The organism is Kribbella rubisoli (assembly GCF_004217145.1).
In the GTDB taxonomy this organism is placed as follows: Bacteria; Actinomycetota; Actinomycetes; order Propionibacteriales; family Kribbellaceae; genus Kribbella; species Kribbella rubisoli.
In genome coordinates, this window is the sequence record NZ_SHKR01000019.1 from 283,479 (window position 1) to 338,952 (window position 55,474).

At 68.3% G+C, this 55,474-nt stretch carries 60 protein-coding genes (2 of these 60 only partly in view); 16 read left to right on the forward strand and 44 right to left on the reverse strand.

Translation table 11 applies throughout. The features are described 5' to 3' along the window. The 4 genes from EV645_RS41415 to EV645_RS41430 form a co-directional block, all read right to left on the reverse strand. Nucleotides 1-461 carry the 5' portion of a DedA family protein gene (locus EV645_RS41415; protein WP_130450766.1) on the reverse strand. 121 nt of this gene lie to the left of the window's left edge, so only the first 461 of its 582 coding nucleotides appear in the window; its start codon is at nt 459-461; its stop codon lies off the left edge, out of view. After that, complete coding sequence (locus tag EV645_RS41420) at nt 458-1,222, reverse strand: MBL fold metallo-hydrolase (protein ID WP_130450768.1); 765 nt, start codon at nt 1,220-1,222, stop codon at nt 458-460. Before EV645_RS41420 ends, EV645_RS41415 begins: the two co-directional genes overlap by 4 nt. Before the next feature lie 3 nt (nt 1,223-1,225). Beyond that, complete coding sequence (locus tag EV645_RS41425; RefSeq protein ID WP_130450770.1) at nt 1,226-3,331, reverse strand: alkaline phosphatase family protein; 2,106 nt, start codon at nt 3,329-3,331, stop codon at nt 1,226-1,228. 67 nt (nt 3,332-3,398) lie between these two features. Beyond that, nucleotides 3,399-4,031: a CBM35 domain-containing protein gene (locus EV645_RS41430; protein WP_130450772.1), complete on the reverse strand. Its 633-nt coding sequence runs from the start codon at nt 4,029-4,031 to the stop codon at nt 3,399-3,401. A 175-nt stretch (nt 4,032-4,206) separates the two neighbouring features. Here EV645_RS41430 and dacB point away from each other — a divergent pair, with 175 nt between their 5' ends. Genes dacB through EV645_RS41445 form a run of 3 tightly spaced genes read left to right on the forward strand, consistent with a single transcriptional unit; the run spans nt 4,207 to nt 7,686 of the window. Next, entirely contained in the window at nt 4,207-5,775 is a 1,569-nt protein-coding gene (gene dacB / locus EV645_RS41435) for a D-alanyl-D-alanine carboxypeptidase/D-alanyl-D-alanine endopeptidase (RefSeq protein WP_130450774.1), read from the forward strand. A 40-nt stretch (nt 5,776-5,815) separates the two neighbouring features. Beyond that, nucleotides 5,816-6,769: a GNAT family N-acetyltransferase gene (locus tag EV645_RS41440; protein ID WP_130450776.1), complete on the forward strand. Its 954-nt coding sequence runs from the start codon at nt 5,816-5,818 to the stop codon at nt 6,767-6,769. A 29-nt stretch (nt 6,770-6,798) separates the two neighbouring features. Beyond that, a complete protein-coding gene (locus tag EV645_RS41445; RefSeq protein WP_242000990.1) occupies nt 6,799-7,686 on the forward strand; it encodes a GNAT family N-acetyltransferase in 888 nt (295 codons plus the stop codon). Here the strand turns inward: EV645_RS41445 and EV645_RS41450 are convergent. Both EV645_RS41450 and EV645_RS41455 read right to left on the reverse strand, forming a co-directional pair. Then, on the reverse strand, nt 7,649-8,281 hold the full coding sequence (locus EV645_RS41450; RefSeq protein ID WP_130450780.1) for a hypothetical protein: 633 nt from the start codon (nt 8,279-8,281) through the stop codon (nt 7,649-7,651). The genes EV645_RS41445 and EV645_RS41450 overlap by 38 nt on opposite strands. Further along, entirely contained in the window at nt 8,274-8,741 is a 468-nt protein-coding gene (locus tag EV645_RS41455; protein WP_198682189.1) for a sigma-70 family RNA polymerase sigma factor, read from the reverse strand. The genes EV645_RS41450 and EV645_RS41455 overlap by 8 nt, the downstream gene beginning before the upstream one ends. A gap of 75 nt (nt 8,742-8,816) precedes the next feature. On the opposite strand from EV645_RS41455, the gene EV645_RS41460 reads away from it, so the two are divergent. Both EV645_RS41460 and EV645_RS41465 read left to right on the forward strand, forming a co-directional pair. Continuing rightward, a complete protein-coding gene (locus tag EV645_RS41460; protein WP_130450784.1) occupies nt 8,817-9,410 on the forward strand; it encodes an ArsR family transcriptional regulator in 594 nt (197 codons plus the stop codon). Next, nucleotides 9,407-10,663, forward strand: coding sequence for an MFS transporter (locus EV645_RS41465; protein ID WP_130450786.1), 1,257 nt, complete (start codon nt 9,407-9,409; stop codon nt 10,661-10,663). Before EV645_RS41460 ends, EV645_RS41465 begins: the two co-directional genes overlap by 4 nt. On the opposite strand, the gene EV645_RS41470 is transcribed toward EV645_RS41465, so the two are convergent. The 5 genes from EV645_RS41470 to EV645_RS41490 all read right to left on the reverse strand — a co-directional run bounded on the left by EV645_RS41470 (nt 10,660) and on the right by EV645_RS41490 (nt 15,309). Beyond that, on the reverse strand, nt 10,660-12,276 hold the full coding sequence (locus EV645_RS41470; protein ID WP_130450788.1) for an MDR family MFS transporter: 1,617 nt from the start codon (nt 12,274-12,276) through the stop codon (nt 10,660-10,662). The genes EV645_RS41465 and EV645_RS41470 overlap by 4 nt on opposite strands. Further along, nucleotides 12,276-12,782 carry a MarR family winged helix-turn-helix transcriptional regulator gene (locus tag EV645_RS41475; RefSeq protein ID WP_130450790.1) on the reverse strand — a complete coding sequence of 169 codons (507 nt, stop codon included), beginning with the start codon at nt 12,780-12,782 and terminating at the stop codon, nt 12,276-12,278. Before EV645_RS41475 ends, EV645_RS41470 begins: the two co-directional genes overlap by 1 nt. 80 nt (nt 12,783-12,862) lie before the next feature. Then, a complete protein-coding gene (locus EV645_RS41480; RefSeq protein ID WP_130450943.1) occupies nt 12,863-13,318 on the reverse strand; it encodes a MarR family winged helix-turn-helix transcriptional regulator in 456 nt (151 codons plus the stop codon). A 2-nt stretch (nt 13,319-13,320) separates the two neighbouring features. Then, nucleotides 13,321-14,082 carry an imidazole glycerol phosphate synthase subunit HisF gene (hisF, locus tag EV645_RS41485; protein WP_130450792.1) on the reverse strand — a complete coding sequence of 254 codons (762 nt, stop codon included), beginning with the start codon at nt 14,080-14,082 and terminating at the stop codon, nt 13,321-13,323. 15 nt (nt 14,083-14,097) lie between these two features. Further along, nucleotides 14,098-15,309, reverse strand: coding sequence for an aminopeptidase (locus EV645_RS41490; RefSeq protein ID WP_130450794.1), 1,212 nt, complete (start codon nt 15,307-15,309; stop codon nt 14,098-14,100). Nucleotides 15,310-15,393: 84 nt separating this feature from the next. Between EV645_RS41490 and EV645_RS41495 the strand changes: the two genes are divergently transcribed. Then, nucleotides 15,394-16,605 carry an SGNH/GDSL hydrolase family protein gene (locus EV645_RS41495; protein WP_130450796.1) on the forward strand — a complete coding sequence of 404 codons (1,212 nt, stop codon included), beginning with the start codon at nt 15,394-15,396 and terminating at the stop codon, nt 16,603-16,605. Here EV645_RS41495 and EV645_RS41500 read toward each other — a convergent pair whose 3' ends face one another. From EV645_RS41500 to priA, 5 genes are read right to left on the reverse strand one after another with little or no spacing between them, the layout of a single operon-like run. Further along, nucleotides 16,606-17,538: a lysophospholipid acyltransferase family protein gene (locus EV645_RS41500; protein WP_130450798.1), complete on the reverse strand. Its 933-nt coding sequence runs from the start codon at nt 17,536-17,538 to the stop codon at nt 16,606-16,608. Then, nucleotides 17,538-19,091: an NPN-dependent hydroxyacid isomerase, LarAH14/15/16 family gene (gene larAH / locus EV645_RS41505; RefSeq protein WP_242000991.1), complete on the reverse strand. Its 1,554-nt coding sequence runs from the start codon at nt 19,089-19,091 to the stop codon at nt 17,538-17,540. The genes EV645_RS41500 and larAH overlap by 1 nt, the downstream gene beginning before the upstream one ends. 60 nt (nt 19,092-19,151) lie before the next feature. Then, on the reverse strand, nt 19,152-20,351 hold the full coding sequence (locus EV645_RS41510; RefSeq protein ID WP_130450802.1) for a zinc-dependent alcohol dehydrogenase: 1,200 nt from the start codon (nt 20,349-20,351) through the stop codon (nt 19,152-19,154). Continuing rightward, entirely contained in the window at nt 20,348-22,651 is a 2,304-nt protein-coding gene (locus tag EV645_RS41515) for an HAD-IB family hydrolase (RefSeq protein WP_130450804.1), read from the reverse strand. Before EV645_RS41515 ends, EV645_RS41510 begins: the two co-directional genes overlap by 4 nt. Continuing rightward, complete coding sequence (gene priA / locus EV645_RS41520) at nt 22,648-23,421, reverse strand: bifunctional 1-(5-phosphoribosyl)-5-((5-phosphoribosylamino)methylideneamino)imidazole-4-carboxamide isomerase/phosphoribosylanthranilate isomerase PriA (RefSeq protein WP_130450806.1); 774 nt, start codon at nt 23,419-23,421, stop codon at nt 22,648-22,650. The genes EV645_RS41515 and priA overlap by 4 nt, the downstream gene beginning before the upstream one ends. Nucleotides 23,422-23,542: 121 nt before the next feature. Between priA and EV645_RS41525 the strand changes: the two genes are divergently transcribed. After that, nucleotides 23,543-24,655 carry a cytochrome P450 gene (locus tag EV645_RS41525; protein WP_198682190.1) on the forward strand — a complete coding sequence of 371 codons (1,113 nt, stop codon included), beginning with the start codon at nt 23,543-23,545 and terminating at the stop codon, nt 24,653-24,655. On the opposite strand, the gene EV645_RS41530 is transcribed toward EV645_RS41525, so the two are convergent. The 3 genes from EV645_RS41530 to EV645_RS41540 form a co-directional block, all read right to left on the reverse strand. Beyond that, nucleotides 24,639-25,391 carry a class I SAM-dependent methyltransferase gene (locus tag EV645_RS41530; RefSeq protein ID WP_130450808.1) on the reverse strand — a complete coding sequence of 251 codons (753 nt, stop codon included), beginning with the start codon at nt 25,389-25,391 and terminating at the stop codon, nt 24,639-24,641. The two genes, EV645_RS41525 and EV645_RS41530, sit on opposite strands and share 17 nt — an antisense overlap. A gap of 9 nt (nt 25,392-25,400) precedes the next feature. Further along, nucleotides 25,401-25,916: a hypothetical protein gene (locus EV645_RS41535; protein ID WP_130450810.1), complete on the reverse strand. Its 516-nt coding sequence runs from the start codon at nt 25,914-25,916 to the stop codon at nt 25,401-25,403. Nucleotides 25,917-25,981: 65 nt separating this feature from the next. Further along, on the reverse strand, nt 25,982-26,761 hold the full coding sequence (locus EV645_RS41540) for a sulfite exporter TauE/SafE family protein (protein ID WP_130450812.1): 780 nt from the start codon (nt 26,759-26,761) through the stop codon (nt 25,982-25,984). 90 nt (nt 26,762-26,851) lie between these two features. On the opposite strand from EV645_RS41540, the gene EV645_RS41545 reads away from it, so the two are divergent. Then, a complete protein-coding gene (locus EV645_RS41545) occupies nt 26,852-27,259 on the forward strand; it encodes a YciI family protein (protein ID WP_130450814.1) in 408 nt (135 codons plus the stop codon). Continuing rightward, nucleotides 27,256-28,488 (forward strand): RNA polymerase sigma factor, encoded by a 1,233-nt coding sequence (locus tag EV645_RS41550; RefSeq protein ID WP_130450816.1) that lies wholly within the window; start codon nt 27,256-27,258, stop codon nt 28,486-28,488. Before EV645_RS41545 ends, EV645_RS41550 begins: the two co-directional genes overlap by 4 nt. On the opposite strand, the gene EV645_RS41555 is transcribed toward EV645_RS41550, so the two are convergent. From EV645_RS41555 to EV645_RS41590, 8 genes are all read right to left on the reverse strand, one after another. Then, nucleotides 28,452-29,828 (reverse strand): FAD-binding oxidoreductase, encoded by a 1,377-nt coding sequence (locus tag EV645_RS41555; RefSeq protein WP_157997273.1) that lies wholly within the window; start codon nt 29,826-29,828, stop codon nt 28,452-28,454. The genes EV645_RS41550 and EV645_RS41555 overlap by 37 nt on opposite strands. A gap of 142 nt (nt 29,829-29,970) precedes the next feature. Further along, nucleotides 29,971-31,734: a proline--tRNA ligase gene (locus tag EV645_RS41560; RefSeq protein WP_130450820.1), complete on the reverse strand. Its 1,764-nt coding sequence runs from the start codon at nt 31,732-31,734 to the stop codon at nt 29,971-29,973. Nucleotides 31,735-31,861: 127 nt separating this feature from the next. Then, nucleotides 31,862-32,953: a M14 family zinc carboxypeptidase gene (locus EV645_RS41565; protein WP_130450822.1), complete on the reverse strand. Its 1,092-nt coding sequence runs from the start codon at nt 32,951-32,953 to the stop codon at nt 31,862-31,864. A gap of 54 nt (nt 32,954-33,007) precedes the next feature. Then, on the reverse strand, nt 33,008-33,832 hold the full coding sequence (locus EV645_RS41570; protein WP_130450824.1) for a GNAT family N-acetyltransferase: 825 nt from the start codon (nt 33,830-33,832) through the stop codon (nt 33,008-33,010). 50 nt (nt 33,833-33,882) lie between these two features. Then, nucleotides 33,883-35,139, reverse strand: coding sequence for an MFS transporter (locus tag EV645_RS41575; RefSeq protein WP_130450826.1), 1,257 nt, complete (start codon nt 35,137-35,139; stop codon nt 33,883-33,885). An 18-nt stretch (nt 35,140-35,157) separates the two neighbouring features. After that, nucleotides 35,158-35,640, reverse strand: a complete 483-nt coding sequence (locus tag EV645_RS41580; RefSeq protein WP_130450828.1) for a GNAT family N-acetyltransferase — start codon at nt 35,638-35,640, stop codon at nt 35,158-35,160. Further along, nucleotides 35,637-36,281, reverse strand: coding sequence for a VOC family protein (locus tag EV645_RS41585; protein ID WP_130450830.1), 645 nt, complete (start codon nt 36,279-36,281; stop codon nt 35,637-35,639). Before EV645_RS41585 ends, EV645_RS41580 begins: the two co-directional genes overlap by 4 nt. After that, a complete protein-coding gene (locus EV645_RS41590) occupies nt 36,278-36,442 on the reverse strand; it encodes a ribbon-helix-helix domain-containing protein (RefSeq protein WP_130450832.1) in 165 nt (54 codons plus the stop codon). The genes EV645_RS41585 and EV645_RS41590 overlap by 4 nt, the downstream gene beginning before the upstream one ends. A gap of 56 nt (nt 36,443-36,498) precedes the next feature. Between EV645_RS41590 and EV645_RS41595 the strand changes: the two genes are divergently transcribed. After that, complete coding sequence (locus EV645_RS41595; RefSeq protein ID WP_130450834.1) at nt 36,499-36,867, forward strand: VOC family protein; 369 nt, start codon at nt 36,499-36,501, stop codon at nt 36,865-36,867. On the opposite strand, the gene trxA is transcribed toward EV645_RS41595, so the two are convergent. From trxA to EV645_RS41615, 4 genes are all read right to left on the reverse strand, one after another. Beyond that, complete coding sequence (trxA, locus tag EV645_RS41600) at nt 36,864-37,199, reverse strand: thioredoxin (protein ID WP_130450836.1); 336 nt, start codon at nt 37,197-37,199, stop codon at nt 36,864-36,866. The two genes, EV645_RS41595 and trxA, sit on opposite strands and share 4 nt — an antisense overlap. Next, nucleotides 37,196-37,564, reverse strand: a complete 369-nt coding sequence (locus EV645_RS41605; RefSeq protein WP_130450838.1) for a MerR family transcriptional regulator — start codon at nt 37,562-37,564, stop codon at nt 37,196-37,198. Before EV645_RS41605 ends, trxA begins: the two co-directional genes overlap by 4 nt. A 60-nt stretch (nt 37,565-37,624) precedes the next feature. Continuing rightward, nucleotides 37,625-39,238, reverse strand: a complete 1,614-nt coding sequence (locus EV645_RS41610; RefSeq protein WP_130450840.1) for a thiamine pyrophosphate-binding protein — start codon at nt 39,236-39,238, stop codon at nt 37,625-37,627. A 95-nt stretch (nt 39,239-39,333) separates the two neighbouring features. After that, nucleotides 39,334-40,020 (reverse strand): cyclase family protein, encoded by a 687-nt coding sequence (locus tag EV645_RS41615; protein ID WP_242000992.1) that lies wholly within the window; start codon nt 40,018-40,020, stop codon nt 39,334-39,336. Between the two features lie 54 nt (nt 40,021-40,074). Between EV645_RS41615 and EV645_RS41620 the strand changes: the two genes are divergently transcribed. After that, a complete protein-coding gene (locus EV645_RS41620) occupies nt 40,075-40,581 on the forward strand; it encodes an NUDIX domain-containing protein (protein WP_130450842.1) in 507 nt (168 codons plus the stop codon). Here the strand turns inward: EV645_RS41620 and EV645_RS41625 are convergent. The 7 genes from EV645_RS41625 to EV645_RS41655 all read right to left on the reverse strand — a co-directional run bounded on the left by EV645_RS41625 (nt 40,562) and on the right by EV645_RS41655 (nt 46,442). Continuing rightward, nucleotides 40,562-41,110, reverse strand: coding sequence for a nucleosidase (locus EV645_RS41625; protein WP_130450844.1), 549 nt, complete (start codon nt 41,108-41,110; stop codon nt 40,562-40,564). The two genes, EV645_RS41620 and EV645_RS41625, sit on opposite strands and share 20 nt — an antisense overlap. A 1-nt stretch (nt 41,111) precedes the next feature. Then, a complete protein-coding gene (locus EV645_RS41630) occupies nt 41,112-41,534 on the reverse strand; it encodes a PIN domain nuclease (RefSeq protein ID WP_130450846.1) in 423 nt (140 codons plus the stop codon). Beyond that, the gene (locus EV645_RS41635; protein WP_130450848.1) at nt 41,531-41,785 is read right to left on the reverse strand and encodes a type II toxin-antitoxin system VapB family antitoxin; all 255 of its coding nucleotides are present in this window, start codon (nt 41,783-41,785) and stop codon (nt 41,531-41,533) included. Before EV645_RS41635 ends, EV645_RS41630 begins: the two co-directional genes overlap by 4 nt. 84 nt (nt 41,786-41,869) lie before the next feature. After that, on the reverse strand, nt 41,870-43,018 hold the full coding sequence (gene ispG, locus EV645_RS41640; protein WP_130450850.1) for a flavodoxin-dependent (E)-4-hydroxy-3-methylbut-2-enyl-diphosphate synthase: 1,149 nt from the start codon (nt 43,016-43,018) through the stop codon (nt 41,870-41,872). Nucleotides 43,019-43,045: 27 nt separating this feature from the next. After that, entirely contained in the window at nt 43,046-44,353 is a 1,308-nt protein-coding gene (locus EV645_RS41645; protein ID WP_130450852.1) for a M50 family metallopeptidase, read from the reverse strand. A 21-nt stretch (nt 44,354-44,374) separates the two neighbouring features. Further along, on the reverse strand, nt 44,375-45,574 hold the full coding sequence (gene dxr / locus EV645_RS41650; protein ID WP_130450854.1) for a 1-deoxy-D-xylulose-5-phosphate reductoisomerase: 1,200 nt from the start codon (nt 45,572-45,574) through the stop codon (nt 44,375-44,377). A gap of 34 nt (nt 45,575-45,608) precedes the next feature. Next, nucleotides 45,609-46,442: an FHA domain-containing protein gene (locus EV645_RS41655; RefSeq protein ID WP_130450856.1), complete on the reverse strand. Its 834-nt coding sequence runs from the start codon at nt 46,440-46,442 to the stop codon at nt 45,609-45,611. 80 nt (nt 46,443-46,522) lie between these two features. Here EV645_RS41655 and EV645_RS41660 point away from each other — a divergent pair, with 80 nt between their 5' ends. The 5 genes from EV645_RS41660 (at nt 46,523) to EV645_RS41680 (ending at nt 49,767) form a co-directional block, all read left to right on the forward strand. Then, the gene (locus EV645_RS41660) at nt 46,523-47,209 is read left to right on the forward strand and encodes a type 1 glutamine amidotransferase (RefSeq protein WP_130450858.1); all 687 of its coding nucleotides are present in this window, start codon (nt 46,523-46,525) and stop codon (nt 47,207-47,209) included. 19 nt (nt 47,210-47,228) lie between these two features. After that, nucleotides 47,229-47,804, forward strand: coding sequence for a DUF1707 SHOCT-like domain-containing protein (locus EV645_RS41665; RefSeq protein ID WP_130450860.1), 576 nt, complete (start codon nt 47,229-47,231; stop codon nt 47,802-47,804). 18 nt (nt 47,805-47,822) lie between these two features. Continuing rightward, the gene (locus EV645_RS41670; protein WP_130450862.1) at nt 47,823-48,986 is read left to right on the forward strand and encodes an acyl-CoA dehydrogenase family protein; all 1,164 of its coding nucleotides are present in this window, start codon (nt 47,823-47,825) and stop codon (nt 48,984-48,986) included. A 71-nt stretch (nt 48,987-49,057) separates the two neighbouring features. After that, nucleotides 49,058-49,345: a DUF6458 family protein gene (locus EV645_RS41675; RefSeq protein ID WP_198682192.1), complete on the forward strand. Its 288-nt coding sequence runs from the start codon at nt 49,058-49,060 to the stop codon at nt 49,343-49,345. A gap of 38 nt (nt 49,346-49,383) precedes the next feature. After that, entirely contained in the window at nt 49,384-49,767 is a 384-nt protein-coding gene (locus tag EV645_RS41680; RefSeq protein ID WP_130450864.1) for a nuclear transport factor 2 family protein, read from the forward strand. On the opposite strand, the gene rny is transcribed toward EV645_RS41680, so the two are convergent. The 6 genes from rny to EV645_RS41710 all read right to left on the reverse strand — a co-directional run. Continuing rightward, nucleotides 49,748-51,409, reverse strand: a complete 1,662-nt coding sequence (rny, locus tag EV645_RS41685) for a ribonuclease Y (RefSeq protein ID WP_130450866.1) — start codon at nt 51,407-51,409, stop codon at nt 49,748-49,750. The two genes, EV645_RS41680 and rny, sit on opposite strands and share 20 nt — an antisense overlap. Nucleotides 51,410-52,058: 649 nt before the next feature. Then, entirely contained in the window at nt 52,059-52,370 is a 312-nt protein-coding gene (locus EV645_RS41690) for an antitoxin (RefSeq protein ID WP_130450868.1), read from the reverse strand. 151 nt (nt 52,371-52,521) lie between these two features. Next, nucleotides 52,522-52,914, reverse strand: a complete 393-nt coding sequence (locus EV645_RS41695; RefSeq protein WP_130450870.1) for an MmcQ/YjbR family DNA-binding protein — start codon at nt 52,912-52,914, stop codon at nt 52,522-52,524. Between the two features lie 70 nt (nt 52,915-52,984). Further along, entirely contained in the window at nt 52,985-54,412 is a 1,428-nt protein-coding gene (locus EV645_RS41700) for an alkaline phosphatase family protein (RefSeq protein WP_130450872.1), read from the reverse strand. A 34-nt stretch (nt 54,413-54,446) separates the two neighbouring features. Continuing rightward, on the reverse strand, nt 54,447-55,121 hold the full coding sequence (locus tag EV645_RS43545) for a GNAT family N-acetyltransferase (protein ID WP_130450874.1): 675 nt from the start codon (nt 55,119-55,121) through the stop codon (nt 54,447-54,449). Further along, on the reverse strand, nt 55,118-55,474 hold the 3' portion of the coding sequence (locus tag EV645_RS41710) for a regulatory protein RecX (RefSeq protein WP_242000993.1). Its footprint extends 165 nt past the window's final position; only the last 357 of its 522 coding nucleotides appear in the window; its start codon lies beyond the right edge, outside the window; its stop codon occupies nt 55,118-55,120. The genes EV645_RS43545 and EV645_RS41710 overlap by 4 nt, the downstream gene beginning before the upstream one ends.

Consider the following 55,474-nt stretch of genomic DNA (forward strand, 5'->3'; position numbering starts at 1 on the left):
AGCAGTCCGATCGCCATGTAGACCGCGGCCCACAGCGACGACGCGGCCAGATCGACCAGCGCGAACCGCTCCCACGGGTACCCGGCCAGGCCGGCCGCCAGCAGTACGGGCACGCGTCCGCCGGGGATCAGCCGCGACGTCAGCAGCACGCCGATCTCGTGCTCGGACAACCTGTCCCGGAGCGCGTCGAGCGACGCGTTGTCCCGCAACCAGCCGATCCGCTTGGCCAATCGCTCACCGCCGAAGCGGCACCCGGCGTACACGATCAGGTCGCCGACATACGCCCCGGCCGCGCCTGCGATCAGCACTCCGACCAGCCCTATCGGGTTGCTGTGCGACGCCAGTACGGCGCCCGCGGAGACCGCAGCGCCCGTCGGCAGCACAGGAAGCACCGCCCCGATCAACACCGCACCGGCCAGCGCGAACAAGTACCAAAGGTCGAACTTGGTGTCCCCGCTCATGCGGGCACCTCGAACGACTCGCCTGGCACCAAGAGCTCCACCTTCACCGAGGGGTCCACCTCGGCCATCGCGGCCCGGAACCTGTCCCCCGGTGGCAGGAACAACTCCGGCTTGACCCAATCGAAACCGATCGGCCAGAACGTCCCGAAATGTACCGGGACCGCCCTCGAAGCGCCGACCCGCCGCACCGCCTCGGCCGCTCGCACCGGATCCAGATGCCCCGGTCCCAGCGACGGCCCCCATCCACCGACCGGCACCAGCGCCAGGTCAACCTGACCGGCCTCCGCCGCCAACCCGTCGTACAGATCCGTATCGCCTGCGAACCAGACGCTCGGCGAGCTGTCGATCCGGTACCCCACCGCCTGCGCGGAGTACGACGACCACGGCAGCCGCCGCCCGTCGTGATGCGCCGTGACAGCGGTGATCTCGAGCGACCCGATCTTGATTTGATTGCCCGGGGCAACTTCGATACAGCGCTCGGAGTACGCCGGTCCGCTGTCGGCGTGGATCAGCTTCGCCGCGCCGCGCGGCACCACCAGCGCGGCGTCGGGCGCGACCATCGGCAGCGAGGTGAGGTGCAGGTGGTCGGCGTGCAGGTGCGAGATCAGCACCGCGTCGCAGTGCCCCGCCTCGGGCGACGGGTTCGGACCGCGGCGGCGGCGCAGGTGCGCGATCCGCGACGTCAGCACCGGATCGGTCAGGAGCCGCGTGCCGTTCGCCTCGATGGTGGTGGTGGCGTGCCCCCACCAGGTGATTCGCACGCTTCAGGCCTCAACCTTCGACTCGACCGGTTCCTCCAGGTCCTTGCGGTGCCCCAACTGCTCCAGCCAGCCGACGAGCACCTCATGGACCGCATCGGAGCCTACGGGAGCCTTGTTCAGCTCCCAGCGCGACGGGTGCACCAGGACCGCGTCGGTCTGCCAGCCGCCGATCCCGCCGTGGCATCCGACCAGCTCCTCGAATGCCGCCACCTCGTGCGTGTAGTCGTCCAGCCGGCTGACCACGACGAGGTCCCCGTTGTGCGCCATCTCTGCCTGCCGGAGCATCGAGGCGGCCGCCAGCTCGCCGTACGGCGCGAGCGGGTCCTCCCCCTCGACCCGGCCGGACCGCAGTACATGGACCCCGGCCCGACCGATCGCGACCGGTCCTTCGGCGAGCGAGTCGACCACGACGAACCCGATGCCGGGATGGGTGGCGAGGCCCGGGATCAGCTTCGGATGCAGCAGCTCGACCTCTTCCAGCGGCACCCGGCCGGGCGTGGTGGCGAGGTAGAGCAGCGCCAGGTTCCCGGACGCGGTGACGACCATCTGCTCGTCGGCGGCGACCGGCGGCTCGCAGTCCTTCGGACCGAGCTCGACCTCGCCGCTCTTCACGTGCAGCGCCTTCCGGGTCACTGAACCGGCCACGCTGCGGCGCATCGCCAGCTCGGTGAGGAACGCGTTCACCGGACCCCAGCCCTCGGACCTGCCGACCGCCGAGACCGGCTCCTTGGTGGTGTCGACGAGGTCGTCGACCACCTCGGTCAGCGTCCGGCCGTACCGCTGGTGGAACGTCGAGCCCTGGCTCTGACCGTGGTCGGACAGCACGACGATCTCGTACGAGTGCGGCAGGATGTCGATGATCCGCTGGAGCGCACCGAGCACCCGGTCCAGGCCTTCGAGGGTCTGCAGCGACTCGGCCCGGGTCGGGCCGGCGTGGTGCGCGACCTCGTCGTAGTCGACGAAGTCGCAGTAGATGACCGGCGTGCCTTGGACCAGCTCGTCGGTGATCAGCGAGACGTTCAGGTCGCGGAGCAGGACGTTGGTGATCGCGCGCAGGAAGATGTACCCGCCGCCGCGCTTCACCCGCGGGACCAGATGCCGGACGCGTTGCCGGCGGGCCTGGTGCAGCTCCTTGATCATCTCCGCGACGCACAGGATCAGCCCGCGGGCGGCGCCCTGCGGGCTGGAGAAGAACCGGACGTACCCGCGGCTGCGGCTGTTCGGCAGGGCGGCCCGGCTGAACACCAGCTCGCACTTGTCCGCGTCGCCGGACCAGTTGTTGCTGATGCTGACGCCGCCGTCCGCGAGCAGGCCGCGACCGGTCGACATCCGCTCCTCGAGCTCCGCCGCGTCCCGGCCACGGTTCGTGACCATCACCCGGCCGGTCTCCTTCTCGTACCACCGGAACGCCGGGATGTGCTTCGAGCCGCCGTGCAAGATCCCGGCCTGGCTCGCCGGCGTAGTCGCCGGTACGCCGGTGTGCCAGGCGAGCATCGAGTGGTTGCCGTCCCGGATCCAGCCGCCCAGGTTCGGCAGGTTGCCGGCCAGGACCATCCAGTTGAGCAGCGGCGCGGACAGCCCGTCGATCTGGATGATCAGCAGCCCGGTCTTCGGCGCGGGCTGGATCCGCCGGGCCCGGCGGTGCACGACCCGCATCACCTCGGCGACGTACGCGTCGTCACTGCCGGCGTACGCGACCCAGCCGACGAAGGCGCTGATCGACGACATCCAGATGGCCACCAGCACCGGCGCCTCGACCCCGCCGTGCAGATTCACGCCGGGGTCGACGGTGATCGCGAGGTAGACGACTCCGAACTGTGACAGCAGCCCGCCGATCAGTACGCCGAGCGAGCCGATCAGCACCGCGACACCGGCCAGAATCCAGCGCATCAGCACCGAGAACACCGCCAGCAGCACGACCAGCCGGAAGATCGGCAGCCGGCCGTCGCTGCTGATCTGCGGCAGCGTCCAGAACGTGATGATCAGCGAGATCAGCGACGCGAGACCGCCGTACAACATCGCTTGCAGGCCGCGGCCGGTACGGCGGAGATCCAGCCACACCGGTCGCCGCCGCCGGTCGTCGTACACCCGTTCTGGTGGTTTCGCCATCGCTTGCTTCGTACTCCCCGTTCGTCACCCCGTAGGCATCTTGGTGCACTACGAGACTACGGGGTGCCTACTGCACTTCGAGGTAGTCCACCTCGGTGTACAGATCGCCTTTGGTCAGCCGGATCGTGTTCCAGCCGGCGTTGAGCGTGACCGACACCGAGCTCTCGTGCCAGTTGTCCCAGCCGGTGACCGGGTAGCCGACCGAGCCCGCGTTGTTGCCGTTGACAACGAGACCGTGGCTCGCGGTGGACGTCGATCCGTTGGCGTACCCGACGTACAGCGTGTAGCTGCCCGCGACCGGCGCGAAGACCGTGTTCTCGACCCAGGAGTCGGCGTAGTCGATGTACGCGACCACCTTGCCGTCCGAGGCGCCGGCGGCGTTGGCCCGGACGCTGCAGTGGTTGAGCGTGCCGCGCTCAGCCTCGTACCGGACCCGGCTCCCACGGACCACCGGGTAATCGTTCGCCCAGCCGATGTCGGCGACGTAGAGATGCCGCTGGTTGCCGACCCAGCCGTGCAGGAAGATCTTGTTGTCGACCACGTCCGCACCACCTGGTCCGCAGACGGCGTTGTCGAACGTCGCTGTCGTCATCAACGGCCGGTACGCCGTTGTCCACGGCCCGCCGAGGCTCGTCGAGGTCGCGTACGACGTGAGGTAGTTGCAGTCGTTGTACCCGCCGCCGGAGAACTGCCAGAGCAATAGTCAGAAGTCGTCGCATGGGTGACTCCTCAGGTGGGGCGGATACCTGTACGACGAACTTTTCCATCGATTCACCTGGAACGCGAGACCTCAATCCCGCCGATCCCTGGACCTGGAGTCGTTCGAGGTAGAGACTCCGGCTAGTTGTTTTCCGCCTGGTTTGAGGGAGTGTCTCGTGAGTCATTTACCGAGAGTGTCGGGACGCGGGTTGGTCGCGGGGCTGGCCGCGGTCGCAGCAGTTGTCGGCGGTGTCGCGACGCAATCCAGCGGCGCGCCGACCGCAGTACAAGAGACGGCGTTGCAGCAGCGGCTCGACGGGCTGCTGAACGACAGCCGGTACGACGGGTCGCAGGTCGAGCTCGTGGTCCGCGACGCGACCACCGGGGAGACGCTGTACAACCGCAACGGCGACCAGCGGATGCTGCCCGCCTCGAACACCAAGCTGTTCATCTCGACGGCCGCGATGCACGTGCTCGGCCCGTCGTACCGCTTCCACACCGACGTACTCGCCACCGCACCCGTCCGCGGTGGGAAGCTGCGCGGTGACCTCTACCTGAAGGGGTACGGCGACCCGACCGCGCTGGAGTCCGACTACGCCGGCCTGGCCAAGCAGCTGAAGGCGGCCGGCGTACGGCGGGTGGACGGCGACCTGATCGCGGACGACTCGTACTTCGACCACGTCCGGCTCGGTGACAGCTGGGCCTGGGACGACGAGCCGTTCTACTACAACGCCCAGATCTCCGCGCTGACGCTCGCCCCGAACACCGACTACGACTCCGGTACGGCGATCGTCGAGAGCCGCCCCGGCGCTGCCGCCGGTGCACCGGCCAAGCTGACTCTGGTCCCCGCGACCGGCGCGATCAAGCTGATCAACACCGCGACCACCGGCGCAGCCGGCACCTCCAACACCATCAGCGTCGAGCGCGACCACGGCACCAACGTCGTCCGAGTGAGCGGCTCGATCCCGCTCGGCGCCTCGGTCGACCAGGAGTGGACGACCGTCTGGGAGCCCGAGCTGTACGCCGCCGACGTGTTCCGCCGGGCGCTGACCGCGCAAGGCATCTCGGTCAGCGGCCACATCAAGAACTCGACCACCCCGACCGGCGCCGCGCGGCTGGCCCGGGACGAGTCGATGACCGTCGGCGAGCTGCTCACGCCGTTCCTCAAGCTCTCGAACAACATGCACGCCGAGACGCTGGTCAAGGCGATGGGCGCGGTCGTCGAGGCCGACGGCAGCTGGCCGGCCGGGCTGGACGTGGTGACGAACTACGCGCAGAGCGTCGGCGTCGACACCAGCCGGATCCGGCTGTCCGACGGCTCCGGCCTGTCCCGCAAGGTGAACGTGACCGGTGACGCGATCACCGACATCCTGATCGCCGCGCGCAAGGAGCCGTGGTTCCAGCAGTGGTACGACGCCCTGCCGATCGCCGGCAACCCGGAACGGTTCGTCGGCGGCACGCTCCGCAGCCGGATGCAGAACACGCCGGCCGCGAACAACCTGCACGGCAAGACCGGATCGCTCACCGGCGTGACGGCGCTGTCCGGCTACGTGTCGAACGCGGACGGCCGCAAGCTGGTGTTCTCGATGATCAGCAACAACTACCTCAGCAGCCCGCGGGACATCGAGGACGCGGTCGGCGTCACGCTCGCGTCGTGGTCGGACCAGGGCGCTCCCCCGGCCGCGGTCAAGACGTTCAAGTCCGCACAGACGCCGTGTGACCTGGAGTGGGACAAGGCCTGCTAATCAGGTCGACAGTACGGCGGTCGTTCACCACCATGAGTGCATGACCGCCGTACTGCCATCCTCGTTCACCGTTCGTCCGCCGTCGAAGGAGGACGCCCAGGCGCTCCTCGAGCTGGTGTCGGACTACAACACCTCGGTGATCGGCTTCGCCGACTACACGCTGGAGGACGCGGAGGACGAGCTCACCGAGCCCGGGTTCACTGCAGAGACCGATGGGTGGTTGGTGTTCGACGGGGACCGCTTGGTCGGCTACGGCGCGGTCTTCGGTAAGGGCGACCACCGCCAGCTCGACCTGGATGTGGTGACCGCAGACCTGGCCGTGGAGACCTACCTGCTCGAGCGCATTCTCAGGCGTGCGGCGGAGTTTGCTGTGCAGTACGGGCATTCGTCCGTCCAGCTGGACGGAGGCAACTATCAGGTGGACGCCGCGCGCCGGGATCGCTTCGCCGGTTACGGTTTCGAGCCTGGCACGACGTTCCACCGGATGCGGATCGATCACGCCGAGCCGGTCGCCGTACCGGAGGTTCCGGCCGGGGTGACGGTACGGCGGGGTGCGCCGGACGAGGCGAGTCAGCGCGCGGGGCACGCCGTACTGAATGAGAGTTTCGAGGGGCAGTTCGGGTTCACGCCGCGGTCGTTCGAGGAGTGGCACGCGGCGCAGGAGAACTTCTCGGCGTTCGACTGGTCGCAGCTGACGTTGCTCGAACTCGACGGTGAGGTCGTGGCGATCCGGTCGTGCACGAGCCAGTTCGTCGGGGACGAGAACTGCGGGTACATCGGCCGGTTGGGCGTGCTGGACAAGGCGCGCGGGAAGGGGCTGGCGAAGTTCCTGCTGCGGGACCAGTTCGCGCTCGACGCAGCGGCGGGCCGGGCCGGCACGATCCTCCACGTCGACACCAACAATCCGACACCCGCCCTCGGCGTCTACCTGTCGGTCGGCATGCAGCCCACCCTCGTCATGGAGGTCCTGCGCCGCGAGGTAACCGCCGCATGACCCTTCCCGCGGGTTACACATCCCGCCCGATGGTTCTGCAAGACGCACCCGTCATCGCCGAGCAGTCCGCGGCGTACACCTCCGCCCTCCTGGGCTTCCCCAAACACAGCCCCGAAGACGTCGCCAACTACCTCCGCGACCCCGGCATCAACCTCCGAACCGACGGCTGGGTGGTACTCACCCCTGACGGCCACTTCGCCGGCTCCGCAACCGCAGTCACCACGCCCACCCACCTAAACGTCGACATCCTGAGCCAACACCCAGCCGTCCTGAACTGGCTCCTCACCCAAGCCGAACACCGCGCCGGTGGTGAGGCTGTGGTGCGGGTGGGTGTGATTCGGCAGGACCGCATGCTGCCCGATGTGCTGCTTGCGCGGGGGTTTGTGGTTGGTACCTCGGTGCAGCGGATGCGGATCGGATTCGACGGGCCGGTCGCTGCACCGTCTGTGCCGGACGGGGTTGTTGTACGGCGGGGAGCGTTGGATGAGGCGAGCAGGCGGGCGGCGCACAGCGTGTTGATGGAGGCGTTCAAGGAGCAGCCTGGGGCGTTGCCGCGGCCGTTCGGGGAATGGGTGGAGTCGCGGGAGAGTCGGTCGACATTCGACTGGTCGCAGGTGACGCTCGTCGAGCTGGACGGCGAACCGGTGGGCGTGACCGAGTGCAACGACAACTTCGTCAGCACCGACAACTGCGGGTACGTCGGCCGCCTCGCCGTCGTACCGTCTGCCCGCGGACGCGGTCTCGCAACGTTCCTCCTGCGCACCGCCTTCGCCACCGACGCGGCCGCCGGACGCGACGGCACGATCCTTCACGTCGACTCCAGCAACCCCACCCCGGCGGTCGCGCTCTACACCGGCGTCGGCATGCGCCCGGACCTGATCAGCGACATCTGGCAGAGAACGATCCAGCCGGCCTGAGGCAGCCGCGTCCCTTCAGCACAACGCGTTCACCGGTCGTACCGGCGTACACCGTCCGGTTCCCGAGCGGACTCTTCAGATCGAGCTTGAGCGTGGTCGGCGCGGGACCGGGATTGTTGCACTGGTGGCCTTCGTTCTGGTCCGGCCCGACCCCGTACCGGTACGCCGCGATCCGGACCGACCCGCCGTCCTGGGACAGGATCCGCACCACCGTGTTCGGCTCGCACGGCTCGATCGCGACCTCGTCCGGCTCGACTCCCACGATCAGCAGCGAGAGATGATCCGGATCCAGCCGCGCCGACGTCACCGCGATCTCGCCCCGGAGCAGGATCATCGTCGTACCGAGCTTGTACCGCTGCGGCGCCGGCCCGTCGACCGCGTACTTCGGCGCTTCCAGCCCGATCGTCGGCTCGGTGTCCGCTTTCGGGTAGCCGAGTACGCCGGCGACCCCGGCCACGATCACGATCGCCACCACCGCGGCCGACTGGACATACCGTCGACGGCGCAACTCGCGGGCGGCCCGCTCGAGCTCCTCGAACGGCGGCGCCTCGTCCGGCGTCCGCTCGTCGACATACTCGACCAGCTGGTCACGCATCCTCGAGCACCTGCCCGAATGCCCGCCGCGCCCGCACCAATCGCGCATTGACCGCGCCGACCGGCAGCTCCAGATCCTGAGCGATCTGCTCGACCGGCAACTCCATCACGTCACGCAGTACGACGATCGCCCGCTGCTCCGGCGTGATCCGGGCCAGCGCGGCCTCGACGTCACCAGCGGGCTCACGCTTCGGACGACCGGAGAGCCGGGCCGCCAATCGGAGCACCACCTCACGACGACGCAACCGGCCGACCATCGTCCGCACGGCGAGCCCGCGCACCCACGCCTCCGGATCCTCGAACCGGCGGATCGAATCCCAACGCCCGAGCAGCCTCGCGTACGCGTCCTGCGCCACCAGCTCGGCGTCCACGCGCGATCCCCCGATCGACACCAGTACGCCGATCAGCCGCGGCCAGGTCTGCCGGTACAGAGCGGCAATATCCGCCCTTCGGTCATCCACGCCCTCAGTGTCCCGCCGTACCCGGACCGGCGACAGAGGTTGCCTCCGGGAGATCTGAGAGATTACTCTCGAAACATGTCTCTCAGAAATCCGTACGGCGATTTCGAGATCACCGACCCGCAGGCAATGCGTGCGTTGGCGCATCCCGTCCGGCTCGCGGCGCTCAGCTACTTGCAGAGGAACGGCCCGGCCACGGCCACCCAGCTGTCCGAGCACGTCGGCGCCTCTCCGTCCGTCACCAGCTGGCACCTGCGGCACCTCGCCACCTTCGGCCTGGTCGTCGACGGCCCGCCGCCGAGCGGTTCGGACCGGCGGCAACGCTGGTGGAACGCGGTCGCCCACGGCTTCCGGTACGAGATGCCGGACACCGCGGAAGGCGTCGAGGCCGGCCGCCTACTGCGGACCGAGATCATGAACCAGGCGCTCGAGGCAGCTCAGCACTGGATCGCGGAGACCGAACCGAACCTGGCCCCCGAGTGGAGCCGGCTCGCCGGCTCGGCGAACACCCTGCTGGTCATCACCCCCACAGAAGCCGAGGCGATCGAGTCCGCGATCGAGCAACTGTTCGCGCCGTACGTCCAGCGTCGCGACGCCGACGAGGCGCCGGACGACGCGCACCCGGTCCGCTACCTCCGCATTTCCTTGCCCGAAGCAACGGACTCGCAATGAGCACGGTCTCCGCCACCAGCCTCTGGCGCGACCGCCGGTTCCGCACGTTCTGGTCCGCGCAGACGATCTCGGCGTTCGGCGACCGGGTCACCGAGCTCGCGTTGCCGTTGATCGCCGTGACGCTGCTCGACGCCTCCCCCAGCCAGGTCGGGTTCCTGACCGCGGCGGTCTGGCTGCCGAACATCGCGTCGCTGTTCATCGGCGCCTGGGTCGACCACCGCCGCGACAAACGCCCGCTGATGATCGCGGCCGATCTGATCCGCACCGTCCTGCTGCTCTCGCTGCCGGTCGCTTACTGGCTCGATCTCCTTGCCCTGGGCCACTTGTACGCGATCGCGATCCTGGCCGGCACGGCACAGGTCGTGTTCGGTACGGCGTACGCGTCGTTCTTCGTGCGGCTGGTCGAGCGCGACCAGTTCATGGAGGCGAACAGCAAACTCTCCGCGACCCACTCGATCTCGTTCATGGCCGGACCGGCGGTGGGCGGCGCGCTCATCCAGGCGCTCACTGCCCCGGTCGCGGTCGTCGTCGACGCACTGTCCTTCGTCTTCTCGGCCATCCAGATCAGCCGATTGAAGATCACTCCAGGCGTGTCCGAGGAGTCGCCCGAGCCACTCCTCCGGCGAGCTCGGGCCGGCATGCGCTATGTGCTCAAGCACCCGTATCTCAGCCGCAGCCTGGCCTGCGCGACCACGGTCAACTTCTTCAACCTGATGAGCACGGCGCTGCTGGTGCTGTTCGCGAGCCGCATCCTCGAGCTGTCCGCGGGGACGATCGGCCTGGCGTTCGGCATCGGCGCGTCCGGCGGCCTGCTCGGCGCCGTCAGTGCGTCGCCGCTGAGCCGACGGTTCGGCGCCGGCCCGGTGATTGCGGCCGGCGCAATCGTCTTCCCCACCTCGATCGCGATCGCCGCACTCGCGGACGGTCCGACCTGGGCGAAGGCGGCCGCGCTCGGTGCGGCCGAGTTCGTCGGGGCGTTCGCGGTGATGTGTTTCGACGTACCGCTGAACTCGCTGCAGGCGGCCGTGACCCACGATCACATGCGGAGCCGGGTCGCCGGTGCGTTCAGCAGCATCAACTACGGCATCAGGCCGCTCGGCGCGGTCGCCGGAGGGTTCCTCGGCACCTGGATCGGTGTCCGCGAAACCCTCCTCGTGTCCGCAGCCGGCGGCCTGCTGTCCGTGCTGTGGCTGATCGGCTCACCGATCATCCGCACCCGCGAACTGACCGGCTTGGAACCTCCCGAGCTTTAGTCGTGCACTGCGCGATCGGCAAGGTCCTCGATGTCGTCGACCTTGTTCACGGTCGTGCGGAGCGGGACCTCCTTGATGAACAGCACCGCGATCAGGGCGACCGCCGCACATGCGGCCGCGATCAGGAAGATCCGCCCGGTCGCATCGCCGTACGACTGCCGAACCAACGCCGCCAGCTGCGGCGGCAGGTGACCGACGTCGAGGAGGCTCGTGCTTCCGGAACCACCCTCCTGAAGCTTCCGCGCCGCCTCGGCACCGCCCGGACCGGCGAGCACACCGGCCACGATCAGGCTCTTCACGTGGGCAGCGAGGACCGCGCCCAGCGCGGAGACGCCGACCGCACCACCCAGGCTGCGGAAGAACGCCACGGTTGCGCTCGATGCGCCGATCTCCCGGACGTCCACGGTGTTCTGTACGGCGAGGACCAGGTTCTGCATGGTCATGCCCATACCGAGACCCATCGCCAGCATGCCGAGTCCGACGTACCAGTACGGCGAGGTGTGGTCGATCGTGCCGAGGATCAGCAGACCGACGAGCAGCAGTACGCCGCCTGAGACCAGGTACCGCTTCCACTTGCCGTAGCGGCTGATGAGCTGACCGGAGCCCGCCGAACCGAAGAACGAACCGAGCATCATCGGGATCGTCAGCAGGCCGGCCTCGGTCGGGCTGTAGCCGCGGGCGATCTGGAAGTACTGCCCGAGGAACAGCGCGCTGCCGAACATCGCGACGCCGACCGCGAGGCTGGCGACGATCGCCAGTGCGGTGGTCCGCTCGCGGACGACCTTGAGCGGGACGAGCGGCTCCTTCACCCGGTTCTCGACCATGACCGCGACGAACCCGACGAGCAGCGTGCCGCCGACGAACAGCGCGGACTGCCACGACATCCAGGCGAAGTCCGTGCCGGCGAACGTGACCCAGAGCAGCGGCAGGCTGGCCGCGATGCTGATCAGGACGGCGCCGACGTAGTCGATCCGGACCTCACGCTTGATCATCGGCAGGTGCAGGTACTTCTGCAGGATGACCAGGCTGACGACGGCCAGCGGGACGCAGACGTAGAAACACCAGCGCCAGCCGAGCCACGAGGTGTCGACGATGACGCCGCCGATGAGCGGGCCGCTGACGGTCGCAACCGCCATCACGGCACCCATGTAGCCGGAGTACCGGCCCCGCGACCGGGGTGGGATCGCGGCGCCGATGATGGCCTGGGCCAGCGCCATCAGACCGCCCATCGCGAGGCCCTGCAGGACGCGGGCGCCGATCAGGAACGGCACGGTGTGGGACAGACCGGCCAGCGCGGACCCGATCACGAAGACCGAGATCGCGACCTGGACCAGCAGTTTCTTGCTCACCAGGTCCGCGAGCTTGCCCCAGATGGGCGTGGACACAGTGGTGGCCAGCAGGCTCGCAGTGAGGACCCACGTGTACTGCGTCTGGGATCCCTCGAGGTCGGCGATGATCGTCGGCAGGGCATTGCTGACGATCGTCGAGCTCAGCATCGCCGTGAACAGCGCGGCGAGCAGGCCGATCAGGATCTCGAGGATCTCGCGGTGGGTGAGTTCCGGCGCGGCAGGCCCAGAAACGGACCCGGCCTGCCGGGTCTCGGTGACAGTCATCAGTCTCCAGTCGATTGTGTGCGCCTCACGACCTGGTTGACCTCGGTGATGGCGTGCGCGATCCGCTGCATGGTCTCTGCAGCGGCGAGCAGCGCGTCGTCGTCGAGGTCCGCCAGGGCGGCACGAAGGTGCTGGGTGTAGGACGAGTACAGGGCCTCCAGCTGGGCCTTTCCGGCTGGCGCCAGGCTGACCAGCCCGACTCGGGCATCGGCCGGGTCGGGTCGACGGCTCACCAGTCCGTCGGCCTCCAGCGCTGCTACCTGCCGGCTCACCACCGACGCGTCGACGCCGAGCTTGGCCGCGATCTCCCCGCCGCGCTGCTCGCCGCCCTTGTGCAGGATCTTGAGCACGCTCGCGTCGGACCGTCGCAGCCCGCTGTCGGGCATCAGGTGCCGGTGTTCGATACATCGCACCGCGCGGATCAGCGAACTGACCCCTTCGAGGACCTCCTGCGCCGGTGCGTCCCGCTCTACCCCCGGGACAAGGGGTTGCTGAGCTAGTTGCATAACCCAACTATATACTCAAATAGTTGGTTTCCACAACCATATCCCCAGGCTGTGGATAACCGGTTACACGGGGTGAGACCTCAGCCGAGGTCGGTGTTCAGGCGGGCGAGGAGGCGGCCCAGGTCGGCGAGGTCTGTCGGGTTCCAGCGGTCGAGGATGGCGCGGAACTCGGTCTGCCGTTGGGTGCGCATCGCTTCGTAGCGCTCGGCGCCGGTGGTGGTGAGGCGGAGCAGGCGGGCGCGGCCGTCGTCGGGGTCGCCGACGCGTTCGATCAGGCCGAGGTTCTCGAGCTGGGTGATGCCGCGGCTGACGGTCGACTTGTCGAGGCCGAGGACCTGGGCGACGTCGGAGGCACGTACGCCGGCGCCGTTGCCGGTCCCCATCTCGATCTGGGAGATCAGCGCATACCCGGCGGCGTCCATCTCGGGGTGAACGCGCCGGGCCAGTCGGAGTGACGCGGAGCGCGAACGGCGGAACAGCGCCGACAGCTCCTGCTCGATCGCCGCGACCATCTCCTCCGAGCGCTCTACCTGCATGCTCACCGGACCACGATCCCCGCGTCGCGGAGGGCCTTCTTCACATCGGCGATCCGGAAGTCGCCGAAGTGGAACACGCTGGCCGCGAGTACGGCGTCCGCACCGGCCTGGACCGCGGGCGGGAAGTGCTCCGGCGCACCCGCTCCCCCGCTGGCGATCAGCGGTACGTCGACCACGGCGCGCACCGCCTTGATCAGCTCCAGGTCGAATCCCTGCTTGGTCCCGTCGGCGTCCATCGAGTTCAGCAGGATCTCCCCCGCGCCCAGCTCGCAGCCGCGCTGGGCCCACTCGATCGCGTCCAGCCCGGCCGACTTCCGTCCGCCGTGGGTCGTCACCTCGAACCCGCTCGGCTGCTCCGCGGACCGCCGTACGTCGAGGGACAGCACCAGCACCTGGTTGCCGAACCGGTGCGCGATCTCGCGGATCACGTCGGGACGAGCGATCGCGCCGGTGTTGATGCCGACCTTGTCCGCGCCGGCCCGGAGCAGCCGGTCGACGTCGGCCACCTCGCGGACGCCGCCGCCCACCGTGAGCGGGATGAACACCTGCTCGGCGGTCCGCCCGACCACGTCGTACGTCGTCTCGCGCGATCCCGACGACGCGGTGATGTCGAGGAACGTGAGCTCGTCGGCGCCCTCCGCGTCGTACACCTGCGCCATCTCGACCGGGTCGCCGGCATCCCGCAGGTCGGCGAAGTTCACGCCCTTCACGACGCGTCCGGCGTCGACGTCCAGGCACGGAATAACTCGTACGGCAAGGCTCACGCGGAAAGGGTACCGTCAGTCACCCAGGACCCAGACGTCGTCACGCAGGAGGACGACCGGACCGTCGGGTGTCGTGGCGGTGATCGTCAGACCGTCGCCGCCGACCACGACGTCGGTGTGGACGGTCGCGTTGTTGAGCCCCAGCTCGGCTCGCTCGTCGGGCGTCAACTGCATGCCGTCGGCAACGGCGAATGGGAAGCTCTGTCCCCAGGCGATGTGGCTACCGGCGTTCTCGTCGAACAAGGTGTTGTGGAAGACAATGCCCGCCTGCGCAACCTTCGAATCCTTGTCGACCAGTGCGACCTCTCCGAGGCTGCGGGCGCCGGGGTCGACATCGAGCTGGGCCCGGACCAGGTCGGCACCGGTCGTCGCATCCACGTCGGTGATCCGGCCGGCCTTGAAGGTGAGCTGCAGCCCTTCCACGAGTTGACCCGCGATGACGACCGGCTTGGTCACCCGCGCGACGCCGTCCGCACGCCGGCGGTCGGGGCTGGTGAAGACCTCTTCGGTCGGGATGTTCGGCAGGTACGCGATCCCCGCCGGATCCGTCACGGACCCACCCGTCCAGCGACAGCCGGGCAGCAGGCCGACGGTCAGGTCGGTCCCTTCACCGGCGTAGTGGAGCTCGGTGATCTGCAGCTTGTCGAGGGCCGCACATCGCTCAGCCAGTACGGCGGAACGGTCGCGCCAGGCGGCCACCGGGTCTGCCTCGTCGAGCCGCATCGCCCGGGCCACCGCGTCCGAGAGCCGGTCGACGTCGGGTTCGCCGTACACCTGGGTGGCCCAGCCGGCGTTCGGCGCGGCGATCACGGTCCAGCGCCACCGTCCGCTCATGGCCGCCTGTTGCCGTGCGGCCATCTCCTGCTTCCGTACCGCGGCCACGCGGGCTGGATCGATCCCGGCGTACAGGCCCGAGTCCGGCGTACCGGTCAAGGCGATCGTTGCGATCCCCTCCTCCACCCAGCCGCGGATGCGCTCCAGCGACCAGGGCCGGTCCGCCGACAACGTCTCGACGTCGGAGTGGACCAGGTCCGACCGGCGTACGAGCCCGTCGGACCAGAGCACCTCCACCCACCTCGCACCGGCGACGTACGCGCGCTCGGCGACTGCCCTGGCGATCTCGGCCTGGGCGATGTCGGCATTCACCACGACGCCTTGGCCCGGTTGCACGTTCACGCCGACCCGGACGACCAGATCTGCGAAACGCTCTAGCTGCTCGTTGTTCACTCTCGACTCCCACCCATCAGGAAATTAGTTGCAGTGACACTAGTGGCAATGTAACTATCGGCTCTCCAGATCGAGAGGACCGACATGCGCACCATGAAATACCTGACCGGCGGCGTGATTGCCATGGCTCTGACCGCGGGAACGATGTTTGCCGCGCCGGCGCAAGCTCAGCGCCGGGACACGGCCTGGTCAGCCGCCTGGGCGAGCGCGATGCAAAGCCCTACAGCCGCGGACGGCAATTGGAGCCAGGCCGGGTTCGACCATCAGACGATCCGGCAGACCGTCCGGCTCAGCACAGGCGGCCGAAGCCTGCGGATCCGCCTGTCCAACCTGTATGGCACCAAGCCACTCCAGGTCACCGGCATCTCGGTGGCCCAGACCGACGTCACCTTCCGCGGCAATCGCCGTACGACAATCGCCCCCGGCCGGACAGCGACGTCCGACGCCGTGCCGATCTCGACCGACGCCGGCGAGCAACTCGTGGTCTCGCTGTACGTCGACGGCGCGACCGGACCGGCGACCTTCCACGAGGACGGGCTCACCGCCACATCCGCGATCGCCGGCAACCATCTGCACGACAACGCCCCCGGCACCGCGACCAGCCACGCCTTCTACTACCTCACCGGCGTCGACGTAACCAGCACCGCAGGAACGATCGTCACCTACGGCGACTCGATCACCAACGGCCACAACTCCACCGTCGGCGCCGACCACCGGTACTCCGACGACCTCGCGCAGCGGCTCAGCAAGACGAAGCTCGGCGTAGCCAACGTCGGCATCAGCGGAAACCTCTTGCTGCACGAGTTGCCGTGCTTCGGCGAGGTCGGCGTGACGAGGTTCCGGCGCGACGCACTCGAGCAGCCCGGCGTTCGCACGGTGATCGTCGAGGAAGGCGAGAACGACATCTGGGACAGCGAGTTCAACTTCGGCTGCGGTGTCACGCCCAGGGTCACAGCAGACCAGCTCATCGCCGGCTACCGCAGCATGATCGCCGCCGCGCACGCCCGCGGGGTGCGGATCATCGGCGGCACCATCACCCCGTTCAAGGCCGACTACATGAACCCGGACGACTTCGCCCCCGCCGAGGCGATCCGGACACAGGCCAACCAGTGGATCCGGACCTCAGGTCAGTACGACGCGGTCGCCGACTTCGCCCGGGCCGTCGGGGATCCGGCCGACCAGCAGCGGATCGACCCGGCCTTGGACTCCGGCGACCACCTGCACCCGAACGACGCCGGGTACGCGGCGATGGCCGTGGTTGCGTCCGAAGCACTCTCCGGACGCAACCAGCGGTAACTACTTCCAGGCGCGGCGTCGGCCGTCGGTGGACTTCATCGGCCGGGTCGTCTCCCAGACCCGGCGCCAGCGCGCTGCCGCGGGACCGGTCTGCGACGGGGAGGCGCCGATGGCTGCACGGCGGCGGGCCTCGTACCAGGTGGTGGACTCCTCGTCGAGGAGTGCCGAGACCGCGGCCGCGATCCGCGGCGCGAAGTCGCGGGGGCTCTCGCCCTCAGCGGCGTACAGCGGATCGCCGTACCGGACGTGCACCGCCGGGCGGCCCGGGACCGGCCAGCCGCGGCCGCGCGGCATCGCGGCGAACGAGCCCTTGATGCCGACCGGGATCACCGGCACGTCGTGCTCGACGGCGAGGTACGCCGCGCCCATCCGGAACCGCTGGATCCAGCCGTCCGGCGAGCGCGTCCCCTCCGGGAACACGACCACGTTCCAGCCGTCGGCGAGCAGGTCGCCCGGGGTCGAGCTCAGGTTGCCGCCGCGGCGCTCGATCGGGAACGTGTTGAACACGATCGCCGACCCGGCCGCCCGCCACCAGGTGTCGAAGAAGTAGTCGGCCGCCGCCGCGAACGCCGTCTTGCGGCGCATCGCGTCCGGCAGCGACAGCAGCAGCAACGGGGTGTCCAGGTGCGACGAGTGGTTCGCGACGATGATCGCCGGGCCGTCGAGCTTCAGCAGCGAGTCGAGTCCGCTGACCTGCGGGCTGACCTCGAAGTTCAGGACCGCGTTCAGCGGGCCCTTCTGGATCAGGTCGCGGACCGCGATCGCGGCCGGCGTCCGGGCCCACTTGGTCGGGAAGACCGTGGACTCCTTCGGGATCACGTACGGCTCGGCCGACCGCGGGACCTGCGGCCGCCGGCCCCACCGCCAGCCGCGCGCGACCTGCTTCACGTCACGCGCGGTGTCGCGGCCGAACTTCACCAGGCTGGTACCCATCAGCGCACGTCCGCGAGCAGGTGCGGTGGGTTGTGCAGGTAGGTGATCGACGGCGACCGGCCGACCGAGTGGCTGACCATCTCGAGCGCGTCCTGCAGCGTCGACGCGGACCGGAAGCCCATCCGCTCGACGGTCTTGCGGTTCGCGCCGACCCAGACGATGTCGCCGCAGTGGTCCAGCGCGTGCGAGATCCAGTACCACATGTAGAACGGGTGCACGCCGTGGTACGCGTACGACGTCCGGTACAGGTGGATGTACCACGGGTCCTCGGCGTACTGCTTCTCGAACTTCGCCTCGATCGTCGCCGGATCGGTGCTCTCGGCAAGCACTTCCTCGAAGAAGTCCACGTACGACGGGTGGTGCAGCTGGCTGAACTCGTAGTCGACCGGGTGGTACAGGATCACCGCGCCGTCCTTGCGGACGATCGGGTTGCCCCGGTACGAGTTGAAGTAGTACCCGAGGCCCATGCAGGCCGCGAGGATCGGGTTCATCACCGAGTTCACGTTGTACGGGCCGATGAACGGCACGCCCATGATCGCGACATCGGACTGGCCCTGTACCTCGACCAGGTGCTGGCGGTGGACGTTCTCCAGCGTCTTGTCGTGCACCGGCTCGATCTTGCCGGCGTGCACCCCGGTCAGCCCGTAGTTCGAGCGGACGTCGGTGAAGATCTTGTGCCGCAGCTTGGCCGGCGCCGCGGCGAGCGCGCGCTTGGTGCCGAGCATCGAGGCCTGGTCCTTGATCGACCACTCCCACTCGCGCTTCTGCAGGAACTCCAGCGGCCCGCCGAAGATGTCGTTGTTCAGCGTGGTCTCGATCTGGAACACCTTGACGTGCTGGGTGAGGATCTCGCCCATCCGCCAGGCCGACTCGTGCATCTTCGACCGCTTGTGGTCCATGAACGACCGCGAGTGGATCATCGTGTGGCTGTTGTGGTGGTGCTTCAGCGACTTGTACGACGCCAGCCCGATCGACGTCGACTTGTGGCCGCCGTCCATCGCCACCAGGTTCACGTTCACGTAGACGAGCAGGTCCGACTCGGCGGCCCGCTTGGAGATCTCGACGTCCTCGCCGTGTCTGGTCTGACCCAGGTGGGTCAGGTTCGCACTGTCCTCGGCGTCGAAGTTGTAGAGCTTGCCGTCCGGGAAGAACGACCGGAACACCCGCTCGCCGACGATGTCGCGCAGCTCGTTCGGGGTGAGCCGGCGGTGCAGCGCGTTGGCCGAGATCAGCTCGACGTCGTCGACGCCGGCCTGCGCGGCCAGCTCGAGCACGGCCTCGATGATGCGCTGCCGGATGTCCGGCTTCTTCATCGGCGGCAGCGGGATCGAGATGTCGTCGAACGCGATCGTCAGCCGCATCCCGGCGCGCAGCAGCTCAGGCAGCGGCTCGGACTCGATCGGGTTGAGCAACGCGTTCTGGATCGCTTCGTCGACGTCCCGCACCGGCGGCAGCGCCTCCGGCGGGTACACCACCCGGGTGCCGAGCGGGAACCGCTCCAGCAGGAAGCCCTCACCGTTGTGCACGAGCAGCGGCGGGGTCCGGTCGTCCACCTCAAGCACAAAACCTGGCCGAGACATGTCAGAACCTCTCTCGTCGTACGTTCAGCGCCCTCATGAGGCCCTCACATCGAAAGCAACCTTGACTGTTCCCAGTCGGCCGGCGGAGTGCGCGTGGTCGAGCGCCTCACGCCAGCGGTACAGCGGGTACCGCGCACCGACGATCCCGTCCAGTGGGGCACGTCCGGCCAGCTCCAGCGCGGTCTCGAACGCCGGGCGGCCGTTCGGCTCCTCCCGCGCGGACGCGTAGGTGCCGGTGACCTCCAGCTCGCGGAACCACACCGGCGACAGGTCGGCGCCGCTGGCCGGCATCCCGGACAGCACCACCCGGCCGCCTGCCTTGGTGACCCGCAGGACCGTGTCGATCGAGTCCTTGCTGCCGACCGCGTCGACCGCGACGTCCACACCGCCGAGCAGGAACTCGCCCGCGCCGAAGTCCGGCTTGAGCCGGAACGCACCGGTCGATCGCCGTACGCCGCGGAACACCTCGTCGGGCGCGACCACATCGCTGGCGCCGAACGCCCGCGCCAGTTCACGCTGCTTGGGGTGCTTGGCGACCACGGTGATCCGGCCGGCCTGCGTCAGCTCGCGCAGCGCGAGCGTGGCGAACAGCCCGACCGCACCGGCGCCGCTGACGAGCACCGACTGACCCGGCTGGACCTTGGCCCGGAGCGCGGCATGCACCGCACCGGACAGCGGCTCCACCAGGACGGCGCGCTCGTCGGACAGTCCGTCCGGTACGGCGTACAGCTGGCTGCGGTGGGCGACCAGCAGGTTGCCCCAGCCGCCGCCGGTGTCCTGGCAGAACCCGGTCTGCAGACCCGGCGCGACGTGCCCGACCGTGATCCGGTCGCACCGGTTGGTGTTGCCGGTCACGCAGTTCTCGCACAGCTCGACGCCGCGCGCTGCGCAGGTGAGCACGGAGTCCATCACGACCCGGGTGCCCTTCGGCAGGTCCTCGCAGTCGTCGAGCAGCTCGCCGACGATCTCGTGACCGGGCACGAACGGCATCGACACCACGGCGGAGAAGTACAGCTTGGTCGAACCGGTCACCATGCCCAGGTCCGAGCCGCAGATACCGGACAGGATCGGCCGGATCCGCGCCCAGCCCGGCCGCTCGGCCTTCGGCTCGTTGATCGTGACGAGGCGCAGCGGTGCGGCCGGTCCGGTCAGGATGCCGGGGATACGGCCGCCGACCGCCTTGGCCGCCAGGAACTTGGCCGGCGACCGGTACATCTCGAGAGCGAGCATCATCGAACGTTCACCCCAGGGAGCTCCAGACGGGACGACGTGGACGGGGTCTTCCAGTCGACGATCTGCCAGCGCGCGGCCCGGGCAGCCCGGAACAGCGACACGTCCGGCGAGACGGCGACCGGATTGCCGACGGTCTCCAGCATCGGCAGGTCCGAGTGGCTGTCGGCGTAGGCGTACGACTTGGACAGGTCGATGTTGGTCGTCCGGGCGTGGTGCTTGATCCACGCGGCCCGGGACTCACCGACCAGCGGCGGCCCGGACAGGAAGCCGGTGCAGCGACCGCGGTCGTCGACCGCCAGCTCGGCCGCGACGATCTCGTCGAACAGCGGCTCCAGCGGGCGGGTCAGCGGGCGGACCGCGCCGGTGATCAGGATCGTCTTGTGCCCGGCGGCGCGGTGCTCACGGATCCGTCGTACGGCGGCGCCGCTCAGCCGTTCCAGCACGTGCTCGGCGAGGATCTCGTCGACGATCTGGTTCAGCTCCTCCAGATCGGCACCGGCGTACCGGCGGTAGATCGTCCGGAGGAACGTGCCGCGGTCCTTGCGCTCGGCCGCGATCAGCTTCGGGAGCTTGCGCAGCATCGCGCCGATCTCGCCGACCCGCTGCGGGCCGTCCAGCTCGGGCAGCCGCATCCACAGGTACGTCTCGATCACGTTCGAGGACAGCAGCGTGCCGTCCATGTCGAACGCCGCGATCACCTTGGACTCCGAGGAAGGCTCGACCTTCTTCAGTACGCCGGCGGACTCGGCGAGCGCCTTGTTCCGCTTCTTGCGGACGACGTCCAGCCGGCGCATCGACTCCGTGACGCTCGGGCAGTGCAGCTCCTGCAGGTAGTACTGCCAGTCCACGATCGAGGTGTCGCACCAGAACTTCTCCCGGTCGTCACCCTCGAGCGCGTTGTGCAGCGCCAGCACGTTGTCGTCGATGAACTGCAGTTCGGCCTGCGCGTACTCGGAGTACAGATCCATGTAGCGGCGGAGGAAGTCGAGCCGGCGCTTCTGCACGTCGAGCTCGCGCGCGTACTTGCGGACGCGTTCGCTCCGCGGCACGGTCGTGATGATCTTGTCGGCGATCTTGTGGGCCTTCTCGCCGTACCGGAGCATGCTCTCGACCGAGTCGCCGCCGGGGAACTTCCAGACCGGGAGCCGGACCGCGCCACGCTCACCGAGGTCGAACGGGTGCTTGGAGAAGTACGCGCGGACGCCGGCGTACAACTGCTCGAAGGTCAACGGGTTCCGGGCGCCGGAGCTGACGTGGTAGTACTCCGGCTTGCTCAGCTCGGGCTCGGTCGCCATCACCGCGCAGATCGCGCCGACCACGTGGTCGACCGGGATGATCTCGACGACGGAGTCAGGGCTGGCCGGGAACTCCGGCAGCTCACCGCGGCCGTAGGCCAGGATCAGCGGCTCGGCCATCTTGAAGCCTTCGATCCAGCCCGGGTGCGGCGACTGCAGCGCGGACTCGATGATGGCCGGCCGGACGATCGACGTCGGCAGCTTGCCGGCGAACTCCTCGACCACGCGCTCGCCGAGCGCCTTGGTGAAGGTGTAGCAGTCGGTCCAGCCGAGGCTGCGGGCGCGCTCCGTGCCGGTCTCGACCAGCTTCTTCGCGACCCACTCGGTCCGGCGGCGCTCGGTGTCGGCCGCCGCGGTCAGGTGACCGGCGCGGCGGTGCAGCTTCTCGGCCTCCTTGCGGAACCTGGCCAGCATCGGCGCGGACCGGGACTGCTCCTCGATCCGGGCCTTCATCGCCATCCCGGCCTCGGCCTCGGTCCGCCAGTCGACGGCGTGCTCAACCGGCGCCTCCGGGATCGCGCCCCGCCGGCGGCCCGCGGTGTAAGCGGTGGAGATGTGCACGTAGTGGATCCGGCGATCGGTCCCCTGCCGGCTCTCGTCGATCCGCTCGAGCAGGCTCTTGGTGCCGAGCACGTTGGTCGTGAACGCCTCGTGGATCGGCGGGTCGAAGCTGACGTCGCCGGCGCAGTGCACGACGATGTCGAGATCTGTCGGCAGCTCCGGTACGTCGGACAGGTCGCCGTCGATGACATGGATCCGGGCCGCGCACAGCGCTTCGGCGTCGGCGTACTGCGTGCCCTCGCCGTAGAACGGCTTGAAGATGTCCTTGCGGAGCATCTGCGCCATCCGGTCGGCGCCGGACAGCGAGCCCTTCGGCCGGATGATCGCGGCCACGGTGGTGCCCGGCAGCTCGCCGATGATCCGGTGCAGCAGCGCCTCACCGACGAATCCGGTGACGCCGGTGACAAGGACCTTCTTGTCCTTGAGCTTGTCGGCCAGACTCACTTGTCGCCTCCACGCGTGAGCTCGAGTGCCTCGGTCAGGGTGAACGCGCCGGCGTACAGGGCCTTGCCGACGATCACGCCTTCGACGCCGTCCGGCACCAGCGTGCTCAGAGCCCTGAGGTCGTCGAGGCTCGAGACGCCGCCGGACGCGATGATCGGCTTGTCGGTGCGCGCACACAGGTCGCGGTACAGATCCAGGTTCGGGCCCTGGAGCATGCCGTCCTTGGTGACGTCGGTGACCACGTAGCGCTCGCAGCCGGCCGCTTCCAGCCGCTCGAGCACCTCGTAGAGGTCGCCGCCTTCCTTGGTCCAGCCGCGGGCGGCCAGCGTGCGGCCGCGGACGTCGAGCCCGATCGCGATCCGGTCGCCGTACTGCCCGATGATCCGGTCGCACCACTCCGGGTCCTCGAGTGCGGCGGTGCCGATGTTTACCCGACGGGCACCGGTGGCGAGCGCGGCTTCCAGGGAGTCGTCGTCGCGGATGCCGCCGGACAGCTCGACCTGGACGTCCAGCTTGCCGGTCACCTCGGCGAGCAGTTCGCGGTTGCTGCCGCGGCCGAACGCCGCGTCCAGGTCGACCAGGTGGATCCACTCCGCGCCCGCGTCCTGCCAGGCCATCGCGGCAGCCAGCGGATCGCCGTACGACGTCTCACTCCCGGCCTCGCCCTGCACGAGCCGAACCGCCTGCCCGTCCGCCACATCGACGGCAGGCAGCAGCACCAAATGGCCTGACCGGGGCGGTGGGGTGGAAGATGAGTCTGACACCGACATGGCCCACACCCTAGAGGGCCTTCCTGAAGGATCCGTAACCCGGACGCCCGCTGAGTCGTTCATATCCGATCTGTCTCAGCAATACCAGCTGTATTAGTGGTCCTATCATTACGCTGGTCTGGTGGTGACTGTCGAGCAACTCGAAACCGACCCGCATCCGACGCTTGCGGCGATCCGCCCGATCGGCTGGATCGAACCGCTGAACACCTGGATGGTCACCTCGCGCGCGCTGGTGATGAACGTCCTGCGCGATCCGGAGACGTTCACCGTCGACGACCCACGGTTCTCGACGGCACAGGTCGTCGGTCCGTCGATGCTTTCGCTGGACGGCGCCACCCATAAGGCACACCGCGATCCGTTCGAGTCCCCGTTCACTCTGGCCGAGACCCGCCGTCGCTTCGTCGGCCCTGTCCAGCAGACCGTCGACGAATTGATGGCTGCCCTCGAACAACCTGCTGATCTCCGGACCGCACTTGCAGGGCCGTTGTCCGTCGCGGTGGTTGCGTTGTCGCTCGGGTTGCCTCCGGCGTCGGCTGCCACGGTGCTCGACTGGTACACAGCGATCTCCACGTCCGTGTCCGGGGTCTCCGCCGGCCATCCAGTGACCGCCGAGGGTGCCGCCGCCTTCGCCGAGTTGCACAAACATGTTGCCGCAGGCATCGACTCGTCGGACTCTCTCATCGCCGCGGCCGCGCACGCCGGGCTGGGTGTCGACGAGGTCGTCGCGAACGCCGCCGTACTGATGTTCGGCGGTATCGAGACCACCGAGGGCATGATCACGAACGCCCTCTGGCACCTGCTGACCAACCGCGACCAGCTCGACCTCGTCCTCGCCGACCCGACGCTCCTCCCCAACGCCATGGAGGAGTCACTCCGCCTCGAACCGGCCGCCGCCGTGGTCGACCGCTACGCCACCCGCGACATCGAGCTCGCCGGCGTAGAGATCCGCCGCGGCGACATGGTCACCGTGTCCCTCGCGGGCGCCGGTCGCGATCCCGAGATGTTCGAGTCGCCCGACAGGTTCGACGTACGCCGGCCCAACGCGCGCCGCCATCTCGCCTTCGCGAGTGGACCGCACATCTGCCTCGGCATGCACCTGACCCGCCTCGAAACGCTCACCGCGCTGGAAGCCGTCCTCCAGCTCCCCGGTCTCCGCCTCGCCGCGGACTCACCCGCGCCGAGAGGTCTCGTCTTCCGCAAGCCGTCCGCCCTGCGCGTCAGCTGGGACGGGTGAGTACCAGCGTCGTCGCGTCGTACACCGGCATCGCCCGGTCCGGATCGCGCTCCGCGTCCGCGGCGAACCGGGCGAACCCGCGATCCAGCTCGTCGGCCGGCAGATGCTCGAACGTCGACAGCGCGCGGTGGCTCAGCCGCTCGTAGCGCTCCTGCAGCGTGCGCGGCTCCTCGGCGGAGATCCGCACGACGTCGTCGTCCGGAACCAGCCCGGCCTCGACCGCAAGCTCCTTCGTCGCGGCCAGCGTCAGGTACATCCCGGCATCGACCTCTCGCGCCGACGGGAAGTACTCGTACCAGAACAGCTCCGGCATCAGGTCCGCGAACTGTGTCCGCAGTAAACCCACTCCGCCGGGCCGCAGCACCCGGTGCACCTCGCGCAGCCCTTGCAACGGATCCGTCCAGTGATGGAACGTCAGGAACATCAGCACCGCATCAACCGATGCCTCAGGCAACGGAATTTCCTCGGCGCTGCCCTTCAGATAGCTCACGCTCGGATGCTGCTCGGCCGCCTCACGCATCCGGTCCGACGGCTCCACGCCGTACACCCGGCCCTGGAACTCGTCGGCCAGCCCCGGGGTCAGCCGGCCGGTCCCACACCCGAGATCGAGCACATCCAACGGCCGCCGGTCCGGCAAGTACGTCGCAAACGCCGCGGTCCACCGTTGCACTTCAGCCGCCGGCATCCTCCGCCCCGCGACGTACACACGACCCATCCGACCGTCGTAGTCCACCATTCCCAGACCCTACCGCCACTCCTCATGCCATCGCGTGGCAACAGCGCTTGTCTGCTTGATCACCGCATCCGGCGCGGCCTCCGCGGGCCAGAACTGCAGCAGGTAGCGATCGACGACCGGCTCGTCCTCCGGGACGACGTCGACGGCCTTCCCCTCGTCCATCCCGGTGGCGCTGTAGCGAGCCCGGTAGCTGCCTACCGGCAGCGAGAAGTCCGTGTACTGCGATCCGTCGAGCCCGTGCACCCGGATCGCCGGCGCCTGCGGCTCGAACGGCACCTCGACGATGTCCTCCCAGTCATCGTCCAGCACGGGCGGTCGCTCCAAGCGCTCGATCCGGAGCTCGACGTACCCGGTGTGCAACCCGGTGAACAGCAGCAGCCGTCCCGGCTCCGCGGCGCCGCAGATCCCGTTCGCCTGACCGCGCCGCGAGTCGTCGAAGTCCGGCCAGTCCGTGTCCCCACTCATCAGATAGATCTGCCCGAACGTCAGATCCAGCTTCCCCTCGAACAACACGTCGGTGTCCATGGCGCGACCCTAGGCCGCGGCTGGGTCCAGCGTCCGCCGGCGGACCGCACTTGCAGCTTTTGACATCAGCCGCCGAAGAAGACGTCGTACGCGAGGCGCAGGATCAGCGCGGACACGACGACGAGGAAGATGACTCGGACGAAGCGGCTGCCGCGGGCCACTGCGGTGCGGGCGCCGAGGAGGCCGCCGACCATGTTGGCCGCGCCCATGATCAGGCCGAGACCCCACAGCGGTGCGCCGTGGAGAGCGAAGACGAGGATCGCGCCGAGGTTGGTGGCGACGTTCGCGATCTTCGCCTTGGCACTGGCCTGCAGGAAGTTGTAGCCGAGCAGGCCGACGAGCGCGAAGATCAGGAACGAGCCCGTCCCCGGTCCGACGGCGCCGTCGTAGAAGCCGATGAGTACGCCGACCCCGCTCGCCGCGAGGTAGTGGTCGCGGCCGTCGAAGCGCAGCGCGGTCCGGGCACCGAGTGACGGCTTCATCGCGGTGTAGATCGCGACCCCGATCAGCAGCACCAGCACGATCGGCTTGAACCACGACATCGGGATCTTCGTCGCCACCAACGCTCCGGTCGCCGCGCCGAGCCCGGCGAGGATCGCGAGCGGCAGGACGGTCTTCTTGTCCGGCCGGACCTTCACGCCGAACGTGACCGCGCTGGTCGTCGTACCGCACAGCGACGAGATCTTGTTCGTCGACAGGATCTGCGCCGGTGAAGCGTTCGGCAGACCGAGCAGCATCGCGGGAAGCTGCAGCAGTCCGCCGCCGCCGACCACGGCGTCGATCCAGCCGGCCGCGAAGGCGGCGATCACCAGGAACAACAACGTCCACAACGAAACATCAGGCACAGAGCCCGATGATCAGGTAATGGCGTAGTACCACTCAACCCTTACACCACCGAGTGAGAGTTATGACACTCGATCCGGGAGAATGGCGGGGTGAAGTTCCTACTGCTCATCCACAACAACGTCGAGGCGCTCAAGCAGTTCACCGAGCAGCAGCTTGTCGAGATGTCCGGCGGTCCCGCCGCGATCGCCGAGACGGCGCGCGAGCTGCTCACGACCGGAGAGCTGGTGTCGGTCCTCGGCTTGAAGGACCCGGGCGAGGAGAAGGACATCCAGCTCGTCGCCGGTACGCCGGTGATCTCGGACCGTCCGCTGCTCGAGACCAAGGAGTTCCTGGCCGGCGCTATGGTGCTGCACTGCGAGTCGGTGGCGCGGGCGCTCGAGATCGCGGCGCGGATCCCGCTGGCGAACTTCCGTCGGGTCGAGCTCCGTGAGATCCGCCTCGACCAGGACGACTTCCTGAACCAGCTCGACGACTTCACCGGACCTGGCGCACCGTGACCGGTCCCGCGGCACCCGAGCTCGAAGCTGCGATTCGGGCGGCGGCGCCGCGGGCACTGGCGGTTCTCGTTCGGCGGTACGACGCGTTCGACCAGTGCGAGGACGCGGTCCAGGAGGCGCTCGTCGACGCGTTCGTGCAGTGGGGTGCGAACGGCGTACCAGAGCAGCCGATCGGCTGGCTGATCAGCGTCGCGTCCCGCCGGATGATGGACGGCTGGCGACGCGACAACGCGCGGCGGCAGCGCGAGCTGAACGATTTCCTGCGGGCGCCGGCCGACCAGCACGACCCCGACGACTACCACGAGGACGCCGACGACACGGTCCGGCTCCTCGTGCTGTGTTGTCACCCCGCGCTGACTCCGGCGTCACAGATCGCGCTGACGTTGCGCTCGGTCGGCGGTCTCACCACCGCCGAGGTGGCCGCCGCTCTGCTGGTCAGCGAGAGCACCGTCGCGCAGCGCATCAGCCGGGCAAAGCGGTTGATCAAGGACGCGCGGTTCGAGCTCCCGACGGCCGAGGAGTACGACGAGCGACTGGCCGCCGTACTGCAGGTCCTCTATCTGATCTTCAACGAAGGCCACACGGCGAGCGCCGGTGATTCGTTGCAGCGCGTGGATCTCGCCGAGGAAGCGCTCCGGATCACCCGCCTGCTGTGTCAGGCGACGGGCGAAGCAGGCGAGGTGGCCGGCCTGCTCGCGTTGATGATCCTCACCCACGCCCGCCGCGACGCACGGACCGGACCCGGCGGCAACCTGATCCCGGCCGATCGGCAGGACCGATCCCGCTGGTACGCCGACGAGATCGCCCAGGGCACGCGCATCGTCGAGGCGACGCTGCGCACCGGCGCTGTCGGCCCGTACCAGCTGGAAGCGGCGATCGCCGCCGTGCACAGCGAGGCCGACTCGGTCGAGACCACCGACTGGGAACAGATCGTCGGCCTCTATCGCATCCTCGAGAAGGTCGACCCGAGTCCGATGGTGACGCTCGGCGCGGCCGTCGCGATCGCGATGACCGACGGTCCGGAGGCCGGCATCGCGATCGTCGAAGGGCTGGCCGACGACAAGTACCTCGGCGAGCACCATCGTCGGCTCTCGGTCCTCGCCCACCTGCACGAGCTCGCCGGCCGTCCGGACCTGGCCCGGTCGAACTACGTCGCCGCGCTGGAGCGCACCCGGAACGCAGCCGAGCAGAACTACCTCCGCGACCGCATCGCCCACCTCATCAAGTGACGACGTCCGCCGGTCCACTCCGGCCGCGGCGGGACACTCAGCGCGCTGCGGAACACGTGCCCCGGATCGACCGCCTGCTTGAGTGCGGCCAGTCTGGCGCGGTGTGATTCCGGGTAGCAGTTGTCGAGGTCCGCGTCGGTCGGGTCGGACAAGAAGTTCACGTACGCGCCGTTCGGCCGCAGGGTCTGCCAGAAGGCGTCGAAGTCCTGCGCCGCCTGTACGTCGGGCGTTCCCATCACCACCGAGTTGACCATGAACTGCGCGTCGCGGTGGGCGAACGCGGTCGCGTCCGCGGGCATCTCGCCGAAGGCGCCGCCGAGAGACCGGATCTCCATCGCCATCGCCGGGATCTGCTGACGCGCTGCGAGCAGGCGGTCGGTGAGTTCCGGCGACCACGTGTCGAAGAAGCCGTTGCGAATCCGCGGACGCCAATCCGCGGGCATCGACATGTCCGCGAACACCTCGGCGTACGGCACCTCGGCGACCTTGTCGGTGAGCAGCGTGCCGAGGTTGCGCAGCGGTTCGAGGAGCGCAGGGTCTCCGGCAACGCACACCATCACGGCGACCGGGACCTGACGATCGGCCATCATCGTCGGCGCGAGCTGCAGCGAGGACGTGACGTCTGCGGGCGCGTGCGCGGCGTACTCCACCCAGCGGTTGAGCACCTGCTCGGCTTGCGTCCACGGATACAGCAGGGTGCCGAAGTGCACGGTCGGCTGCCGTACGGCGGTGATGTCGTACGACGTGACCACGCCAAGGCTGCCCGCCGCACCGCGCAGGCCCCAGAACAACTCCGGCTCGTTCGCGGCGTCGACCCGGCGTACCGAACCGTCCGCCGTGACCACCTCGGCCGACACCACGTTGTCGATCGCCAGACCGTGCTTGCGGACCATCCAGCCGATGCCGCCGCCGGCCATCAGCCCGCCGACGCCGACGCTCGCCGTGTCTCCCGACGAGATCGCCAGCCCGAGCTTCCCGAGTCGCGCGGCGACGTCGCCCCAGGTCGCCCCGACGCCGACGCGAACGACCTCGTCCGGCAGCACCTTGACCTCGTCCATCGGCCGTACGTCGATCACCACGCCACCGTCGTTCGTACCGAACCCGGCCGCGTTGTGTCCACCGCTCCGTACGGCGACGGGCAGGTCCTGCGCCTCGGCGTACCTCAAGGCAGCAACCACATCGGCCGGCCCCACACACCGCACCACCACGCTCGGCCGGCCCTCGGCCATGACCACCCGCCCGGCATCGGCGTACCCCTCGTCCCCGTCCACGAGGACCTCACCCAGCACAGCGCCGCGAAGCTCGTCGATCCCCCCGCCAACCACTACAGATTCCGTCATCTCCAACTCCCTAGATCCGAGACGCCCCCTCTGGCGTCTCACCCCGGGATCGGAGCCGACTGACATTCCTCGACACGCTTGACCAAAGAAAAGGCAAACCGGCCCCACTCCGTGCGGAGTGGGGCCGGTTCAGGGCTGGGGCTCAGCTGCGGACGGCTGCGACCAGGTGGTCGACAACGTCGGCGACCGGGACGTCGGTGCGGTCGCCGGAGCGGCGGTCCTTGACCTCGATCGTGCCGTCGGCGAGGCCCTTGCCGACGACGGCGATGGTCGGCACGCCGATCAGCTCGGCGTCCTTGAACTTCACGCCCGGCGAGACCTTCTCACGGTCGTCGTAGATGACCGACAGGCCGCGGGACTCCAGCTCCGCGGCGAGCTCGGCCGCCTTCTCGAAGACCGCGGAATCCTTGCCGGTGGCAACGAGGTGGACGTCGGCAGGCGCGATCTCGCGCGGCCAGACCAGGCCGAGCTCGTCGTGGTTGCCCTCGGCGATCGCGGCCACCGCGCGGGTGACACCGACGCCGTACGAACCCATGGTGACAGTGACGAGCTTGCCGTTCTGGTCGAGGACCTTCAGGTCGAGCGCGTCGGCGTACTTGCGGCCGAGCTGGAAGATGTGACCCATCTCGATGCCGCGCGCCGCCTCCAGCGCACCCGAACCGTCCGGCGCCTGGTCGCCGTCGCGCACCTCGGCGGCCTGGATCGTGCCGTCGGCGGTGAAGTCGCGACCGTGCACCAGGTTGATGACGTGGAAGCCGGACTTGTCCGCGCCGGTCACCCACGCCGAGCCCTCGGCGACCCGGGGGTCGAGCAGGTACCGAATGCCGGACGCGTTCTCCTTGCCCAGCACGCCGGGACCGATGTAGCCCTTCGCGAGCGACGGGTACTTCTCGAAGTCCGCCTCTTCGAAGGCCGCGACCTCGGCCGGCTCCATCTGCGCGCCGAGCCGCTTCTCGTCGATCGCCCGGTCGCCCGGCACGCCGATCGCCAGCGGCTCGCGCGAACCGTCCGGGTGCACCAGCATCACGAGCACGTTCTTCAACGTGTCCGCGGCCGTCCACTCGCGATCGTCGGCGCGCGCGTGCTTCGCGTTCAGCGCGTCCACGAGCGTGTCGATCGTCGGCGTCTCCGGAGTGTCCACGACCTCCGCGGCCGGCACGCCGGACGCGTCGACCGCCGCGGCCTGCGGCACCACGACCGCCTCGACGTTGGCGGCGTACCCACCCGCGGAGCGGACGAACGTGTCCTCGCCGTTCTCCGCGATCGCGAGGAACTCCTCGGACCGCGAGCCGCCCATCGCGCCCGACATCGCCTGCACGATCACGTAGTCGAAGCCGAGCCGGTCGAAGATCTTGATGTACGCCTCGCGATGCTTCTCGTACGACGCGGCGAGGCCGTCGTCGTCGACATCGAACGAGTACGAGTCCTTCATCACGAACTCGCGCCCGCGCAGCACGCCGGCCCGCGGCCGCGCCTCGTCGCGGTACTTGTTCTGGATCTGGTAGATCGACAGCGGAAGGTCCTTGTACGACGAGTACAGGTCCTTCACGACCAGCGTGAACATCTCTTCGTGCGTCGGACCGAGCAGCATGTCGGCGCCCTTGCGGTCCTTCAGCCGGAAGATGTTCGGCCCGTACTCCGTCCAGCGGCCGGTGGCCTCGTAGGGCTCGCGGGGCAGCAGCGCCGGGAAGACCAGCTCCTGCGCGCCGATCGCGTCCATCTCCTCGCGGACGATCCGCTCGACGTTACGCAGCACCCGCAGGCCCAGCGGCAGCCAGGTGTAGATGCCGGGCGCGGCGCGACGGATGTACCCGGCGCGGACGAGCAACTTGTGGCTCGGGACCTCCGCGTCCGCCGGGTCCTCGCGAAGGGTGCGGAGGAACAGCGACGACATACGCAAAATCACGGGAGTCTCCAAGCGTGCAAAAAGTCGAGAACAGGACTACACAGACAATATCGGTCCGGTGGTGATGGTCTCACCACGTTATCCACAGGTCACTCCCGGGCTGCCCCGAGCGCTTACCCGAGGGTAATCACGGCAGCGGGCCGTACGGCGTCGCGGCGGCCTTCGCGGCGTAAACCAACGCTGGTTTCAGCAACGGCCAGAACGTCGAGGCAATACACGAGTACGCCGGCACGAATCCGGCGCACCACCCGGTCTTCGGCCCGATCTCGAACGTGTACGACGGCACGCCGCGCGTCCCGTACAACCAGTCGCTGGTCGAACCCGGCGTCAGGTACCCGATCCCGCCATCCCCGGTAAAGACCGGGTAGCCCGTGACCGCGCTCATTTTGTTGCCCAAGGCCACCAACTTGTCCCGGTCCGGCGCGGCCGTGTCCGTATATCCCCACGGCGCCAGGATGTCGTTGCCGTAGCTGTGCAGCGTCAGGAAGACGCCGGTCGTGCGCACGGCGGCCGGCTCGTCCACAGCGCTCTTCGTGTCGGGAAAGATCTTCTGTAACAGGCCCTGGATCGCAACCGTCTCCGGCTCGGACGCCGCCTTCGCCCCCGGGTAGGTCTCCGCACACGAACCGCCCTGGTTCGCGTCCCAGTGGAACGACGAGTTCCGGTTCAGGTCGACTCCGGGGTACCCCGTCACGCAGTCGCCCGCGCTGTCGTCGACGTTCTTGCGCTGCAGCAGCGGCTGGGCCGGATTCGACGCGACGACGTCCACGCCGTCCGGGTTCGCGATCGGCACCACCCACAGCTCGCGGGTGTCGAGCAGCGCGGTCAGCTCAGGGTCGACGCCGTACGACGAGACGAGCAGGTCGATCCACTTGTACGCGATCTCGCCGGTCGCAAGTTCGCGGGCGTGGATCTGCGCGTGCAGAACGAACTTGGGCTTCTTCCCGGTGCTGTTCAGGGCGCAGTCGCCGGGCGCGAGCTTCGTGATGCACAGCGCCTGGATGTCGTGCCCGCCCTGCCCTTGCGCCTTCGTCCACGAGTCACCGATGTCGTACAGCTTCACCAGGTCCGGGTGCGCCGCGGCGACGGCCGCATTGTGCTGCTCGTGGCCGACGACGGTGTGGTACCCGCCGTAGTACGTCAGAGCCGGCGACGAGTAGGCCGTCGAGGACAGCAGCATGAGGGCAAAGGTGCACAGGAGAGCCGCGAGCCTTCGCATGCCGACCAGCCAACCGGACAACCGCCATCCCCGGATCACGGAGAGTAAGCAGTATCAGAACAGAATCGTCGCGAACGTCTCGATCGTGCGGAAGCCGACCCGCTCGTACGCCGCGCGCGCCGGCAGGTTGAAGGCATTGACGTACAGCGTGACGACGGGCGCGATCTGCCGAGCCAGCTCCACGACCGCCGCCATACCTGGCGCAGCGAGGCCCCGGCCGCGGTACTCCGGATCGACCCACACGCCCTGGATCTGGCACACGCCGGAGCCGACCGATCCGACCTCGGCCTTGAACACCACCCGGCCGTCCTCGATCCGGGCGAACGCACGCCCGGCCCGGATCAGCTCGGCCACCCGGGACCGGTAGAACGTCCCGTCCGGCCCGGTCTGCGGCGGTACGCCGACCTCCTCGGTGTACATCGCCACACACGCCGGATACAGCACCGGCAGCTCGACCGGCTCCACCGCGCGGACCAGCGGATCCGGTGCGATCAACGGCGACCCCTCGATCACCATGAACGGCTGGTCGTCCCGCACCTCGCGGGCCGGACCCCAGTGCGGCTCGAGGATGCTCCACAGCTGGTCGACCGCGCGGGCCTGCCCGAGGATCTGGAAGCAGTTCCGCCCGCGCCGCATCGCGTACGCCGCGAACGCGCGCAGCGCCACGTCGTCCGCGCCCACCGGCACCATGTTTCCGCCGGCGTGGCACAGGGCCTCCAGCGCACCCTTGTCGACGTACCCCCAGACCTCGGCGCCGCGTCGCGGGTCGAGTCCGGACGCCTGGACCAGGCTGTCGACGAACACATTCACGACCGGATCGCGAGCGATGACCGCGCGCGCCGCCGCGAGGTCACGAGGACCGAGAACCCGTACGCCCACGCGCAGAACTTAGCGGATGATCGCGCCGCACGTATAAAACAGGGCCGCAGTCAGACCGCCTGGGTGTCGTGTCCGGCCGCGATCCGGCGCAACGGCGAGGTCCACGCGAAGACCACGCCGACGCACCCGCACAGCCCCATCAGCACCATTCCAGTGCGCGGTCCGAACGCGTTGCCGAGCACGCCGCCGACTACTGAGCCCAGCGTCCACCCGACGCCCCAGGACAGCATCCGGCCGGCTGTGTTGACCCGGCCGAGCAGCTTCTCCGGAGTCACCTGCTGGCGGTACGAGATCGCGTTGACGATCACTAGCACGTACGCCGAACCCCAGACGAGCGTCGCAACCGCAGCGGCGACCCAGTTGGGTGACAGTGGGGTGAGCACGCCTAGGAGTGCAGAGACCGGTAGTGCGTACAGGGTGATCGCTGCGGGCGGCATCCGCTTCAGCAACCGGGGCAGGCTGAGTGCGGCGATCAGTCCGCCGATCCCCCACGTCCCCCACACCAGTCCGAACCGGAGTCCCGACGTACCGACGTGGAGGACGCGGTCGCACCAGACCACGATCAGCGCCATGAATCCACCGCCGGCGAACGACTGGATGCTGCCGACGATCGTCATGGTCCGTACGCCGGCGTGGTGGGTCAGGTACCGCAAGCCGTCACCGATATCGGTCAGTACTACCCGCGGGCGGAGCGGCGGCTGACCCGCACGGGACTCGGACATCGCCCGCACGATCCCACGGACAGCGAACGCGGACGCTGCGAAGCTGAGCGCGTCCAGCGTGAGCAGACTGGCCGGATCGAGTACGGCGAGGGTCAGACCGGTCAGCGGCGGGACGAACAGCTCGATCAGACTCGACGCCGTCCAGACTGCGGAGTTCGCCTGCGCTACTCGGGCGCGGCCGACCAGGACCGGCAGTGCACCGAAGTTCGCGCCGTCGAAGAACGTGTAGACGGACTGCACGGTGAACGCGACCACCAGGACGTGGGCGATCGTCAGCACGCCAAGCAGGTGCGCAACAGGCACCGAGCCGACCAGTACGGCGTTGACGCAGTCCGCGGTGATCATCACGCGCCGCCGGTTCCAGCGGTCCGCGAGCGCACCGGCGAACAGTCCGGTCAGCAGGTACGGCGCTGACTCCAGCGCCGTCACCAGTGCGGTCAGGACGGTCGAACCGCTCAGCCGGTAGACGAGCACCGGCAGCGCGATCGCCGTCACCATCGATCCGGTGATCGACAGCGCGCGGGCCAGCCAGTACCGCCGGAAGTCCGGGTCGTCGCGCAGCCGGTCGGGCCTCACTGTCGTCATGAGCGGAATCCTGCAAGTTCAGGTGCGGTCGAGGTCAATGACCATCCACATCAAATCGACGCCGAGATCGCGATTCGGGGTCCGCTTCGCCTCGGTGAATCCTTGAGAGCGGTAGAAGCCGATCGCCTGTTCGTTCGCGACCAGCACGTCGAGCAGGAGTTCCGGCGTACCGTCCGGGAGGGCTGCGATCGCAGCGTCGAGGAGTGCTTTGCCGATGCCCTTGCCCTGCTGGTCAGGGAGCACATACAGCTTCCACATCACCCAGAAGTCTTCTTCGCGACCCAATCCGACCATGCCGAGAAGCGCGTCGCTGTCGGTCGCCACGAGGGTGATGCCTTTGCTGATGCCGCGTTCGACGGCCTCTACGGACCACCACTGGGCCAGTCCGTCGGTGATGAACGCTTCCGGCACCAGTCCGGCGTACGCGACCGGCCAGGTCGTCAGACCGATCTGCCGGATCGCGTCGACGTCGCTGGGCTCGGCCCGCCGTACGGCGATCATCCGTGCACCACCGTGAGCTGGCCGTCAGGGTCCACGATCTCCAGCCCGGTCGCTGTCGGCGTCACGTCGTACTTGTCTAGCCGGCGTTGGACCTCGTCCAGGTCCTCCGTAGTGGTCAGGTCCAGCCGGACGGCGAATGCTTGATCGGCGGGTCCGAATCGTACTGGGGCCTCCATGCCGACGCCTTCGAAGAAGCGGCGCCAGGCCGGCTCCTCGGCACCCGTCAGGTACGGCGTGACCGACCAGCGCTCGTCCGGACGCGCGTCGTGCAGCTTGTACCCGTACATGTCCTCGGAGCGCTCGTCGACCCAGATGACGACGCCGTCCGGTCCTGTCACGGACAGCACGCGCCCGTACGCCTCGTCGAAGACAGTCGCGTCGACGAACCCCACCTGCTCGAGCCGGTCCCTCAGCTCGTCGATCTTCTCCGCCTCGAAGGAGAGCGTGGTCTGGCCCGGCTGCCCGCCAGTACTACTGCTCGCCGCGTCGTGCAGCGCGACCATGCCGCGACCGGTCAGCATGTCGACCCAACCCCCCTGCTCGGACTCGATCCGCGACCGCAGCCCTAGCGCCTCGAGAAACGCGCGCATCGCTTCCACGTCCGCCGTGAACCGCAGCGGCCTGATCACCGTATTGCTCATCCCCGCGCCTCCCCATGCTTGTCCAGGTACTCCGCCAGCGCCTGCTCGACCAGCGACGACAGACTCGCCCCCTCGTCGATCGCCTTGTGCTTCACCCGCCGCACCAATCCCGGCGGCAGATACACGTTGAACTGCACCTTCTTGCCACCATCATCCGCCATGGCTATATTGCTAGCATCCTAGACAACTAACCGTCAATCGGCAGGGAGATCCGACGATGAACCTCCGCTTCGACCACCTCGGCCTACTCACCGACACCCGCGAGAAGAACCAGGACCTGGCCGACTTCTTCGCCGACATCCTCGGCCTGGAGATCTCCGGCACCGCGAGTGAGGGGTACGCCGAGGTGAAGGCCGGCGCGATGACGATCGCCCTGCACACCGGTGCGATGGTCGACGACTTCGGCGCCCTCGGCGGCACCCTCCTCCAGTTCAGCAGCGACGACGTGCGCGCCGACATCGAAGAGATCCGCCGCCGAGGCGGCAACGTGGTTCTCGAGCCGACCGAGACCGACTGGGGTACGACGTCGGCGTACGTCGCCGGCCCGCACGGCGTGCTGGTCGAGCTCTACAAGTTCGGCGGTTAGACGGCGGTCAGGAGGGCGTCGTCGAGTTCCTTCTGGAGGCGGGCCTTGGGGCGGGCGCCTACTACGGACCAGATCATTTCGCCGTGGTGGAACAGGATCAGGGTGGGGAGCGCCATCACGCGGTAACGGGCCGAGATGGACGGGTTCTCGTCGGAGTTCAGTTTCACCACGGTCATGTGATCGGCGCGGTCGGCGGCGATCTGCGCGAGGACCGGCGCGATCTGGTGGCAGGGCGGGCACCATTCGGCCCAGAAGTCCACGAGTACAGGCTTTTCGGACCGCAGGACGGCCTCGTCGAAGGTGGCCTCGTCGACGGTACGCAGTTCACTCATAGTTGTTTCATCCTCCAGCTCTCGGCATCGGTCAGGAGGTCGGTCAGCCGGGCCCGCAGATCGGTGAGTTCCGCGATCCGCCGGTCCACGTCCGCGATCCGGGTCCGGTACGCCGTGAGCGACGCCGGGCAGACGTCGGCGCGCTCGTTGCCGGCACGCAGGCACTCGATGAACGGATACGTCTGCTCCGCGGTCAGCCCGAGACTCAGCAGCGCCTTCACCTCACGCACCACGACCACATCGTCCGTGTCGTACGCCCGGTACCCGTTCGGCTCGCGCCGCGGTTTGAGCAGCCCCTGCGCCTCGTAGTACCGCACGGCCTTGACCGTCACACCGGCCTCGGCCGCCAGATCGCTGATCCGCATCCCGCCTCCTTCACCCCGACGCTAAACCTTGCCCCCAGGGTCAAGGTCAAGCCAGGATAATCAATGGCCGCGGAACGCCTCCTCCAGCCACCAGGACGGCTGGTCCGCCACGACCTTCGCATCCACGAGGAGTGGCGCCGAACCCGGTCCGTTCACCCAGTCCTTGACCGCAGCGAGGTCGCCGACTGTACGTACGGTCGCGGCCTCGAAGCCGTAGCCCCGCGCGATCGCGGCGATGTCGGTCGGCGGGAACGTCACCGTCTCCAAGGGGTGCCCGTCGGGACCGAAGTGGTGCACCTCGGCGCCGTACGCATCGTCGTTGTAGACGACGACCAGCATCGGCAGGCCCAGCCGCCGAACTGTGTCCAGTTCTGCTGCACTCATCAGTGCGCCGCCGTCGCCTAGCGCGGCAACCGGAAGCCGGTCCGGCTGCGCCAGCGCGGCGCCGATCGCGGTGGCGAGGCCGAGCCCGATCGACTGGAACGCCTGCGTGAAGCAGAGGCCGTTCTCGTCCGGCACGTCCAGGTAGGCGCTGGGGTAGCCCATGAAGTTGCCGGAGTCGACGGCGACCACGCGTTCGGCCGGAAGGACGTCGTCGAGCGCGATGCTCAACGTGCGTGGGTCGATTCGGTCGGCCGTGCTCGAGTCGTCGTACGGGACGTCGCGCCAGCGGACGCTGCCCGGCTCGATGGAGCGGTATCCGATCTGCTGGTCGCCGCAGGCGTCGAGCAGCCGCGAGGCGGTCAGGCCGACGTCGCCGGTGACTCCCAGGTGGATCTCGCGATGCGCGCCGAGCGCCGACGTGTCGTCGTCGACCTGCACCACGGTGGCGTCGGGTCCGATCAGCTGACCGTGGCGCATCGTCCACATGTTCAGCGCGCAGCCCCAACCGACGATCAGGTCGGCGGCGCGGATCAGCTCCGCAGTACGCGGTGAGGCGAAGCCGCCCGAGATCCCGAGCGACCAGGGGTTGCCGCGGAACAGGCCGTGCGCGACAGCTGACGTCGCGAGGAGTGCTCCGGATCGTTCCGCCAATGCTTCGAGGATCTGACGATGTCCGCGAGCTCCGCGGCCTGCGACGAAGACGGGCCGCTCGGCACGCCGCAGCAGGTCGGTCAACGCGGCGACTTCAGCGGCGTCCGGCATCACCGCCTCCCGCGACGGCAACTGCTGGGCGGCCGCGGGTAACGGGACCTCCAACGCCTGCACGGGAAGCGGCACGTTCAGCAGCACCGTCCTGCGCTCGCGTACGGCGGTCGCCACCGCGCCTTGCGCCTGCGCCGCTGCAGTCTCCGCCGAGGTGATCCGCACCGGGACCGCGCCCACCGCGCGAGCCAGCGCCTCCTGGTCGACGTAGAAGTTCGACCGCGGCTCGAGGACCTCCGCCGCGACCACGACCATCGGCGTACGGCTCTTGGCCGCCTCGGCGATCCCGGTCATCGCGTTGGTCAGACCGCACCCCTGGTGGACCGTGAGCGCGGCGACCGTCCCGCTCATCCGCGAGTACGCGTCAGCCATCGTGGCCGCGCCGCCCTCGTGCCGCGCGGCGACGAACCGCGCGCCGGCGGCGACCATCGCGTTCGTCAGATGGAAGTTGCCCGAACCGACCACGCCGAACACCTGGCGGACGCCCGCGGCCACCAACGCCCGGCCGACGGCGTCCGCGACGTTCATCAGCGTTCGACCAGCGCGAGCACCCGTGCGGGAGCGCCGGAGCCGCCGACGATCGGCAACGGTCCGGCGATGATGACGGCACCGGTCGACGGGAGCTACGCGAGGTTCTGGAGCTGCGTCAGCCCGTACTTGTCACTGCCCATCAGGTACGAGTGGCACGGGAACGGCGGGTCGAACGAGTGCGCCTTCCCGGCGTCGGTGCCGACGGTCTCGACGCCCATGCCGAGTACAGACGACTCCTGCGCGACCCAGCGCGCGCACTCGGGCGACAGGCCCGGCGTATGCGGTCCGTTCTCGTCGGCGTTGATGAACGCCTCCTGCGAGTGCGATCGCGCGTCCCAGCCCGTGCGGACGAACAGCCAGCCGCCCTTCGGAAGCGGGACGTTCTCCGCCTCCCAGGCCTTGAGGTGGTCGACCTCGACGAGGAAGTCGGGGTTCTTCTCGACCTCCGCGGTGAAGTCGAGCACGACGGCCGGAGCGATCAGCCGGTTCGCCGGGACCGAGGCGATGTCGGCGAGGTCCTTGCCGGTGACCCAGTGGTTCGGTGCGTCGAAGTGCGTGCCGGTGTGCTCGCCGCTGGTGAAGTTGTTCCAGTACCAGGCCGGGCCGCGGTCGTCGTACCTGCTGATCTCCTCCAGCGCGAACTGCGCCGTCTGGCCGAACTCCGGCGGCAACTGGATGACCGGCGTCGAAGCGGACAACGGCGAGGTCAGATCCACCACCTCGATCGACCCGTCCGCGAGTGCAGTCGTTAGTGCCGACAGGAGCGACGAACCAGCCATGCGGACCTCCAGCGAGTGGCGTACTTGACCCAAGGCCAAGTCAGGATAGACCGCATGCTGCTCGCGACCTTTCGCTCACCGGACCTCGCTCCCGGCGGACGTGTGGTCGAACGCACCGCGGTCCGCGGGGTGCTGTTCCGCGGACCGGAGTTGCTGCTGCTCGCGTCCCGCCATGGCGACTACAAGTTCCCCGGCGGCGGCGTCGAACCCGGCGAGTCCTTCGAGGTCGCGCTACGACGCGAGTTCCGCGAGGAGTGCGCGTACGACGCGGTTGTCGTCGGAGCCGAGCTGGCGACGACCCGCGAGGAGGTGCCGGCGATCGACGCGGAGTACGACGTGTTCGGCATGACGTCGTACTACTTCGAATGCTCGGGCGGGACGCCGGTCGGTGAGCAGCAGTTGGAGGGCTACGAGGCCGAGCTGGAACTCACGCCGCAGTGGGTGACCGTCGACGCCGCACTGGCGGCGAACCGCCGGGTGATGGAGAGCGGCGTCGGCGTGATGCGCTGGCTGGTGCGCGAGACCGCCGTACTGGAGTGGCTCAGCGAACGTACTCGCTGACCCACTCCCCCAGCACCTTCGCGCTGGCGTCCACCAGAGCCGGCCAGTCGAGCGCGGCCTCATCCGCCGAGTCCGACACATGCTTCACGACCCGAACCGGTACGCCGTACTCGCGGCACGCGTACACGACGCCGTACGCCTCCATGTCCACCAGATGCGCCCGCTCCGCCAGCCGCTCCCGCACCACAGGATCCGTCACAAACACATCCCCCGACGCGAGCACCGTCCCGTCCCCACCGTCGACGCGCAGCTCGTCCTGCGGATCCAACCCGATAGCCCGAATCGCATCCGCATTCACATCGTGATTGATCACCAGACTCGGCAGGTAAAGCCCAGCCATCCCGTCCCGCAGCGCCCCGGTAGTCCCAACATTCAGCACCACAAGATCCGCGGTATCCCGCCCCGCCAACGCTCGCCCGACCGCCACCGCAGCAGCCGTCTTCCCAACCCCGGTAACCACCACCGGAATCCCGTCGGGCACGTACCTAGCCTCTCCAGCGACCGCACTGACCACCAAATACTCGGTCACCTCAGAGCGACCCCTTCGGCGCAACCCACTCCACCGACTGCCCGGTGATCTTCGCAATCCGGTCGTAGTCCTCGTCGTAATGCAGAACTGTCAAGCCCGCCAGCTCGGCGGTCGCCGCGATGATCAGGTCAGGCAGCTTGAAGCCTCGGTGCTGACTCTTCTTCGCCAGCATCCGATGAACGTCGAGTGCTCGATCCATGGCCTCGGCGGTGACCTCCACCCACCGTTGTCCGTGCAGCGTCGTCCAGAGACGCTCGTACGCCTTCGGGTCGGGCGCGTTGTTGAGGCACTCGAGAAGGATCATCTGGCAGAAGGCGAGCCGGCCCTCGATCAGCAGGCTGTCGAAGCGACGCTTCACATCTTCGTGCCGACCACGGAGGACGAAGACCGACGTGTCCACCAGGTAGGCGGCGCCGGCCATCATGCGGAGCGGACCTCCCGCGCGTCCTTCTCCAGTTGGCTCAGGTCACGTCCACCGCCGTACCGCCACTGGTCGGACGCTTCACTGAAGTCCAGTTGGACCTCGTCGAGCGTTGCGATCAGATCCTTCGCCCGCCTGCGATCAGCAAACTCACGCAATGCCTCGTTGATCGTCTCGACCTTGCTGTCAGTACCGAGCTCAGCGCGGGCAGCTTCCAGCCACTCGTCGTTCACGTCCACTGAGATGCGCGTCATAGCACCGATGGTACACCAAGCTATGCCCTACCTAGGCACCAAACATGAGCGATGAACCGCACCAACATGCACCTTGAGTTGGTGTCAGCTGACGGTGACCGTTGGCTCACCCGAGTCGGTGGCTTCCATGGTTTCGGCGATGCGCATGGCCTCTTCGATGAGGGTTTCCACGATGGCGGACTCCGGGACGGTCTTGATGACCTCGCCCTTGACGAAGATCTGGCCCTTGCCGTTGCCGGAGGCGACGCCGAGGTCGGCTTCGCGAGCCTCGCCGGGGCCGTTGACGACGCAGCCCATGACGGCGACGCGGAGCGGGACCTCCATGCCCTCGAGGCCGGCGGTGACCTGCTCGGCGAGCGTGTAGACGTCCACCTGGGCGCGGCCGCAGGACGGGCAGGAGACGATCTCGAGCTTGCGCTCGCGCAGGTTCAGCGACTGCAGGATCTGCAGGCCGACCTTGACCTCCTCGACCGGCGGCGCGGACAGCGACACCCGGATCGTGTCGCCGATGCCCTTCGCCAGCAGTGCGCCGAACGCCACCGACGACTTGATCGTGCCCTGGAACGCCGGCCCGGCCTCGGTCACGCCGAGGTGCAGCGGCCAGTCGCCCCGCTCGGAGAGCATCTCGTACGCCTGAACCATGACGACCGGGTCGTTGTGCTTGACCGAGATCTTGAAGTCGTGGAAGTCGTGCTCCTCGAACAGCGACGCCTCCCAGACGGCCGATTCGACCAGCGCCTCCGGCGTCGCCTTGCCGTACTTCTCCAGCAGCCGCTTGTCCAGCGAACCCGCGTTCACGCCGATGCGCAGCGACGTACCGTGGTCCTTCGCCGCCTGGGCGATCTGCTTGACCTGGTCGTCGAACTTGCGGATGTTGCCCGGGTTCACGCGGACCGCGGCGCAGCCGGCCTCGATCGCGGCGAACACGTAGCCCGGCTGGAAGTGGATGTCGGCGATCACCGGGATCTGCGAGTGCTGCGCGATCTCCGCCAGTGCATCGGCGTCCTCCTGCCGCGGGCAGGCGACCCGGACGATGTCGCAGCCCGCCGCGGTCAGCTCGGCGATCTGCTGCAGCGTCTTGTTGACGTCGTTGGTCGGCGTGGTCGTCATCGACTGCACCGAGATCGGTGCGTCGCCGCCGACCAGCACGCTGCCGACCTTGATCTGACGGGTCTTGCGGCGCGGCGCGAGGGTCGGAGGCGGCAGCGCGGGCATGCCCAGGTTGATGCTCATGAGTCCTTAACCAGTGGTGGGTGAGGGTCAGCCGTTGAAGAGCTTGATGGGGTTCACGATGTCGGCGATGACGAGCAGCACGCCCATCACCACGATCGCGCTGGCCGCGACGTACGCGATCGGGAGCAGTTTGGCCACGTCGACGTACCCGGGGTCGGGCCGGCGGAACAGCTTGGCGAGGCCGCGCCGGATGCCTTCCCAGATCGCGCCGATCATGTGACCGCCGTCCAGCGGCAGCAGCGGGATGAAGTTGAACAGGGCAAGGAACAGGTTCAGCGAGGCGAGCAGCAGGATCCCGGTGGCGATCTTCTGGCCGACGCCCAGATCGCTGGAGGCGACCTCACCTGCGACCCGGCTGGCGCCGACGACGCTCATCGGGCTGTCCTGGTCGCGCTGGCCGCCGACGATCGACTTGGCCACCCCGACCAGCTTCTCCGGGAACTTGCCGAGCGCCTGCACCGTGCTGACGGTCAGCTTGCCCATCTGGTCGACGACGAAGCCGAAGCTCTGCTGCTCCACCTTCTCGGTCGGCGAGATGCCGAGGAACCCGACCGACACGAGCTTGTCGGAGGTCGCGCTCTCCTGCACCTGGTTCACGATCGTGTTGGTCTGCAGCGTCTTCTGCGCACCGTTGCGCTCAACAACGATCGTGGCCGGCTTGTCGGTGTTCGCGCGGATCAGCGGCGTGAGCTGGTCCCAGCTGCTGATCTGCGTGCCGTTGAAGGAGACGATCTTGTCGCCGACCTGGAACCCGGCGACCTTGGCCGGCGACACCTTGTCGGTGTCGGTGCACTGCCGGTCGGCCGATGCCTGGTTGGCCGGGATCACGCAGTCGGTGACGGTGGAGACCGTGGTCTGGGCGACCGGCGTCCCGTAGAGCATGTAGAGCCCGCCGAACAGCACGAACGCGATCACGACGTTCACGAGCGGCCCGGACGCCATCACGATCAGCTTCTTCCACCACACCTTCTGGTAGAAGAGCCGGCCGTCGTCCTCGGGAGAGATCGTCTCGTACTCCGCGGACCGCGCGTTCTCGACCATCGACTGGATCGGGCCGGTGTTGGCCTTGCGGACCTTCGTCGGGTCCTGCCCCTTGCCCGGCGGCAGCATCCCGATGATCCGGACGAACCCGCCGGCCGGGATCGCCTTGATGCCGTACTCCGTCTCGCCGCGTTTGGTCGACCAGACGGTACGGCCGAAGCCGACGAAGAACTGCGTGACCTTCATCCCGAACGCCTTCGCCGGGAGCATGTGGCCCATCTCGTGCAGCGCCACGGAGATCAGGACCCCCAGCACGAACAGCACGATGCCGACGGTGGTGAGAAGCACGGTCATGCCTTCTGGTTCTCCTGGCTGCTATCGGTTGCCGTCAGTGATCTCACGGGCCCGGTTCCGGGCCCACGCGTCCGCGGCGAGCACGTCGTCGACGGACAGTTCCACATACGAGGGTACGTCGTGTTCGGTCACCACCCGGGCGATTGTGTCGACGATCCCGGTGAACGGCAGCCGTCCGGCCCGGAACGCCTCCACGCAGACCTCGTTCGCAGCGTTGAACACGGCGGGCGCCGTGCCGCCCCGGGTGCCTGCCTCGCGGGCCAGGCCGACCGAGGGGAACTCGGCGTCGTCGACCGGCTGGAACGTCCAGGTGCTCGCCTCGGCGAAGTTCCACGGCGGCGAGGCGTCCGCTATCCGGTCAGGCCAGCCGAGCGCGAGCCCGATCGGGACGGTCATCGTCGGTACGCCGACCTGCGCGATCGTGGCGCCGTCGAAGAACTCGACCATCGAATGGATCGCCTGCTGCCGGTGGATCACGACGTCGATCCGGTCCATCGGGATACCGAAGAGCAGATGCGCCTCGATCAGCTCCAGGCCCTTGTTGACCAGCGTGGCGGAGTTGATCGTGACGACCGGGCCCATCGCGAAGTTCGGGTGGGCAAGGGCTTGCTCGACGGTGACGTTCGCGAGCTCGCTGCGGGGACGGCCGAGGAACGGACCGCCGCTCGCCGTCAGCAGGAGCTTGCGGACCTCGTTCGGCGTACCACCTCGCAGGCACTGGGCGATCGCGCTGTGTTCGGAGTCGACCGCGACGATCTGGCCCGGCTTGGCCCGCCGCGTGACGATCGGGCCGCCGATCACCAGCGATTCCTTGTTGGCCAGCGCCAGCGTGTTCCCGGCGTCCAGGGCGGCCAGTGTCGCGTGCAGCCCGACCGATCCGTTGATGCCGTTGAGAACCACGTCACACGGCATCGCGGCGAGCTCGCTGGAGGCTTCCGGCCCGGTGATGATCTTCGGGATCCGGAACTCGCCCTGCGCGTATCCCTTCCGCTGCGCCTCGGCGTAGAACGCCAGCTGCAGGTCCTGCGCGACCGTGGCCTTCGCCACCGCGACGACCTCGACCTCGAACTCGAGCGCCTGCTCCGCCAGCAGCCCGACGTTGTCGCCGCCGGCGGACAGCGCGAGCACGCGGAAGCGGTCCCGGTTCCGGCCGATCAGCTCGAGCGCGGTGGTACCGATCGAGCCGGTCGAGCCCAGGATGACGACACTGCGTGAGTTCACGGTGCCATTGTTCCAGGTTCTGTTCCGGGTTGGGTCAGGCGAGGTACAAGCGGAACGGCAGCGCGCCGAGCCGGATCTCGTCGCCGTCGCCCACCATCGCGGTCTCGATCCGTACGCCGTTCACCGACGTGCCGTTGGTCGACCCGAGATCCCGCAGTTCGTAGCTGGTCGCATCGATCCGCAGCAGCTCCGCGTGGTGGCGACTGATCTCCTGGCGGTCGATGATCACGTCGCAGTCCGGCGCGCGCCCGATGCGGACCAGGTCGAGCAGCGGTACGACGTCGCCGTCCTCCCCCACGATCACTGGTTGCGGCCCGGTCTCCAGTGCCGTCGCGATCTCGCCTACTCCGGCGGTGCGGATCGACAGGGACACGATCAGGTCGTCGCCCTTGTCCACGTGCAGGTTGTGCTGAGCGCCGTACCCCTGCAGCAGGTCGGCGTACTCGTCGATGACCACGGCGGACACGTGGTAGTAGCCCGGCGGCAGTTGCGCGTACGCCGCTGCGCCGAGCGAGGTCGTCAGTACTACTGCGTCGTACTCGTGATGAGTGATGTCGGTAATCGTGATGAGGACCGGGTTGTTCGCGGTGAGGTGTGCCTCGGCGCCGGTGTCGCCCGGAGTGAACTCGACGGTCAGCAGAGGCGCTGGCCGGCTCTCGTCCAGCCCGACCAGTCGGTCGACGGCGGGCACGGTGCCGGTCGGGATGGCGAGCGGCACGTACTGGCCGTGTGACCGCACCAGGAGGTCGAGCTGTGGCCTCGACACTCCGTTGCGGCGGGCCAGCAGGTATGCGTTCACCAGGCCCTTGCCGAAGATGAAGGCAACGTCCCCCACCACGGCGCGCACGAATCCACTGATCGGCTCCATCTGCACCCCCACAGTGCATCAGTATCCAGGAATCACGACTCCGGTACGGCGGTGTCCGGTGTGCCGCGTACCGTGGCCGGGTGACCAGCGTGCTCATCATCGAGAACGATCCCGACAGCGGACCCGGCAAGCTGCTCGACTGGCTGGACGAGCGCGGGATCACGGCTGACGTCGTCCGCGCGTGGGACGGTGAGCCTGTCCCTAGCAGCATGGGAAACCATGCGGCGCTGATCATGCTCGGCGGCGGGCTGCTGCCGGACGAGGACGACCACGCACCGTGGTTGCCTGCAGAGCGCGATCTGCTGCGTGCCGCACACGGTCAGGTCCCGGTGCTCGGGATCTGTCTGGGCGGCCAACTGGTGGCGCATACCTTCGGTGGCCAGGTGCAGGGGAAGTACGGGCTTCCGGAGAAGGGCGTGACCGCGCTGAGCGTGCTGCCCGCCGACGACGTGCTGCTGCACGGCCTTCCGTCGACCGTCTGGGCGATCGAGAGTCACCAGGACCAGATCACCCGGCTACCGGAGGACGCCGTACTGCTGATGTCCAGTGAGCGGTGCCCGAACCAGATGCTGCGCGTTGGCGAGCGGACCTGGGGTGTCCAGTTCCACCCTGAGGTCGCGGCCGATCGGGTCCGCCGGTGGAACCCGGAGCGGCTGCGGTCGATGGGGTTCGATCCGGATGCGCTGGTCGCGGACGCCGAGAGGTATGCGGCGGAGCTGGACAAGACCTGGTCGACCGTCTTCGGCCGATTCCTGTCGAACCTGTAGCGGCGCTACCTTTGGTCGCATGAGTCTGGAGCAGCCGCCGCCCGGTCACCGGGCATCCGACAACGACCGCGAACGTGCCGCCGCCGTGGTCCAGGAAGCGCATACCGACGGGCGGCTGGACTTCGAGGAACTCGACGAGCGGCTGACCCAGATCTACACGGCCAAGACCCAGCTCGAACTGCGCAACGCGACCGCCGATCTGATGCCGGTTGCGCACGGCGGTTCGCAGGAGCTCACCCTCCGCGCGCGGCACAGCGCACAGAAACGTGAAGGAGCGTGGGTCGTGCCCGAGCGCATGACCGCGATCGCCGAACACTCGTCGGTCAAGCTCGACTTCACCGACGCGGTGGTCCACTGGGCCGACATCCACGTCGACGCGCAGGCCATCCACAGCTCCGTGGTGATGGTGATCCCCGAGGGCTGGAGCGTCGACATCGACCAGGTCGAGTCGAACCACAGCAGCGCCAAGAACAAGGCGGTAGCACCGCGCCCCGGCGGCGTCCGCCTGCATGTCACCGGCAAGGCCCATCACGCCAGCGTCGTCGTCCGCCACCCGCGCAAACGCCACTGGTGGTGGCCCTGGTACACCAAGTGATGGATTAGCGTTCGTCCCATGACCGTTTCGCTTGATCTCGTTGATGTCGACTCTTTGCTCACCGGGGAAGAGGTTGATGTTCGGGCGGCTGCTCGGCGGTTTGCGGATGAGCGGTTGCGGCCGGCGTTGCCGGAATGGTTCGAGACGGCTTCGATTCCGGCGCGGGAGTTGGCAAAGGAGCTGGGGGCGCTCGGGTTTCTCGGGATGCACCTGACGGGGTACGGGTGTGCGGGGCTGGGACCGGTCGCGTACGGGCTTGCCTGCTTGGAGATTGAAGCGGCCGACTCCGGGATGCGGTCGCTGGTGTCTGTGCAGGGATCGCTGGCGATGTACGCGATCTGGAAGTACGGCAGCGACGAGCAGAAGAACGAATGGCTCCCCCGGATGTCGGCGGGTGAGGCGATCGGGTGCTTCGGGCTGACCGAGCCCGACTTCGGATCGAACCCGGCCGGTATGCGCACCAACGCGCGCCGCGACGGCGCCGACTGGGTGCTGAACGGCTCGAAGATGTGGATCACCAACGGCTCCGTCGCCGACGTCGCGGTGGTCTGGGCACGTACCGACGACGGCGTCCGCGGCTTCGTCGTACCGACGTCGACGCCCGGCTTCTCGGCGCCGGAGATCAAGCAGAAGATGTCGCTGCGCGCGTCTGTCACCTCGGAGTTGGTACTGTCGGACGTGCGGCTGCCCGGCTCAGCTTTGTTGCCCGAGGCACGCGGTTTGTCCGGCCCGCTCGGCTGCCTGAACGAAGCGCGGTTCGGCATCATCTTCGGCGCGATGGGCGCGGCCCGCGACTGCCTCGAGACCACGATCGCGTACGCCGGTGAGCGGATCGTGTTCGACAAGCCGCTCACGGCGTACCAGCTGACCCAGGCGAAGCTCGCCGACATGGCGGTCGAGCTGAACAAGGGCGTCCTGCTCGCAGTACACCTCGGCCGGCTGAAGGAGAAGGGCACGCTCCGCCCCGAACAGGTGTCGGTCGGCAAGCTCAACAACGTCCGCGAGGCCATCGCGATCGCCCGCGAGTGCCGCACGATCCTGGCGGCGAACGGCATCAGCGGCGAGTACCCGATCATGCGGCACGCCAACAATCTCGAATCGGTCCTGACCTACGAAGGCACGTCCGAGGTCCACCAGCTCGTCATCGGCCAGGCGCTGACCGGGCAGTCCGCCTTCCGCTAGACGCATACAACTGGGCTGACCTGGGCACGGGGAGTGAGATCAGCTACTCCGTGTTCATGGAAGGAGCAGGTATGCGGATCGGGGCCGGGATCGCACTCGTCGTGATCGGCGCTGTCCTCGCGTTCGCCGTACGGGACACGTCCGACACGTTCAACCTGACCGCCCTGGGGATCATCATCATGCTCGGCGGCGCCGCCGGCATCTGGCTGTCGTACCGCCTCGCCAATCAGCGCAGACGCACCGACACGCCGATCATCGACCCAGAGGTCGAACGCCAGTACCGCACGGCCCCGCCCGAACGCGTCGCCGACGAGCCGATCGACGTCACGCCAACCCACCTCCGCAGGCCGAGCAGGTAGTCGCTCTCGTCGGCGCGAGCCGGGTGCACCATGAGTTCATGGACACCAACCGTGAACTGCTCGAACGCCTGTGGTCGCCCGACAGCGAGCTCGTGCTCTCGCCGGAGGCCGAACACGAGATGCGCACGGAGGACTACGTCCTGGAGATGCCGCAGTCTGGCGAACGCATCGCCGGGCGGAACCGCATGCGCGCGATGCAGCAGGAATACCCGAACCCGCCGTCGATCCAGATCCTCCGCATCACCGGCTCCGGCGACAACTTCGTCATCCTCGGCCGGTCGGACTACGGCGGCGACGTGTACTACGTGGCGAACGTCGTCGAGTTCCGTGACGGCCGGATCGCTCGCGAGACCCGGATCTACGGGGCTCCGTTCGACCCGCCGGCGTGGCGGGCGAAGTACGCTACTTCGCCACCTCAGTAGCCCTTGACTCGCGTACGACGGTCACCCGGATCTGGCCCGGGTACGTGAGTTCTTCCTCGACCTGCTTCGCGATGTCGCGGGCCATCACCTGCGCCGCGATGTCGTCGACCGCGTCCGGCAGGACCATCACCCGGATCTCGCGGCCGGCCTGCATCGCGAACACCTTCTCGACGCCCTCGTGGTGCATCGCGATCTCCTCGAGCCGCTCGAGCCGCTGGACGTACGCCTCCAACGACTCCCGCCGCGCGCCCGGCCGACCGCCGCTCACCGCGTCCGCGGCCTGCGTCAGCACCGCCTCGACGGTCCGGACCTCGACCTCGTTGTGGTGCGCCTCGATGCAGTGCACGACGTCGTCGTTCTCGCCGTACTTGCGGGCCAGCTCGGCGCCGACGATCGCGTGACTGCCCTCGGACTCGTGCGTGAGTGCCTTGCCGATGTCGTGCAGGAACGCACCGCGCTTGCACAGCTTGGGATCCAGCCCGAGCTCGGCCGCCATCATCCCGGCGATGTGCGCCGACTCGATCAGGTGCTTGAGCACGTTCTGTCCGTACGACGTGCGGTAGCGCAGCAGCCCCATCGTGCGAACGAGTTCCGGGTGGAGGTCCGTGATCCCGACGTCGGCCATCGCGTCCTCGGCGGCCCGCTCGCACAGCTCGGCAACCTCGCCCTTGCTGCGCTCGTAGATCTCCTCGATGCGGCTCGGGTGGATCCGGCCATCGAGCACCAACGAGTCCAAGGTCAGCCGCGCCGTCTCCCGGCGTACCGGATCGAAGCAGGACAGCAGCACCGCTTCGGGGGTGTCGTCGATGATCAGGTTCACGCCGGTGGTCTGCTCGAACGACCGGATGTTGCGGCCCTCGCGCCCGATGATCCGGCCCTTCATGTCGTCACTCGGCAGGTGGACGACGGAGACGACCGACTCGCTGGTCTGCTCGGACGCGAGCCGCTGGACCGCGCCGGTGATGATCTTGCGGGCCTTGATCTCGCCCTCGTCCTGGGCCTGCCGCTCGATGTCGCGGACGATCGTGTGCGCGTGCCGCTTGGCCTCGTCCTCGATCGCCGCGACCAGCTCGGCCTTCGCCTGCTCTGTGGTCAGGTTCGCGACGCCTTCGAGGATCCGGCGGCGTTCGTCCTCGAGGTCTTTGATCTCACTCTTGCGCTTGTCCAGCTCGCCAAGCTGCGCGGTCAGCTCGGTCTGGCGTTCCCCCATCACGCGGTGCTGCTCGTCGGCCCGCTCCTCGCGCTCGGTCAGCCGGTGATCGCGGCGCTCCATCTCGAGACGCTGCTCCCGCAGATCGTCCCGGATCGACTGCGCCTCCGCCTCGGCCTCTCGCCGTATGTCGGACGCCCGCTGCTCGGCATCACGTCGTACCTCGGACGCACGGTCCTCGGCGCCGCGGCGGATCTCCTCGCTGCGCTGCTCGGCTGCCTCGGCGCGCGTTCGCAGTACGGCAGCCTCTTCCTCGGCCTGCCGTCGTATCAGCTCTGCCGCGGACTTCGCGCCTGCGGTCAGCTGCGCAGCCTCGAGTTGGGCGGTCGAGTTGTCGGCGGCTTTCCGGCGGGAGAGGGTCAGGCCGATCCAGGCCAGCAATCCTGCGATCAGTAATCCGATCAGGGCCAGGCCAGCGGACATCGCAGTCATCGGCGTCTCCCCTCTCCGTCGAGTCCCACGCGGGACTGTGGCCGTCTGTCGAAGGGACTCGCCACCGGGACGACTGAAGGCGCCACCGGGGTCCGGCGGCTATCGGGGTACGGCAGTGCCGGTGCCACCTGGAAAAGGCGGTACCGGTGTTTACCGTTGCGACGGTACGGCTGCAACTCCATGGGTGCCGCGCGGTGCGGCTTTCCGGAGTTGATTGCCTCGCTTGCTCACCGAGAGTCGCCGCCGACAACGCGGAGACCACGGTGACACCGCTCGCGCCCTTGCCGGCTGGGTGACCGTCCGGGTTTGCGTGCGGTGCCGTCTATCGACAGCGCATGGCGCCGTCGTCCTTCCTTCAGCTCAGTCGAGCGTGGTTGCGTCTTTTTGCCGGTCGGTCGGCTGTTTCACCCGACTCCCCGATCGTTATATCCGCCACCGTTGCGGTGGATTCATCCCTTCTTGATCCCGAGGCTAAGCGCGGCCCATCACGCGGTCAAGACGGACACTCCCCCGTCACCCCCGGGATGAGACCACTCCCGGCACTGGACTACTCCACAACGGGCATACGTGTACGCCCTCAGATCTCCAGCACCCGCGGCGCGGAACCGGCCGCGGGGCTGCAGATGTGGATCTGGATACTTGGCGGGGCTTAGCTGGCGGGGCCTTGCGCAGGCCTGTCCGGCTCCGCGCTCTCCGCCGTACCCGCGGTGGTGGACTCCGACGTGGTGTCCGCAGGTGTCTGATCCGCCTGGGCCGCCGGCTGGCCAGGCTCCTCGTTGGTCTGCTTGTCGACGAACGTGCCGACCTTCTGCTGGACCGAGTCGACCTTCTCCGCGTACTTCCCGCCGGTCTGCTTGTCGATCAGGTCGCCGGCCTTGTCGACGCCGGCTTTGATCTTGTCCGGGTTCTGCTTGACGACATTCCGGAGCCAGTTCTTCGCCTGTTCCTGGAAATCGTTCATTGCACCCTCCGCGGTGTCTGGGGCGGATCGACGGAAAATCCCAGCCTACGGACCGGTCCAAATACCAGTCCTACCTCGGATAACACACCGTCGCACCCCACCCGTCAACGCCCCTCGCCGCTCACCGGACCCGAAACCGCTTCACTCTCCGTTACTGTCCGTCCAGGTGTGCCTTCGCGACCTTCGCCGGGGCGTACACCAACCACCCGTCGAGCAGTGCCTCCCGGAGCACCTGTTCCGGCACCTTGTCGAGCTCCACGAGCACCGCGGCGTACCCGTCGAAATGCGGAATCGTGAAGAACCCATCCCCTGCGCGGGCGGCCAGCACGGCCTCTTTCTCGGCCAGATCCTCGACCTTGATCGCAAGGATCGGCCCGTCGGGCGGCGTCTCGTCGCCGTACCGCTTCAGGTCCGCCTTGCTGAACGGCCGCTCCCACGCGTACCCCTTGCCGCCGACCGCCCAGGTCCGATGGCCGTACTTCGTCGTCTCCACCGTCTCCGGCAACTGGCCGACCAGCCGCTGCACGTCTTCCAGGCTCACCATGGCGCCGACGCTACTCCGCGGGCATGCCACAGCCGGGCAATCGACGTGATTGCCCGGCTGTCGGCGTACCTCAGAGGCGGTGGCGACCGCCGCGCTCCTGATGCGGGACGACCTGCGTCGAGGTCGGGAACGTCGGTGCCGGCAACTGCGCCGCCTCGTACGTCGCCAGGTTCAGCCGGGCACCCGTCTCGGGCAGCGCCGGCGGCTTGCTGATGTGGTCGTGGCGGAACACCGAGGTGAGGTCACCGAACGTCTTGCGACGCCACTGGGTGATGTTCGGCTCCTGTACGCCGGTAAGCTTCTCGAGGAACTGCAGCACCGACGTGTGGTCGAACTTCTGGCTGCTGACCCAACCGCCCGCGGTCCACGGCGAGACCACGATGCACGGCACCCGGAACCCGCCGCCGATCGGCAGGCCGAGGGCGTACTCGTCCGGCGTACCCGCCGGTGCGGTCGGCGGTACGACGTGGTCGAACAGGCCGTCGTTCTCGTCGTAGTTCAGGATGAAGACCGTCTTCTTCCAGACGTCGGGGTTCGCGGCGATCGCGGCGATCTTCGACGCGACGAAGTCGGCCCCGGCAGCCGGCATCTCCTTCGGGTGCTCCGAAACCCCGCCGGCCGTCATCAGCCACGACACGGTCGGCAGCTTGTCGTGCAGAGCGTCGTACTCGAACTGGCCGAGCGGCGACACCTTCATGCCCTTGTCGTACAGCGGCGTACCGGGCGTGGCGTCCTGGAACTGCTTGAAGTGCGGGAGCATGTTGTAGCTGCTCAGCCCCACCTGGTCCTGGTACACGTTCCAGCTGACACCGGCGGCCTCGAGGCGTTCGGCGTACGTCGTCCAGCGGTACGCGCCGTTCGGCAACGAGTTGGACGTGATCGGTCCGCCGAGTGTGCCGCCCGGGTCGACCATGCCGGTCTGCCAGTACAGGCGGTTCGGCCAGGTCGGACCCTGGACCGAGCAGTGGTACTGGTCGCAGATCGTGAACGCGTCGGCGAGCGCGTACTGGAACGGGATGTCGTCGCGGGTGTAGTACCCCATCACATACGGCCCGTTGGCCTTGTCGGTCGCCCGGTGCGCGGGCAGCCAAGCGTCCATCTTGCCGCCGTTCCAGGCCTGGTGCTGGACCGAGTACGCGTGGCTCGTCGACGGGATCGCCTGCGAGTTGGTCGAGTGGGTGTCGAGGTGGAACGGCAGCATGTAGCCGTCCGGGTTCTGCGTGTCGGGCTGGTAGAAGACATTGCGCCCGGTGGACAGCTTGATCGCGTGCGGGTCGTCGAACCCGGCCACTCCCGACAGCGTGCCGAAGTAGTGGTCGAAGCTCCGGTTCTCTTGCATGAGCATCACAACGTGCTTGATGTCGCCGAGCCGCGCCGGGTGCGGCGGCGGGGAGGCGAGAGCCTTCTGGACACTCGCGGGCATCAACGCGGCCGCGGCACCAAGGCTCGCGGTCGCCGCAGCGCCGCCGAGAAACCGGCGACGGGTGAAGTCAGACATTGGGCGGAACCTCTCGAAGTAGGCGGTGATTCCGTCAAGAACCTTCCGCCCACAAAGTGACCTCCACCCGGCTCGCCGCCCAACACCGCCGGACCAGTTCCCGAGCACGACCTTTAGCAAAGGTAAACAGCCCCGGCTGATCTATGCCGGTTGACCAGCCGCCGCCCAGAGCCAGGGCCCGGTGCATCGCGTGAATCCGGCATGCAGGTAGAACTCGGCGGCTTTCGTCGCTCGCCGACACAAAGACCACCTCGGCCCCCAAACCTCCAAGCCAGGACTTGCACTCCGCGAGCAGAGCCGCGCCCGTCCCCAAGCCACGGCTCGCTGGATCCACGACAAGCTCCTCCACAACGCCATACGGCTCGCGCCCGTAGTCAACAAACGTCACCATAAGCACCCCGACAATCTCGTCACCGGCACTCGCACCCGCACCCGGGCCCGCGGTCGGGCTCGGGCCGGCGCTCAGGCTCACACTCGGACTCGGACTCGGGCTCGCACCTGCGCTCAGGCTCGCACTCGGGCCCGCACTCGCGGTCGAGCTCAGGCTCGCGGTCGGGCACGCGGTCGCGACGAAGGTCCTCGCCTGCTGACGCACCTCAGGCAGGGTCGTGCTGTCCGCGCCCTCGCCGTGCAATTCGCGCAGCAGCCGCTGGATCCCGGCGCGATCCGCTGCCGTGGCAGCACGCACTGCCGGCGGCTCGTGCGTCATTCAGGTCCTAAGCCCGATGAATCGATGAGCGGGAACTCGTCGTGCGAAGCGTCCAGCTCGTCCTTCACGATGCTCATCGCCATCCCGCCCGGATACCCCTTCCGCGCAAGCATCCCGAGCAACCGCCGCATCGCCACCTGCCGCTCCAGCGAACGCATCGACCGCAGCTTCTTCCGCACCAGCTGTCTCGCGGTCTCTTCCTCCTGCTCCGGCTCCAACTCCTCGAGCGCGTCCCGGGCGAGCTCATCATCCACGCCCCGCCGCCGAAGCTCCTGCGCCAGCGCACGCTTCCCCAACCCACGCCCACGATGCCGCGACTCCACCCACGCATTCGCGAACGCCGCATCGTCGAT

Bases quoted from the DNA above. Each gene is read 5' to 3' on its own strand.
- EV645_RS41425 (WP_130450770.1), bottom strand. From the start codon at position 3,331: ATGGCGAAACCACCAGAACGGGTGTACGACGACCGGCGGCGGCGACCG.
- EV645_RS41440 (WP_130450776.1), top strand. From the start codon at position 5,816: ATGACCGCCGTACTGCCATCCTCGTTCACCGTTCGTCCGCCGTCGAAG.
- EV645_RS41445 (WP_242000990.1), top strand. From the start codon at position 6,799: ATGGTTCTGCAAGACGCACCCGTCATCGCCGAGCAGTCCGCGGCGTAC.
- EV645_RS41450 (WP_130450780.1), bottom strand. From the start codon at position 8,281: ATGCGTGACCAGCTGGTCGAGTATGTCGACGAGCGGACGCCGGACGAG.
- EV645_RS41460 (WP_130450784.1), top strand. From the start codon at position 8,817: ATGTCTCTCAGAAATCCGTACGGCGATTTCGAGATCACCGACCCGCAG.
- EV645_RS41465 (WP_130450786.1), top strand. From the start codon at position 9,407: ATGAGCACGGTCTCCGCCACCAGCCTCTGGCGCGACCGCCGGTTCCGC.
- EV645_RS41470 (WP_130450788.1), bottom strand. From the start codon at position 12,276: ATGACTGTCACCGAGACCCGGCAGGCCGGGTCCGTTTCTGGGCCTGCC.
- EV645_RS41475 (WP_130450790.1), bottom strand. From the start codon at position 12,782: ATGCAACTAGCTCAGCAACCCCTTGTCCCGGGGGTAGAGCGGGACGCA.
- EV645_RS41480 (WP_130450943.1), bottom strand. From the start codon at position 13,318: ATGCAGGTAGAGCGCTCGGAGGAGATGGTCGCGGCGATCGAGCAGGAG.
- EV645_RS41495 (WP_130450796.1), top strand. From the start codon at position 15,394: ATGCGCACCATGAAATACCTGACCGGCGGCGTGATTGCCATGGCTCTG.
- EV645_RS41500 (WP_130450798.1), bottom strand. From the start codon at position 17,538: ATGGGTACCAGCCTGGTGAAGTTCGGCCGCGACACCGCGCGTGACGTG.
- EV645_RS41510 (WP_130450802.1), bottom strand. From the start codon at position 20,351: ATGATGCTCGCTCTCGAGATGTACCGGTCGCCGGCCAAGTTCCTGGCG.
- priA (WP_130450806.1), bottom strand. From the start codon at position 23,421: ATGTCGGTGTCAGACTCATCTTCCACCCCACCGCCCCGGTCAGGCCAT.
- EV645_RS41530 (WP_130450808.1), bottom strand. From the start codon at position 25,391: ATGGTGGACTACGACGGTCGGATGGGTCGTGTGTACGTCGCGGGGCGG.
- EV645_RS41535 (WP_130450810.1), bottom strand. From the start codon at position 25,916: ATGGACACCGACGTGTTGTTCGAGGGGAAGCTGGATCTGACGTTCGGG.
- EV645_RS41555 (WP_157997273.1), bottom strand. From the start codon at position 29,828: ATGACGGAATCTGTAGTGGTTGGCGGGGGGATCGACGAGCTTCGCGGC.
- EV645_RS41565 (WP_130450822.1), bottom strand. From the start codon at position 32,953: ATGCGAAGGCTCGCGGCTCTCCTGTGCACCTTTGCCCTCATGCTGCTG.
- EV645_RS41575 (WP_130450826.1), bottom strand. From the start codon at position 35,139: ATGACGACAGTGAGGCCCGACCGGCTGCGCGACGACCCGGACTTCCGG.
- EV645_RS41580 (WP_130450828.1), bottom strand. From the start codon at position 35,640: ATGATCGCCGTACGGCGGGCCGAGCCCAGCGACGTCGACGCGATCCGG.
- EV645_RS41585 (WP_130450830.1), bottom strand. From the start codon at position 36,281: ATGAGCAATACGGTGATCAGGCCGCTGCGGTTCACGGCGGACGTGGAA.
- EV645_RS41590 (WP_130450832.1), bottom strand. From the start codon at position 36,442: ATGGCGGATGATGGTGGCAAGAAGGTGCAGTTCAACGTGTATCTGCCG.
- EV645_RS41595 (WP_130450834.1), top strand. From the start codon at position 36,499: ATGAACCTCCGCTTCGACCACCTCGGCCTACTCACCGACACCCGCGAG.
- trxA (WP_130450836.1), bottom strand. From the start codon at position 37,199: ATGAGTGAACTGCGTACCGTCGACGAGGCCACCTTCGACGAGGCCGTC.
- EV645_RS41605 (WP_130450838.1), bottom strand. From the start codon at position 37,564: ATGCGGATCAGCGATCTGGCGGCCGAGGCCGGTGTGACGGTCAAGGCC.
- EV645_RS41610 (WP_130450840.1), bottom strand. From the start codon at position 39,238: ATGAACGTCGCGGACGCCGTCGGCCGGGCGTTGGTGGCCGCGGGCGTC.
- EV645_RS41615 (WP_242000992.1), bottom strand. From the start codon at position 40,020: ATGGCTGGTTCGTCGCTCCTGTCGGCACTAACGACTGCACTCGCGGAC.
- EV645_RS41620 (WP_130450842.1), top strand. From the start codon at position 40,075: ATGCTGCTCGCGACCTTTCGCTCACCGGACCTCGCTCCCGGCGGACGT.
- EV645_RS41630 (WP_130450846.1), bottom strand. From the start codon at position 41,534: ATGATGGCCGGCGCCGCCTACCTGGTGGACACGTCGGTCTTCGTCCTC.
- EV645_RS41635 (WP_130450848.1), bottom strand. From the start codon at position 41,785: ATGACGCGCATCTCAGTGGACGTGAACGACGAGTGGCTGGAAGCTGCC.
- ispG (WP_130450850.1), bottom strand. From the start codon at position 43,018: ATGAGCATCAACCTGGGCATGCCCGCGCTGCCGCCTCCGACCCTCGCG.
- EV645_RS41645 (WP_130450852.1), bottom strand. From the start codon at position 44,353: ATGACCGTGCTTCTCACCACCGTCGGCATCGTGCTGTTCGTGCTGGGG.
- EV645_RS41655 (WP_130450856.1), bottom strand. From the start codon at position 46,442: ATGGAGCCGATCAGTGGATTCGTGCGCGCCGTGGTGGGGGACGTTGCC.
- EV645_RS41665 (WP_130450860.1), top strand. From the start codon at position 47,229: ATGAGTCTGGAGCAGCCGCCGCCCGGTCACCGGGCATCCGACAACGAC.
- EV645_RS41670 (WP_130450862.1), top strand. From the start codon at position 47,823: ATGACCGTTTCGCTTGATCTCGTTGATGTCGACTCTTTGCTCACCGGG.
- EV645_RS41675 (WP_198682192.1), top strand. From the start codon at position 49,058: ATGCGGATCGGGGCCGGGATCGCACTCGTCGTGATCGGCGCTGTCCTC.
- EV645_RS41680 (WP_130450864.1), top strand. From the start codon at position 49,384: ATGGACACCAACCGTGAACTGCTCGAACGCCTGTGGTCGCCCGACAGC.
- rny (WP_130450866.1), bottom strand. From the start codon at position 51,409: ATGACTGCGATGTCCGCTGGCCTGGCCCTGATCGGATTACTGATCGCA.
- EV645_RS41690 (WP_130450868.1), bottom strand. From the start codon at position 52,370: ATGAACGATTTCCAGGAACAGGCGAAGAACTGGCTCCGGAATGTCGTC.
- EV645_RS41695 (WP_130450870.1), bottom strand. From the start codon at position 52,914: ATGGTGAGCCTGGAAGACGTGCAGCGGCTGGTCGGCCAGTTGCCGGAG.
- EV645_RS41700 (WP_130450872.1), bottom strand. From the start codon at position 54,412: ATGTCTGACTTCACCCGTCGCCGGTTTCTCGGCGGCGCTGCGGCGACC.
- EV645_RS43545 (WP_130450874.1), bottom strand. From the start codon at position 55,121: ATGACGCACGAGCCGCCGGCAGTGCGTGCTGCCACGGCAGCGGATCGC.